The following is a 57,671-nucleotide window of genomic DNA, read 5'->3' as shown; positions in this document are numbered from 1 at the left end:
GCGTCCGGTCGATATTCTGCTGGTGGCTCTGCTGCTGGCGTTGATCGGATTCATCGTGTTCAAGCTGGCCAACTGGGCCAGCAACAAGGTGACTCACTAACCCTGCCCAATGGGTGGCATGTGCTGTACCCAGCCACCCGTTGTTCACGAATGGCCTGAAATGGCTTGAAGCAGACATGAAAAAGCCCGTCCACTCTGGTGGACGGGCTTTTTTTTCGAGACCGCACTTTTGCAGGCGCTGGTCAGCCATGACCCGCGCGGGTGCGAGGAGCGATCAGTAGGGGGCAACGCTCAGATTGGCGCCGCTGCCAATCAGGCGCACACGCTGGCCAGCCTGGAACTGACGGTCGGCACGTTGAACGACGACCACATCGGTACCGTCGTCACGACGCACTTCCATTTCCAGCGCATTGACGCGGTTGACGCGGTCTTCTGCCGCCGTGCCTGCTACGGCACCGCCCAGCGCGCCTGCCACGGTGGCCAGTTGGCGACCTGTGCCACCGCCCACCTGGTTGCCCAGAATGCCGCCAATCACGGCGCCACCGCCACCGCCCAGCAGGTTGCCGGTACGGCTATCGGCTTGAATCTGTACCGGACGAACGGCCACGATGGTGCCATAGCTGACGCTCTGGCCCGTCTGCGCCTGGTTGCCGCGGTACACATCGCCCGAGTAGGTGGATGTGTTGGCACAGCCAGCCAGTGTCAGGATGCTCAACGCTGCAACGGGTAGTAAACGTTTCATTCAAACCTCCAGTAAGAATCAGCCCATATGGCTGTGAACGTCCGCAGATCAATGCGTGCGTATCATTATAGAACGGCGTTCGCTAAAAGATAACCAAAGCGTACGCTTTTGACCAGCCGTTTGGAAAAAAGGTCACAAAGTAGAGTGTAGACAGGCATTAAGAAAGCAGTGTGCAAAAAATCGACAGGCCATTAAGCACGCCGCAAAAAACACCACGGGGAGCCGTGGCTCCCCGTGGTGCGTTGCAGTGGCTGTGTGTTTAGCCAAACTGGTTCATGGTGTTGTCCTTGCCGCCGGCTTTCAGCGCAGCCTCACCATGGAAGAACTCCTTGTGATCGTCGCCGATGTTGGAGCCTGCCATGTCCTGGTGCTTGACCGTGGCGATCCCCTGGCGAATTTCCTGACGCTGGACGCCTGCCACGTAGGCCAGCATGCCTTCGTCGCCGAAGTAGCCCTTGGCCAGGTTGTCGGTAGACAGCGCCGCCGTGTGGTAGGTGGGCAGGGTGATCAGGTGGTGGAAGATACCCGCTTCGCGCGCCCCGTCACGCTGGAAGTTGCGAGTCCACTCATCGGCCAGCTGCCCCAGCTCGGTGTTGTCGTATTCGACGCTCATCAGCTTGTCGCGCTGGTAGGCCGATACGTCCTTGCCCTCTTTCTCCCAGGAATCGAAGACCTGCTGGCGGAAGTTCAGCGTCCAGTTGAAGGAGGGCGAGTTGTTGTACACCAGCTTGGCGTCCGGCACGACTTCGCGGATGCGGTTCACCATGCTGGCGATCTGGCCCACATGGGGCTTCTCGGTTTCGATCCACAGCAGGTCGGCACCGTTTTGCAGGCTGGTGATACAGTCCAGGATCACGCGGTCTTCGCCGGTGCCTGGCTTGAACTGGTAGAGGCCAGAAGCCAACCGTTTGGGCTTGACCAGCTTGCCGTTCTGCTTGATGACCACGTCGCCGTTGTTGATGTCCGAGGCGTTATCGATGACATCGCCATCCAGGAAGCTGTTGTACTGGTCGCCCAGGTCGCCTGGCTCATTGGTGACGGCGATCTTCTGGGTCAAACCAGCGCCCAGCGAGTCGGTACGAGCCACGATGACGCCATCTTCGACGCCCAGCTCCAGAAAGGCGTAACGTACGGCGTTGATCTTGGCCAGGAAGTCTTCATGGGGCACGGTGACCTTGCCGTCCTGGTGACCGCACTGCTTCTCGTCGGATACCTGGTTTTCGAGCTGAATGCAGCAGGCGCCCGCCTGAATGAATTTCTTGGCCAGCAGGTACGTGGCTTCGGCGTTACCAAACCCGGCATCGATGTCGGCAATGATCGGCACGATATGGGTTTCGTAGTTGTCGATCTTGCTGATCAGCTCTTTTTCTTTGGCGTTGTCGCCTGCGGCCTTGGCATCGTCCAGGGCACGGAACAGGTGGTTGAGTTCCCAGGCATCGGCCTGCTTGAGGAAGGTGTAGAGTTCCTCGATCAGGTTGGCCACCGAGGTTTTCTCATGCATGGACTGGTCGGGCAGTGGGCCAAACTCGGAGCGCAGGGCTGCCACCATCCAGCCTGAAAGGTACAGGTAGCGACGCTTGGTGGTGCCAAAATGCTTCTTGATGGAAATCAGCTTCTGCTGGCCGATGAAGCCGTGCCAGCAACCCAGCGATTGGGTGTACTGGGAGGTGTCGGCATCGTAGGCGGCCATGTCGTCACGCATGATCTTGGCGGTGTAACGAGCAATGTCCAGGCCGGTATGGAAGCGGTTCTGGGCACGCATGCGAGCGGCGTATTCAGGTTTGATCGCTGACCACTTGCCGCCTTGGGCTTCGCGCAGTTGGGCCATGGCTTTGATATCGTCGAGCAGTCCTGACATGAGCTGATTCCTCCAGGGTTATCGTCGTTCGCAGGCTAGCTTGTTGTTATGCTGCACCTGCGAGATAGCGTTCAGCATTGTGCAATTTTGCGGCGCTGTCTCTAGGCCAATCGTCTCTCAGTAAAACGTCGTGCCTCGGCGCTTGGCGTCACACAGCGACATGGCGTAAGAGCTGAGAGCCAACGTCGCTGCAGTGCAATAACTATCGGTCAGACAGCTGCATTCAACAATTGTCACTTCGGGGCAGGGGGCGTTGTAGTCCGACGACATCGACTACGTCGAACGCCCTGTTTGTGTAGTCGTTTTTCGCCTGTTGGACGCAAAAAAAAAGCGCCGCTGTCTCAGCGGCGCTATAACGCGTGTTCGATGGCCTGGTGGCGGGTTAGAGCACCAGGGTCATCTCGCGGTGGGGGATGCCGGCATCCATGAAGACCTCGCCATGGGCTACGAAGCCTAAACGCTCATAGAAGGCGAGGGCGTGTAGCTGGGCGCTGAGGGCCGCGTGGCGATGGCCTGCCTCGCGGGCAGCGGCGATGGCAGCCTCCATGAGTCGATAGCCGATGCCCGTGCCTCGTGCACTGCTCAACACCGCTACGCGACCAATATGGCCGTCGGGCAACAGGCGCGCCGTACCGACCGGCTCGTCATTCAGCGTGGCCAGGAAGTGCAGGCATTCGCCATCCCGGCCATCCCACTCCTCTTCCTGAGGAACCTGCTGCTCATCGATGAAGACCACGCGGCGAATCAACGACGCCGCGTCGCCCAGCGCATGCCAGTCGCCTTGTTGCACGGTGGTGGCTGTGTTCACGCCTTACTCCTCGTCGTCTTCACCCATGAAGCCCAGGCTGCCGCTATTGATCAGCTGCGTGAGCAGCGCCGCAGCACCGTTCAGCTCCAGCACCTCATCGTACATGGGCTCCGGGTCGGCGACCCGCTTGGCCAGCGCTTCCGAGCAGGCGTGCCCATCGCCATCCACGAACAGCGTGGTGCCAGCGGCATCGCTGCGCCAGGCAAAGCGCGAGCCCGGCATATGGAACAGCGGCTCGCCCTGTTGTAACTGAGCAACAAGCGCTGCCTCGTCCAGCGGCTCGTCCAGCGGCATCAGCTGGTCGACGTACTTGGGCTGAGTCATGACGCGGCCAAACCACTGGGCCATCTGCTCCGGTTTGTCCAGCGTCGAGAGGATGAACTGACGCATACGCTCGATGGCGGCGTCGTCCAGCTCGCCCTGATGCTGGGCCGGTGCCATGCCCGCGTCGCTGTAACGCTGGGATTCCGACATCTGCTCGCCCACGTAGTCGGCGTAGGAGGTGATCGCTTCGTCGGCCGAGGGGGCACGAAAACCCACTGAAATGGTCATGCAGTCGTCGGTCTGGCTGACCCCGTGATGCGCCCAGCCCGGCGGCAGGTAGAGCATGTCGCCCGGTGCCAGGGTCCAGTCGGAGTCGGGTTCGATCTCGAAGGTTTCCAGAATACGCAGGTCGATACCCTGTACGATCGGCGCGTTGTCCGGCTGCTTGCCGCCCAGCTGCCAGCGGCGATGGCCGCGGGCCTGCAGCAGAAACACATCGTACTGGTCGATGTGCGGGCCGACGCTGCCGCCGGGGGGCGCATAGCTCACCATGATATCGTCCAGGCGCCAGCGGGGCAGGAAGTCGAACTCGTCCATCAGCGCAGCAATGGAGGGCACGTAGTGGTCGACGGCTTGCACCAGCAGGCTCCAGTGGCCTTCGGGGAGGCGCTCGAAGGTAGCGTCATCGAAGGGGCCGTGGGATACCTGCCAGGGGCCGTCAGGGCCGTTCTCTTCCACCAGCCGCGCTTCCACGCCCGGCTCGCAGGCCAGGCCTGCCAGCTCATCGGGGTCGATGGGGCTGACGAAGTCCGGGATAGCGCCACGAATCAGCAGGGGCTTCTGCTGCCAGTAGTGGGCCAAGAAGTCGGCGGGTGTTAAATCACCCAGCAGGGTGAGTGGCTTATCGTGATGACTCATGGCGTTATCCTGAAGTGAGTGAGCGGCACGGAACGAAACGGCGTGCGTTTATAGGGCCGCAAGCCGTTGCGGAAGGGCTTCGGCCTGCGCCTTCGCATTACCAATATAGCTGGCTGGCGAAAGAGATTTCAGCTCCTGTTTCACATCGTCGGGCAGTGCCAGGGTGTCGATGAAGGCTGCAAAGCCTGCCTGGTCGATCTGCTTGCCGCGGGTCAGCTCCTTGAGCTTCTCGTAGGGCTTCTCGATGCCGTAACGACGCATGACGGTCTGAATGGGTTCGGCCAGCACTTCCCAGCTGTTGTCCAGGTCTTCGGCGAGTCTGGTCGGGTTGGCTTCCAGCTTGCTGATGCCTTTCAGGCTGGCGTGGTAGCCAATCAAGCCGTAAGCCAGGCCGACGCCGAGGTTGCGCAGCACCGTGGAGTCGGTCAGGTCGCGCTGCCAGCGGGAGATCGGCAGCTTCTGGGCCAGATGGCTGAGGATGGCGTTGGCCAGGCCCAGGTTGCCTTCGGAGTTTTCGAAGTCGATGGGGTTGACCTTGTGCGGCATGGTGGAGGAGCCGATTTCGCCCTCGACGGTGCGCTGCTTGAAGTAGCCCAACGAAATGTATCCCCACACGTCACGATCGAAATCGATCAGGATGGTGTTGTAGCGGCACAGGGAGTCGAACAGCTCGGCAATGTAGTCGTGGGGTTCGATTTGCGTGGTGTAGGGGTTGAAGCTCAGTCCCAGCCCTTCCACGAACGTGCGCGCATTGGCTTCCCAGTCGATATCCGGGTAGGTGGTCAGGTGAGCGTTGTAGTTGCCCACGGCGCCGTTGATCTTGCCTAGAATCTCGACGCTTTCGATCTGCTTGAGCTGGCGCTTGAGGCGGTAGGCCACGTTGGCCATTTCCTTGCCCAAGGTGGTGGGGCTCGCCGTCTGACCGTGGGTGCGCGACAGCATGGGCTGGCCAGCGTGGGCGATGGCCAGCTTGCCGATTTCATCGGCCACTTCATGCAGGGTAGGCAGCATGGCTTTCAGGCCATCGGCCAGCATGACCCCGTAGGAGAGGTTGTTGATGTCCTCGGAGGTGCAGGCAAAGTGGATGAATTCGGTGACCGCATGCAGCTCGGCCTGATCGGCAATCTTCTCCTTGAGGAAGTATTCGACCGCCTTGACGTCGTGATTGGTGGTGCGCTCGATCTCCTTGATGCGTTCGGCATCGGCCACTGAAAACTCACGAATCAACTGCTCCAGGAAGGCCGTGGCGGCTGCCGAAAGCGGCGGTACTTCGACGATCTGGCTGTGCTCTGCAAGGCGCTGCAGCCAGCGCACTTCCACGATCACGCGGGCACGGATCAAACCGAATTCGCTGAAGTGTTCACGCAGCGCTGCGGCTTTGGCGCCGTAGCGGCCGTCAACAGGGGAAAGAGCGGTCAAGGCTGAGAGTTGCATGGCTTGGTTTCCAGGTTGGTCGAGAGTCAGTGATCGAGAGTCGGTGGTCGAACATCAGTGGTTGGGGGCGTCAGGCTGGCGAGACAGCGTTTGTCTAGCCCAGCTCATCCAGAGCGCGGCGCAAGGCCTTGCGCTGAAACACCAGTTTCCAGCGCCGGCCACCCTGCTGGTGCCACAGCAGCGCAAAGCGGATACCGGCCATGAGACAGGCGCGTACGCGTTCGGGCATCATGCGGGTCTGCAAGAGCGAGGGGTCACCCTGTACCACGATGCGGGTCTTTAGCGTGGAGAGGGTTTCCTGATAGGTTTCCCCCAGGCTTGCAATCACGTTTTCGTGGGTCGTGCCGAAGTGCTCTGCCTGCCCCTGCACGTGGGTGAGTTTCTGGCCCAGCAGGTCCATCATGGCCGTGTCGTTACGCAGCTTGTTCATCAACAGCAGCAGTGAAAAGCCGTAGCGCAGCACCACCGGGTTGGCCTGCTTGCGGCCTACCAGGGCTTCCAGCGTTTCGAGCCCCCGGCGCAGGTTATTGGGATGGCCGCCGTAAATGGCTTCGAAGCTTTCGGGGTTGGTATCCACCGTGGCATGAATCAGCGTATCCCAGGCGCGGGTGTCTACCTGCCCGGTGCGGGCCAGTTCGTCCACCAGGCTGGCGGCCTGAAAGACCCCGGCCAGGGCCAAGGCCTGGCGCGCTGCCGGAGAGTCGGGAGCACGATGAATGGGGGTGGCGCTCATGCCGCGGCCTCCGTGGTGTTCCAGGTGGCGCGAATCACGCCGCCGCCCAGACAGATGTCGTTGTCGTAGAGCACCAGCGATTGGCCGGGCGTCACGGCCCACTGCGGGTCATCGAAGATGACTTCGACGCTGCCGTCGGCCTGAGCGCGGATCTCGCAGGGGCAGTCGCTCTGGCGATAGCGCGTCTTGGCGGTAAACCGGCCCTGCTGCGCAGGTGGCTCGCCTGCTACCCAGTCCATCGCTTCGGTGGCCAGGGCATTGGTATACAGCAGGGCGTGCTGCTTGCCTTGCACGGCGATCAGTACGTTGCGCGTCAGGTCCTTGCCTGCCACGTACCAGGGGTCTTCGGGGTAGTTGGCCAGTCCACCAATTCCCAGGCCCTGGCGCTGGCCGAGGGTGTAGTACATCAACCCCATATGTTGACCAATCACATCGCCTTCCGGTGTTTCGATGGTGCCTGGCTGGGCGGGCAGGTACTGCTGCAGGAAATCACGAAAGCGACGCTCACCGATGAAGCAGATGCCGGTGGAGTCCTTTTTCTTGGCCGTCACCAGGTCGTGTTGTTCGGCCAGGGCGCGCACGGCGGGTTTCTCCAGCTCGCCGACGGGGAACAGCGTACGCGCAATGGCCGCTTCAGGTACGGCATGCAGGAAATAGCTCTGATCCTTGTTGGCATCCAACCCCTTGAGCAGCCGTGGTCGACCTGCGCGCTCGCCCTGGCGCACGTAGTGGCCGGTCGCGATCTTGTCGGCGCCGAGCATTTCGGCGTACTCCAGGAACACCTTGAACTTGATTTCCCGGTTACACAGGATGTCCGGATTGGGAGTGCGCCCCGCCTTGTATTCGGCCAGGAAATGCTCGAACACGTTGTCCCAATATTCAGCGGCGAAGTTGGCCGTATGCAGTTTGATGCCCAGCTTGGCACAGACCGCTTCTGCGTCGGCCAGGTCTTCCTTGGCAGTGCAGTATTCGGTGCCGTCGTCTTCATCCCAGTTCTTCATGAACAGGCCTTCGACTTCGTACCCCTGCTGAAGCAGCAGCAGAGCCGAGACGGATGAATCGACGCCTCCCGACATGCCCACGATGACCTTGCCAGTGGCGTGAGCGGCGGTGTCGGGGGTGGCCTGGGTAGCGGTGCCATGGGTGGATGTCATGGGCATCCTCTGTTGAAGTGGTATGCAAGTGGGCGGCGATTATACACGATGGGAGCCGGATGCTTCGAGTGCTTCACTCGCGGATCACGTCCAGCGAGTAGTGGCGACCTGCCAGGGCATCGTCGATACGCTGGAGCACCAGCGGGCTGCGTAGCCGACGCTCGCTGGCCAGCGTGGCGATCTCGGCGCGGGTCAACCAGTGGGTGGCCAGTATGTCGTTATCCAGCGGTGTGCCGAGCGAGTGGCGCGGCGTGGCCACGAAGCCGTGGCTGTGAAAGGTATCGCCCTGTTCGGTATGCAGCACGTAGAGGCCCAGGTAGCCGGTGAGTGAAACGTGCCAGGCGGTCTCTTCCCGAACTTCGCGAAGCATGGCGGCCATCGGGCCTTCACCCAGTTCGATATGGCCCGCGGGCTGGTTGAACAGCGTCAGCGGGCCACCCTTGTCCTCTTCGACCATCAGGAAGCGCTCCCCTTCGCGAATCACGCAGGCCACCGTGCTGCGAATGATCGGGCGGCTCATCGCGGCTTTCTCCGAGTTGGGCGGGTGCGTGCCGTTTTGGCCGGTGCCTGACGCGGCGCGTGGAGGGTTTCCTTGCGCCACTCGCCGGGCGCCAGCCCCTCCAGCCGCCAAGGCCCAATGGCCGCGCGTATCAGGCGCAGGGTAGGGAAGCCTACCTCCGCCGTCATGCGGCGTACCTGGCGGTTGCGGCCTTCACTGATGGTCAGCTCCAGCCAGCTGGTCACCGGGTGCCGTTTGGGGTCGACGGCGGGGGTTCGTTCAGGCAGGTCGGGGGGCGCCATGCGCCGCGCCTTGGCGGGCAGTGTCGGGCCATCCTTGAGCATCAGCCCGGAGCGCAACCCGTGAAGGGCGTCGTCGGTGAGCTGGCCTTCCAGCTGTACCCAATAGGTCTTGGGCTGCTTGTGGCGAGGGTGGGCAATGCGGTGAATCAAGGCACCATCATCGCTGAGCAGCAGCAGGCCTTCGGAGTCGTAATCCAGCCGACCTGCGGCGTAGATCCCGGGCACGCTGATCACGTCGGCCAGGGTGGCGCGGCCTTCCCGGTCGGTAAACTGGGAAAGCATTCGGTAGGGCTTGTGCAGTAAATATAGCGTGCTCATGGTCTCGAATAGCAGGTCAGTTGATTTGTCGACAATCGCTCATGCGATTAAAGTGCAGCGCTGGTATACTCCGGCGCAGCCGTTTGAGATGTACCGGCGTCGTTTTACCACCGAGTGACCATAGGGGCAGCGCATACAGGATGCTCCACCCGCTTCGCGGCAAGGCTATTCGTTGTATGAGCCGCGTAGCTCAGGATTTTTTATAATCACAGCGACTGAAAAGAAGAGGTTAACGCAAAATGTCTAAAACGCCGAAGATCATTTATACGCTCACCGATGAAGCTCCTGCGCTCGCTACCTACTCCTTGTTACCGATTATTGATGCCTTCACCGACTCGGCCGGTGTCGAAGTGGAAACCCGCGATATCTCTCTGGCGGCGCGTGTCCTGGCGCAGTTCCCGGACGTATTGAGCGACGAACAGCGGGTCAGCGATGACCTGGCAGAGCTGGGCCAGCTGGCCACCACGCCGGAAGCCAACATCATCAAGCTGCCCAACATCAGTGCGTCTGGCCCGCAGCTGAAAGCGACCATCAAAGAGCTGCAGAGCCAGGGTTACCCGCTGCCCGAGTATCCTGAAGAGCCCAAGAACGACGAAGAAGCCTCCATCAAGGCGCGTTACGACAAGGCCAAGGGCAGTGCCGTCAACCCGGTTCTGCGTGAAGGCAACTCTGACCGCCGTGCGCCGAAGTCGGTCAAGAACTACGCCCGCAAGTACCCGCATCGCATGGGTGCCTGGAGCGCCGACTCCAAATCCCACGTCGCTCACATGAGCGAAGGCGATTTCTACGGCAGCGAACAGTCGGCGGTCATGGAAAAAGCGGGCACGTTGAAGATCGAACTGCAGCAGAAAGATGGCGGCAGCGTCGTGCTGAAAGAGGGCCTGGCGGTAAAAGCAGGCGAAGTCATCGACGCTGCCAGCATGAGCAGCCGTCGTCTGCGCAGCTTCATCGCCAGCCAGATCAGCGATGCCCAGCAAAGCGGTGTGCTGTTCTCGCTGCACCTGAAGGCCACCATGATGAAGGTGTCCGACCCGATCATGTTCGGCATCGTGGTCGAAGAGTTCTACAAGGACGTGCTGGAGAAGCATGCCGAAGCGCTGAAGAGCGCAGGCTTCAACCCGAACAGCGGTATCGGTGACCTGTACAGCGCCATCGAGAAGCTGCCCGGCGACCAGCAGGAGGCCATCAAGGCCGACGTGGATGCGCTCTACCAGCAGCGTCCCGCCATGGCCATGGTCAACTCCCACAAAGGCATCACCAACCTGCACGTGCCCAGCGATGTCATCATCGATGCTTCCATGCCAGCGATGATCCGCGATTCCGGCAAGATGTGGAACGCCAACGACGAGCTGCAGGATACCAAGGCAGTGATCCCGGACCGCTGCTACGCCACCATCTACCAGGCGGTGATCGAGGACTGCAAGCAGCACGGTGCCTTCGACCCCACCACCATGGGCAGCGTGCCCAACGTGGGTCTGATGGCCCAGAAAGCCGAAGAGTACGGTTCTCACGACAAGACCTTCCAGATGCCTGCCGATGGCACCGTAGTGGTGACCGACGACGCAGGCCAGACGCTGTTCAGCCACAGCGTGGAAGCCGGCGATATCTGGCGCATGTGCCAGACCAAAGATGCGCCGATCCAGGACTGGGTCAAGCTGGCCGTTACCCGTGCCCGCGCCAGCGGTGCTCCGGCACTGTTCTGGCTGGACGCCAACCGCGCTCACGATGCGCAGCTGATCAAGAAGGTCGAGGCCTACCTGAAAGAGCACGACACGGCGGGTCTGGATATCCGTATCCTGGCGCCGGTCGATGCCATGAAGGTTTCCCTGGAGCGTATCCGCAAGGGCGAAGACACCATCTCCGTCACCGGTAACGTGCTGCGCGACTACCTCACCGACCTGTTCCCGATCATGGAGCTGGGCACCAGCGCCAAGATGCTCTCTATCGTGCCGCTGATGAACGGCGGCGGTCTGTTCGAGACCGGCGCGGGCGGCTCTGCACCGAAGCACGTTCAGCAGTTCCTGGAAGAGAACCACCTGCGTTGGGACTCGCTGGGCGAGTTCCTGGCGCTGGCTGCCTCGCTGGAGCACCTGGGCAGCACCTTCGGCAACGCCCGTGCATCTCTGCTGGCCAAGGCGCTGGACGAGGCCAACGGCAAGTTCCTCGACAGCAACAAGTCGCCATCGCGTAAAGTGGGCGAGCTGGATAACCGTGGCAGCCACTTCTACCTGGCAATGTATTGGGCAGAAGCACTGGCTGCTCAGGACCAGGACGCCGAACTGAAATCCCTGTTTGGCCGTCTGGCCGAGACGCTGCAAGCCAACGAGAGCGCCATCGTCGATGAGCTGAACAGCGTGCAGGGGCAGCCGGTGGATATCCAGGGATACTTCCACCCCAACGGTGAGCTGGCCAGCCAGGCCATGCGCCCGAGCAAGACCCTCAACGACGCGCTGGCCATGGTGTCCAAGGGCTGATCATGCGCTGAGCCGTCGCGCTTCAACGGCTGATCGATCCCTCGCCCGCCTTGCGGGCGAGGGTTTTTTATTCTCTCCTGTGTGATAATTTTTTACCTTTCATGAACCCTTGTTGATGGCAGGCGTCTTATACATAGGTGTACAGTCTGTAGAAGCCTGGACTGTAAAAGCCTCGTCTTTGAATTGATCCAAGGCCCTGACTGTCAGCAGCAAGAAGATGATGCACGTGACTTATGCCTAATACACACCCTCTGGACGTGACAGCGACTCTGCATGCAGGCATGACGCGTCCTGGTATGCCCGAGTACGAAGATGACCTGGCCGTACAGCCCGCCGAGCCTGCGCTGGCCCAGCCGCCTCTGTACAAGGTAGTGCTGCATAATGACGACTACACGCCGATGGAATTCGTCGTCGAAATACTGCAGGGCTTTTTCAATATGGATAATGAAAAAGCCGTACAAGTGATGTTGGCGGTGCATACCCAGGGGAAGGCAACCTGCGGCATCTTTACCCGCGACATTGCAGAAACGAAGAGTTATCAGGTGAATGAGTATGCCCGTGAGTGCGAGCACCCGCTGATGAGCGACATCGAGGCTGCGGATTGATCATGCTGCACCGCATGCAGCGTTGAAAAAAAGTAGCCTTGGGGCTTGCAACCACACCATTTGTACCCGATGTTGAAAGTGCCGGTCGATTAAACTGATCCGACGCAAGCCCTAGGTGGCGACATGCCCTAGGTAGTAGCGAAAAGGGGACTGCCATGCTGAGCAAAGAACTTGAACTGACCCTGAACACGGCCTTCACCGTGGCTCGCTCGAAGCGCCACGAATTCATGACCGTCGAACATCTGCTCCTGGCACTGCTGGACAATGCCTCGGCGGTCGATGTACTGAAGGCGTGCGGGGCAAACCTCGACAAGCTGCGGTCCGATCTGCAGGATTTCATCAACTCGACCACGCCGCTGATCCCGGAAGGGCAGGGCGACCGCGAAACGCAGCCTACGCTTGGTTTCCAGCGTGTGCTGCAGCGTGCCGTATTCCACGTCCAATCCTCGGGCAAGAGCGAAGTGACCGGCGCCAACGTGCTGGTGGCGATTTTCTCCGAGCAGGAGAGCCAGGCGGTCTATTTCCTCAAGCAGCAGAGCGTTGCGCGGGTAGATGCCGTCAATTACATCGCTCACGGCATTTCCAAAGTGTCGGGTCACGGTCCATCGCCATCACCTTCTTCACAAGAGAGCGATGATGCCGAGGAGGGCAGTGCCGAAGGGGCGGCCCATCCGCTGACCGGCTATGCCACCAACCTCAACGAGCAGGCGCGCCAGGGCAAGATCGATCCGCTGATCGGTCGTGACCACGAGCTCGAGCGCGTCGTGCAGATTCTGGCTCGTCGTCGCAAGAACAACCCGCTGCTGGTGGGTGAGGCGGGCGTGGGCAAGACGGCCATTGCCGAAGGGCTGGCCAAGCGTATCGTCGAAGAAGACGTACCGGACGTGATCGCCGATGCCGTCGTCTACTCCCTCGACATGGGCGCACTGCTGGCGGGAACCAAATACCGCGGCGACTTCGAAAAACGCTTGAAGAGCCTGCTGGGCGAGCTGCGCAAGCAGCCCAATGCCATTCTGTTCATCGATGAGATTCACACGGTGATCGGCGCAGGAGCAGCGTCCGGTGGCGTCATGGATGCCTCCAACCTGTTGAAGCCGCTGCTCTCGTCGGGCGAACTGCGCTGCATCGGTTCGACCACCTTCCAGGAGTTCCGCGGCATCTTCGAAAAAGACCGTGCCCTGGCGCGTCGCTTCCAGAAGGTCGATGTGCTGGCGCCCTCGGTGGAAGATACCATCAAGATTCTCAAGGGGCTGCGTTCGCGCTTCGAAGAGCATCACGAGCTGAAGTACACCGACGGTGCGCTGGAAAGTGCCGCTCGTCTGGCGGATCGCTACATCAATGATCGTCATCTGCCCGACAAGGCCATCGATGTCATCGACGAGGCTGGTGCGCATCAGCGCATGCTGCCGCCGGAAGTGCGTGCCAAAACCATCGATGTGGAGCAGGTCGAAGCCGTGGTGGCGTCGATTGCCCGCATACCGCCCAAGAGCGTGTCGAGTTCGGATCGTAAACTGCTCGAGAAGTTGGATCGCGACCTGAAAATGCTGGTATTCGGCCAGGACGAAGCCATCGATACGCTGTCGGCCGCCATCAAGCTGTCGCGCGCCGGGCTGAAATCTCCTGACAAACCGGTGGGCAGCTTCCTGTTCGCTGGCCCGACCGGCGTGGGCAAGACGGAAGTGGCCAAGCAGCTGGCGCACATCATGGGGATCGAGCTGGTACGCTTCGACATGTCCGAGTACATGGAGCGTCATACGGTGTCGCGTCTGATTGGCGCACCTCCCGGCTACGTGGGATATGACCAGGGTGGCTTGTTGACCGAGGCCGTCACCAAACAGCCGCACTGCGTGCTGCTGCTCGATGAGATCGAAAAGGCGCATCCTGAAGTCTTCAACCTGCTGCTGCAGGTCATGGATCACGGTCGCCTCACCGACAACAACGGGCGCGAAGCCGATTTCCGCCATGTCATCCTGATCATGACGTCCAACGCAGGGGCCGAGCAGGCGTCACGGCGCTCCATTGGCTTCCAGAGTCAGGATCACTCCACCGATGCCATGGAGGTCATCCGCCGTACTTTCTCACCCGAGTTCCGCAACCGCCTGGACGGCATCATTCAGTTCCATGCTTTGCCGACCTCGGTGGTACGCAACGTCGTCGACAAGTTCCTGATCGAGCTACAGGCGCAGTTGGACGAGAAACGTGTGCAGCTGGACGTGGACGATATCGCCCGCGACTGGCTGGCAGAGAAAGGCTATGACCCGGACATGGGTGCCCGTCCGATGGCTCGCTTGATTCAGGAGAAGCTCAAGAAGCCGTTGGCCGAGATGATCCTGTTTGGCGAGTTGGCCGAGCAGGGAGGCATCGTACATGTCAGTCTGGAGGAGGGGGAACTGCATCTCTCCACCGAGACGGAGATGGCGGACGCGCCCTGACGGGCGCGGTTCCTACGACACGCAGCGCCCTGTCTTCGACGGGGCGTTGTCGTTTTTAGCGAGCGGCGCATTACGGTAAAGCGCGATGCAGTACGGCACTATACGGCGCTACCGTGGCAGTACGGCAAGTGCGGTACAGCCTGCAGAGAAAGGCAGGGGGGTAAAGCGCAGGCAAGAAACTGCGTTGCCTGCAGGCGATTAGCGCGAGCGATAAACGATGCGGCCTTTGGAGAGGTCGTAGGGCGTCAGTTCGACCTTGACCTTGTCGCCGGTCAGGATGCGGATGTAGTTTTTACGCATCTTGCCAGAGATGTGGGCAGTGACCACATGGCCGTTTTCCAGCTCTACACGGAACATGGTGTTGGGAAGGGTATCGACAATAACGCCTTCCATTTCAATATGATCTTCGCGTGCCATATTAGGCAGATCCTCACTTTTTTACGTCGTGGTTGGTCAGAAATTCACTCATCGCGCATCGGCAAACGCCGAGGCGCTCAGGAACAGCGCTATATTGTGCCGTAAGCCTGGCGTCAAGGCAAAAAAGCTGGCCTGTTTAGCGAATCAAAGGCCGCCAATGACGCCCGTCCAGCACCTCGATGGGTGAGAATGCCTGCTTGTAGCGCATTTTGCGGCACTCCTCGATCCAGTAGCCCAGGTAAAGGTGCGGCAACTGTCTGCTTTCACAAAGCGCGATGAGCTGCAGGATGGCGTAGGTACCCAGCGAGCGTTTCTCCAACGCGTCATCCACTTTGAAAAACGTGTAAATGGCCGACAAGCCGTGCTCCAGCTGATCGAACGCGGCCACGGCCACCAGCTCATCCTCGAGGCGCAGCTCCATCAGATGGGCGTAGGGCTCCTGCAGCGTCAGGAAAGTACGGTACTGGTCACGACTGGGCGGGTACATGTCGCCGTCGGCATGGCGCAACCGAATGTAATCGGCGTACAGCGCGTAGTGGCCGGGGTCGAAGTGGGCGGGCATGACGCGCACCGTGATATCCGTATTACGTTGCCAAACCTTGCGCTGGGTGCGGTTGGGCTTGAAGCCGTTGACCGGAATGCGCACCGAACGACATGCATTGCAGCCTTCGCAGTGTGGGCGGTACAAGTGTCGCCCGCTGCGACGAAACCCTAGCAGAGATAGCGAGTCGTATACCCCGGGTACAGGCGACTCCTGTGGGTCGAGAAACAGCGTGGTCGCTTCCTTGTCGGGAAGGTAGCTGCAGGCATGAGGAACGGTCAGGAAGAAGCGCAGATCCCGCACGGGGCGGCGAGGAGCGTTACTACTCACGGCTTGCCTCCTTGAGTTGACAGTGACGCCGTCATCTCGCCTCGATGGCATTCGGCAGCGCATCAAGCCAGGGCGAGGCGGGCACGACAGGCGTCTGATAAGGGGTTGAGGGTAAGCAGAATGTTTTTTCCGGTAACCACTGTTCAAGATAGTTGATGAACGTGCGGCGAGCGACTGTTGTTGCGCCCAGGCTGGCCAAGTGGGGGGTGTGCATCTGGCAATCGATCAACTGGCCGCCACGGGACTGCATGGCATATGCCAGGTGGGCGAGAGCGATCTTGGAGCCATCGGGCACGCGCGAGAACATGGATTCGCCGAAGAACACCGGCCCCATGGCCAGGCCATACAGGCCACCCACCAAGTGCCCGTCCTGATGTACCTCGATGCTATGGGCGATGCCCAGAGTATGCAGGGTGTGATACGCGTGGCGCATCTCGGCATTGATCCAGGTGCCGGGTTCGCCCCGGCGCGGCGCCGCGCAGGCATCCAGCACGGCTAAAAAGTGTTGATCCCGCGTCACACTGAAGCCACCATGGCGCAGGCGTTTAGCTAAGCTGCGACGTAGCTTAAACTGTGCAGGCAACAGCACCATGCGTGGGTCCGGGCTCCACCACAAAATGGGGTCGTCATCGCTGTACCAGGGAAAAATACCCTTTCGGTAAGCCTCGACCAGCCACGCTGGTGTAAGCTCTCCACCGGCAGCCAGCAGGCCGTTGGGTGACGCCAATGCCTGCTCGGTCGACGGGAAAAAGGGGGTTGGCGAGGAGAGCCAGGGTAGCATCGCTTGCTCCTGTGACGAGTAGCTTGATTAGAAGCGCTGTGACGGCGGAAGGATGCTCGGTATGATGCAAACTCGCAAGTGGATTAAAGACACCAATGTGGTGTAAAGGGAGAATCGCTTGAAAGTAAATAAGGCGGTAGACAAGCGAACGCAGCGTAACGCGCGCCAGTCACCATCTCGTTCATCGACGCGTGTCACGGCTGCAAAGGATAAGGCGCGCCGGTTCGGCTTGCGTCTGCAGGGCTCGGTACGCGAAGGCGTGGTGGTGGTGATGCTGGCCATCTGCGTCTTCTTGCTGTTATCACTGTTTAGCTATCACCCGGCCGATCCGGGTTGGTCCTACCAGGGCCCTGAAACACAGGTGCGTAACTGGATGGGCCCGGTCGGCGCCTGGCTGGCCGATGTGCTCTATTCACTGTTGGGGGCCAGCGCTCTGTGGTGGCCAGGCATGTTCGGTTATTCGGCCTGGTGGTTGATGCGCTCGCGCCAGGTGCGTTTCGAGCTGGATCCGGTGGCCATTGCCGTGCGCGCGGGTGGCCTCGTGTTGCTGATGTTTGGCACCACCACGCTGGGCGCACTGCATTTTTATCACCCGAACAGCATTTTGCCCTACGCCTCTGGTGGCATTCTGGGAGAAGGGCTGGTGGGTACGCTGAAACCGCTGGTGGGCAGCGGTGGCGTGGGCTTGATTGCTGCGGCGCTGATCCTGATCGGCTTTCCGCTGTTCAGCGGTACTTCCTGGCTGCAGGTGGCCGATGAAGTAGGGCGCAGGCTTTGTCGAGTGGGTGGCTGGTTCGGTGCGCGTCGTGCCAAAAGCCGCGAAAAGCGTGCCGAGCGTGCTGCCGTTCGCGCGGCAGGAAAAGCCGCGGCCAGCAAAGTGAAACAGCGCTCCTGGGTCGAGCCTAGCGATACCAGTACCGACCCAGAACCCGACCCGGACGATGCCTTCTATGCCACGCCTGAACCACAGGGCAGCAGTGCACCCATTTCAGCCCGCCGTGGCGATGACGAAGTAAGCGAGCGCTCACCTGCTCCGCGTCGTGAGCGCCGCGAACCCAGTTTTACGGCAACGGCTCCCGATAGCGATACCTCCATTCCTTGGGAAGCAGCGGCCGTGTTGAGCGAGCGCCATGCTGCACCGTCGAGCGCCTCATCGGCACCGAGCCCCGAGCCTGCTTCCCAGGCGCCTGTTGCGCCCGTGCAGGAAGAGGCCGCTCCCGAGGCCGCAGTGCCTGCCAAGGAGCTCGTCAAGGAGCCGGTCGAGCCGCCTCGTGAACCAGTGATGTCGTTTTCCGCCACGGAGAAGCCGTCTGCCGCGCCGCAGCCGACAGCGTCCGCTCAGCAGTCAACGCCCTTTGTCGAGCCCGCCAAGGTGCCGCGAGAGCCGAGCTTTACTCTGGCAGAGCCGGAAGAAACCGACACCCCAGCGCCCTTGGCGGAACCGCGCATTTGGGCTGCACAGCCCCAGGTGACGCCGACTGCCGAGCCGGAACCTGCCCAGGAGCCCGCTCTCAAGGCAGAACGAGTGCCCGAGCCGCCACAGGCGCAACCGACAGCACCCGGCTCAGAGGTTGACGAGCCGGTGATCGATAAACCAGTGGTCGATGAACCCGTTTCTGAAGGGGCGCCGCTGAGAGCTTCCCGAGAAGACGATGCCGCGCTGGCCGCGCCCACGTCGCTGAGCGCCCGCGACCTGGACGATGAGACACGTCAAGAAGCGCCTCTGGCCGTCGTTCCCGAACATGTGGCTGCTTCGACATCGGTTGAATCGGCCCCGGTGCCCCTGGCGGCGGAGCCACGCCGCGAGCGGGTGCCCGAAGTCGTGCCCGAGCCGGTATGGGACGAGGATGACGAAGAGCTGCCCGTCAGCCCGGCGCCGATAGCCACAGGGCCACGCCATGAGCCAACCCTGGCGGCAGATACGCCGCCGGATGCAGAGCCCGATAACGGCCCTACGCTGTGGACCGTCGAGCATCTGCAGAGTCAGCGACCCAGTTTCGAGACCCAAGATGAGCCCGAGGGGGAGGTGCCCAGCCTGCAACTGCTGACTCCGCCCGAGCCCCATCAGCCCAACTACACAGACGAGCAGCTGGCGGACATGGCCGAGCTGCTGGAAGTCCGGCTGCGTGAATACGGGGTCAAGGCAGAAGTGGTGGACACTTGGCCTGGGCCGGTCATCACGCGTTTCGAAATCAAGCCAGCCGCCGGGGTGAAGGTCTCCAAGATCAGTAACCTGGCCAAGGACCTAGCGCGTTCGCTGATGGTGAAAAGCGTGCGCGTGGTCGAGGTCATTCCGGGCCGTCCTACGGTCGGTATCGAAATACCCAACCCTCATCGGGCCATGATTCGGCTGCGCGAAGTGATCGACTCCGATCGCTACCAGCAGGAGAGCTCACCGCTGACCATGGCCTTGGGCCAGGACATCGGTGGCGGGCCCGTGGTCGCCAACCTGGGCAAGATGCCGCATCTGCTGGTGGCCGGTACCACGGGGTCGGGTAAGTCAGTCGGGGTCAATGCGATGCTGATCTCGATGCTGCTGAAGGCCAAGCCTGACGAGCTGAAGCTGATCATGGTCGACCCCAAGATGCTGGAGCTGTCGGTGTACGATGGCATACCGCATCTGCTGGCCCCCGTGGTGACGGACATGAAAGAGGCCGCCAACAGCCTGCGCTGGTGCGTGGCGGAAATGGAGCGTCGTTACAAGCTGATGGCTGCCATGGGGGTGCGCAACATTGCGGGCTTCAATGGTCGGCTGGAGGAGGCCGCTCGTGCCGGTGCCCAGGTGGCGGACCCCCTGTGGGAGCCGGAGCCCTGGGAGATGCACCAGACGCCCCCGATACTGGAAAAACTGCCCTATATCGTGGTGGTCATCGACGAATTCGCCGACATGTTCATGATCGTGGGCAAGAAGGTGGAGGAGCTGATTGCCCGGCTGGCCCAGAAAGCACGGGCGGCCGGTATCCACCTGATTCTGGCCACCCAGCGCCCCTCGGTGGATGTGGTGACGGGCTTGATCAAGGCCAATATTCCCTCGCGGATGGCGTTCCAGGTATCGTCACGGATCGACTCGCGCACCATTCTCGACCAGGGCGGTGCAGAGAGCCTGCTGGGGCATGGCGACATGCTCTACCTGCCGGCCGGGTCTGGCCCGCCCAATCGTGTCCATGGCGCGTTCGTGGATGACGACGAGGTGCACCGGGTCGTCGATGACTGGAAGCGACGCGGTGAGCCGGAGTACATCGACGAGATTCTCTCGGGCGGTGTCTCTGCCGACGCGCTGACGGGGCTCGAAGCCGAAGGCGTGGAGGGCGACGATGCCGAGCAGGATGCGCTGTACGATGAGGCGGTCCAGTTCGTCACGGAAACGCGCAAGGCGTCCATCTCGGCGGTTCAGCGCCGTTTCAAGATTGGCTACAACCGCGCGGCACGCCTGGTGGAAGCCATGGAAGGGGCGGGCGTGGTCTCCTCCATGGGGGGTAACGGTTCCCGCGAGGTGCTGGCGCCGCCGCCGGTGGGCCATTGAGCCATCGGTATTCGTCAATCATGCAACAAGCGTGAAAGTCGCGCCGCAGGTGCAACCCTGCGGCGTCTTTCGCGTCTGAATGGCATCAGGAGCAGCGCTTGCTCCGTGCCTCATCCGCTTTTGGCAATGACTGCCTAGGGAGAATCACTATGCGCGAACCTACTCAACGTCGCTCGCCTGCATTGGCATTGGCTGCTAGCGCACTGGGGCTTACCTTTGCCGCACCCATGGCTTGGGCCAACGAAGCGGCCGAGCGCCTCACCGAGCGTCTCGACCCTCTCGAGAACTACCATGCCAGCTTCGAGCAGCGGATTCTCGATGGCAGCGGCCAGCGCCTGCAAAGTGCTCATGGCGAAATGTGGCTGTCACGTCCTGGCTTGCTGCGCTGGGAAGTCGACGCTCCCTATTCGCAAACCGTCGTGTCCGATGGGGAAGACGTTTACCTGTACGACCCGGACCTGGAGCAGGTCACCGTTCAGGCCATGGATGACCGTGTCACGCACACGCCGGCGCTACTGCTTTCCGGAAGTGCCACCGAGCTGACGGCCAGCTACGACGTGTTCTACGAGCAGCAGGATGGCGATGACGTCTTTACGCTGATTCCCACCTCTGCCGATACGCTGTTCGAAGAGCTCAGCATGGTGTTTGACCAGCAAACCCTGACCGAGCTGTGGATGATGGACAGCACCGGGCAGCGTACTTCGATCACCTTCAGCGATATCACCCGCAATGGCAGCATCGACCGCAGCCTGTTCGATTTCGACATCCCGGACGGCACCGACGTCATCCGTGAAGAGTGGTAGGCAGCGTGCTTGCTGTTTAAAACGCTCTTTCCGCTCAGCGTATCTCGCTGAGCGTATCTTGATCAGGCACCTTCGGGTGCCTGATCTGCTTGTTGGTCCTGCTGTGCTCGCCACGCCATGATCTCGGCAAAGCGCTTCTCCTGACCCAGCTCACTGGGTTCGTAAAAGCGGGCGGCCGGTATCTCGTCTGGCCAGCAGTCGTGTGCGCTACCGGCCGGGTAGCCGTGGGGCTCGTGATGGGCGTAACGGTAGCCTTGCCCATGGCCCAATTGCTCCATGAGCTTGGTCGGGGCGTTACGCAGATAGCCGGGGACTTCCAGCTGAGGCTGCTGTGCCACGAACTGTCGAGCACTTTTCCAGGCCTGGTCGATCCGGTTGCTCTTGGGGGCCACCGCCAGGTGAATGGCGGCATGGGCAATGGCGCGCTGGCCTTCGTAATCACCCAGCCGCAGGTAGGCATCCCAGGCGGCGATCACCAGTGGCAGTGCCCGCGGGTCGGCATTGCCCACATCTTCCGAGGCAATGGCCGTCAAACGGCGCACGATATCCAGCGGGTCACCGCCTCCCTGAAGAAAGCGTGCCATGTACAGCAGGGCGGCGTCCGGGCGCGATGAGCGAACCGACTTGTGAATGGCCGAGAGCAGGTCGTAGTAGGCATCCCCCTGTTTGTCGAAGGCGCTGGCCTGATGGCCCACCACGTCGGCCAGTACCGCTTTACGCAGCACTTCATGGCCTTCGACGGTGTCGGTGAAGTCGCAGGCCGTCTCCAGTAGCCCCAGAGCCCGCCGGGCATCGCCAGCGCTGGCGTGGGCCAGTGCTTCCAGCACCCCCGATTCCACCTGAATGCGCCGTTTGCCGAGCCCTCGGCTGTCGCTGTCGAGAGCCTGCTGCATCACCTGTATCAGCTCTTGCTGAGAGAGCGATTTGAGCACGTAGACCCGAGCACGAGAAAGCAGCGCCGAATTCACCTCGAAGGAGGGGTTTTCCGTGGTCGCGCCGATCAGGGTCAGCAGCCCTGACTCCACGTGGGGCAGCAGCGCGTCCTGCTGGCTCTTGTTGAGCCGATGAATTTCGTCCAGAAACAGCAACGTGGGTGTCTGCTGCTGGCGGGCGCCGTCGACCACCAGCCGAATCTCCTTGACCCCGGCCATCACGGCACTCAAATGCTCCAGGTGCGTGTCGGAGGCGCGGGCCAGCAGTTCGGCCAGGGTGGTCTTGCCCACGCCGGGTGGCCCCCAAAGAATCATCGAGCGAACGACACCCGATTCGGCCATGCGGCGCAGCGGCTTGCCTGGCCCCACCAATGCCTGCTGGCCAACGTATTCGTCCAGCGTCAGGGGGCGCATGCGGTAAGCAAGCGGTGCCTCTTCGGTGGAGTGAGTATCAAAAAGATCCATGGCAACTTCCGTTGTAAATCGTTACGTTGAACATTCAACGCTTAACAAGTGTCTGTGGTAAATAGCGCTGCGTCAGGCTACCTTTTGGCGTGACTGGGACGTTCGGCGTTGGTTGGTCAAACCCCCAGGCGCAAGACAAGGATTAACGCTAGTGTAGTAGAACCCTGCTCATGGTCGCGTACCTTGGCTTCTGTAGGGGAGGCATGAGGTATGACACTTATCAAAGGAGACGGCACGATGTTAAACCAACTGCGTCTGGATCATGCCAATATGGCGCGCATGCTGCATGTGCTTCAGCTCAGGCATAAAACGCTGGCTGACGGAGAGCGCCCGGATTTTCAACTGATGCGTGAAGTAGTCGACTACATCTTGTCTTACATGGATGGTTTTGCCGCACCTCTGGAGCGGATCTGTGTCGAGCGGCTACAGGTTCAAGCGCCGGAGCATCAGCCGCTGATGACCCAAATGGCCGATGACTACCGTGAGCTCAAGCCTCGGTTGATGCGCCTGTCCCATGATATCGACATGATCCTCATGGACAACATTCTACCCATGGACCGTTTCGCAGACGACCTGAAGGCGTATCTGGAAGCGCACCGCGCCTATCTGCGCCACGAGCGGGAAGGGCTGTTCCCGCTGATCGACCAGCACTTCACCTCCGACGAGCTGGAAGAGCTGCGCCAGGCACTGCCGGATGGCGCGGAGCAGGAGCTGGAACGTCTCCAATTGGCCTACCCTGACCTTTACGCCGAGTTGCGCGGTGCCGAGGTGCCCTCGCTGTAATTCCTGCGTTGCCCCCTTCAGCGCTGGACGGGGCGTGTTAAACTAGCGCCCCGTTTTGATTATCTATGCAAACGTTCATGCAAAGAGGGTAGCGCAAGGTGGGCAACGTATCCCCAATATCGATTGATCGGCCGGATAACCGCTGATGCCAGGCCCCGTACTGGTATTCGACTCTGGTGTGGGCGGGCTGTCCGTGGCTCAGTCGCTGCGTCAGCACTATCCCCATGCCTCGCTGTGTTACGCCTGCGATAATGCCTGGCTTCCTTACGGTCTGCGCGATGACGCCGTGCTGGCCAAACGCATCGTGACCGTTTGCCAGGCCGCCGTGGCCGCCTGCCAGGCCAGCGTGCTGGTGGTGGCGTGTAACACGGCCAGCACGCTGGCGCTGGAAGCGCTGCGTCAGGCGCTGTCGGTGCCGGTCATTGGTACGGTGCCTGCCATCAAACCCGCCGCGCAGGTCAGCACGACGCGCCATATTGGCCTGCTGGCCACCTCGGCCACGGTCAACCGCCCCTACACCCAAGGATTGATCGAAAGCTTCGCCAGCGATTGCCGCGTCACGCGGCTGGCAGCAGACCCGCTGGTAGTGGAAGCCGAAGCCTGGTTGGCGGGAAAGCCGCTGAACGCCGCTCATATTCAGCAGGCGTTAGCCCCGCTTTGGGAGGCAATCCAGGCGACCCCTGCCCTCGATACCGTGGTATTGGGGTGCACGCACTTTCCGTTGCTGCAGCCGCTGCTGGTGTCACTCTCCCCCGTACCGCTGGCCTGGGTGGACTCTGGAGACGCCATCGCGCGGCGCGTTGGACAGGTAGCCGCCACGCTGATCAGCAGCGTGCCGGATGGCCGTTGTTTTACCACGGCGCCCGCCGCTGCCCTGGCCGATGGCATGGCGCGGTACGGTTTCAGTGCCCCCCAGCTGCTCGCGCTGCCCGACGCTGATTAACGGTGAGCCGCTGCCGCTAAGTTCAATTTTCCAGTCAACAGGAGCCACCTTGGCCATCCCTACCGTCGATCCGGCACGCTACGCCGAACAGCTGGCTGACAAACAAGCCTACGTGGAACAGATGTTCGCGGACTTTGCGCCGCCTGGGCTCGAAGTATATCCCTCGCCCGCCAGCCATTACCGGCAGCGCTGCGAGTTTCGTATCTGGCATGAAGACGATGATCTGTTCTATGCCATGTTCGAGGTCGATCCTGACAACCCCAAACAGAAGCGGGTCATTCGTCTGGACCAGTTTGCCGTGGCCAGCGAACGCATCAATGAGCTGATGCCGCAGTTGCGGGATGCCTTTCTGGCCAGCGATGTGCTGCGCCGCCGGCTGTTTCAGGTGGAATTTCTGACCACGCTGTCGGGAGAAGCGCTGGTCACGCTGATTTACCATCGTCCGCTGGACGACGCCTGGGAAGAGCAGGCGCGCGCCCTGGAAGCCGAGCTGGACATCATGATCATTGGCCGTTCGCGCAAACAGCGCCTGGTGCTCAGCCGTGACCACGTCTGGGAGCGCCTGGAGGTGGATGGTCGTACGCTGCACTATCAGCAGGTCGAAAACAGTTTTACCCAGCCCAATGCGCATATCTGCCAAACGATGTTGAGCTGGGCCCGTGAGGTGACGGCCGGACGTCAGCAGGAAGACCTGGTCGAGCTTTATTGCGGAAACGGCAACTTCACCATTGCGCTGGCGGAGAATTTCCGCCGCGTGCTGGCCACGGAAATTTCGCGTACCTCGGTGGCCAGCGCCAATGTCAACCTGGAAGCCAACGGGATCAACAACGCGCACGTGGCGCGCATGTCGGCGGAGGAGTTTGCGCTGGCGCTGAAAGGCGAAAAAGCCGGACGGCGAGTGGCGGAGATGGGGCTGGACGATTACCGTTTCACCACCGTGCTGGTCGACCCGCCCAGAGCCGGGTTGGACGAGCAGAGCTGCGAACAGCTCAGCGAGTACGCGCAAATCGTCTATATTTCATGCAACCCGGTCACGCTTGCCGACAATTTGGCGCAGCTCACCAAAACCCATCAGATCGAGCGTTTTGCCTTGTTCGACCAGTTTCCGTTTACCCATCACTGTGAGTGCGGGGTGCTGTTGACACGGCGTAGCGCTTGAACGCAAGTGTCATGGGCCGCTTGTCAATAGTGCTTATGATGCACAAGCGGCATACACCATGAATAACATGCCAGATGGTTAGGGTGCTGGACGAGGGTAGCGTAAGCTATCTGGTAGCGTGGCCTAAAGGCCTATTGTCCTTCGTTTTTTTGGCCAGGTTGTGGCCCCAGGCAGTCGAGGTGATGGATGCATTACGTTGCGATTGAAGAGAGTCGGCGGGATCTTTTGAAGCAGCTACAAGAGCGCCTGGAAGCGCGACTGGAGCCTGCGCGAGCGGCGGATGTCGAAGCCTTCGCGCGCCATTTCTACGCGACGGTGCCGGTCGAGGACCTGATCGACCGTCGTCTTGACGACCTCTATGGGGCCACGCTCTCGATCTGGCAGTTTCTCCAGCATCATGACCTTCAACACCCTAAAGTGCGTATCTTCAACCCCGATTTCGAAGAGCACGGCTGGCAGTCCAACCACACCTTCGTGGCCGTGCTGCATGAAGACATGCCGTTTCTGGTCGACTCGGTACGTATCGAGCTCAATCGGCGCGGATTGACCGTACATGCCATTCAGAACGCAGTGTTTGCGGTTGCCCGCGATGGCCAGCACCAGCTCAAGGTACTGACCTCGCCCAAGGATGAGCATGCCCCCGAGGCCCGCGAATCCTTGATCGTCATCGAGGTGGATCGTCATACCGATCCTGAATCTTTGGCCAACATCGAGCGCAACTTGCACGAAGTGCTGCGCGACGTGCGCACGGCAGTGGGTGATTACGACGCCATGTGCGGGCAGATCACCTCCGCCATCCAAGAGCTGGAAAAGAACTGCCCGCCGCAGATCGACCCCGACGACCACGAAGAAGCGATTGCGTTTCTCGAGTGGTTGCTGAAGGACAACTTCACGTTCCTGGGGTATGACGAGTACCTGCTGGAAGGCAGCGAGCTGCAGCGTGATCCCAACAGCGTGTTGGGCGTGTTCCGCCTGGACCAGCCCCGCTACCGGGAGCGCATTCGCACCGAAGAGGGGGTGGATGAGCACAATGACTACGTGCTGGTGCCGCAGCTGCTCTCGTTTGCCAAGAGCGCCCATCACTCTCGCGTGCATCGTCCTACGTACCCCGACTACATCACCGTGGACCGCTACGATGATGATGGCAACGTGATCGGCGAGCGTCGCTTCTTTGGTCTGTTCACCGCGACCGTCTATAACGAGTCGCCGCGCAACATTCCGCTGCTGCGTCGCAAGCTGAAAGCCGTGACCGACATCGCCGGGTTCAACCCTCAGGGCCACAATGGCAAGCAGCTGCTGCAGGTGCTGGAAGTGTACCCGCGGGATGATCTGTTCCAGATCGGCACCGACGAGCTGGCCACTACCTCACTGGGCATCTTGAACATCCGTGAGCGTCGTCAGGTACGCCTGTTCATCCGCGCCGATGTCAGCGGCAAGTTCTACTCCTGCCTGGTCTTCGTTCCCCGCGACGTGTTCTCGACCGACCTGCGCCAGCGTATTCAGAACATGCTGTGCGACGAGCTGGATGCGCACTTTGGCGACTTCAACACTTACCTCTCCGAATCGGTGCTGGCGCGTATTCAGCTGATCCTGCGCTTCAATGGCGACACGCCCAGCCAGTACGACCTGAAGCGTCTGGAGGGCAAAGTGGCACGGCTGTCGCGTAGCTGGCGTGACGACCTGCACGCGGCCATGATCGAAGGGTTTGGAGAAGAGCGCGCCAACCACCTGCTGGATAATTTCCACGATGCCTTCTCGGCCAGCTACCGCGAAGACTTCAACGCCCGCACGGCGGTATTCGACATTCAGCACCTGCTGAATCTGGACAATGGCGACACGCTTTCGCTCTCCCTGTATCGTCCGCTGGAAGAGCAGGCAGGGGGCATGAACCTGAAGCTGTTCCATCGCGAATCGCAGATCCCGCTCTCGGACGTGCTGCCGATGATGGAGAATCTCGGCCTGCGGGTGATCGGTGAGCGCCCCTACGATATCAACGCGCCTCAGCAGCGCTACTGGATACACGATTTCGAGCTGGAGCATAGTCAGGGCGCCAATCTGGGCGACATGCGCGACACGTTCAGCGAAGCGTTCAAGCGTATCTGGGCCGGCGAAGCCGATAACGATGCCTTCAATCGCCTGATCGTCGGGGCTGGTCTGGACTGGCGGGAAGTGGCCATGCTGCGCGGCTACGCGCGTTACCTGAAGCAGATTCGCTTTGGCATGTCCCAGGATTACATTGCCGCCACGCTGGCCAACTACCCGGTGATCACCCAGACGTTGGTGGAGCTGTTCCGCCTGCGCTTCGACCCGGCCCAACAGCAGCCCGGCCAGACCGACGACTGTCTGGCGCGTCTGAACGAGCACCTGGAAGGCGTTGCCAGCCTCAATGACGACCAGCTGCTGCGCCGTTTCATGGAGCTGATCCAGGCCACGCTGCGCACCAACTATTACCAGAAGACCGACGCGGGCCGCTTCAAGGATTACATTGCCTACAAGCTGGAACCGTCGAAAGTGACCGGTATGCCCAAGCCGCGTCCGGCCTACGAGATTTTCGTCTGCTCGCCCCGTGTCGAAGGCGTGCACCTGCGGGGTGGCAAGGTGGCGCGCGGTGGCCTGCGCTGGTCGGATCGCCTGGAAGATTTCCGCACCGAAGTGCTGGGGCTGGTCAAGGCGCAGCAGGTGAAGAACGCGGTCATCGTGCCGGTAGGCGCCAAGGGCGGCTTCGTGTGCAAACGCATGCCTGAAAATGCCGACCGTGAAACCCAGCAGAAAGAGGGCATTGCCTGCTACCAGATCTTCATTCGGGCGCTGCTGGACGTCACCGATAATCTGGTCGGAGGAGAGGTCGTGCCGCCGAAGAACGTGGTGCGCCACGATGACGACGACACCTACCTGGTGGTGGCTGCCGACAAGGGCACCGCAACGTTCTCGGATATCGCCAACGCCATTTCCGTCGAGTATGGCCACTGGCTGGGGGATGCGTTCGCCTCTGGCGGCGCCAATGGCTACGACCACAAGAAAATGGCGATCACCGCACGGGGCGCCTGGGAGTCGGTCAAGCGCCACTTCCGCAACCTGGGCGTGAACACCCAGCAGGACCTGTTTACCGTGGTAGGTATCGGTGACATGGCCGGGGACGTGTTCGGCAACGGCATGCTGCTGTCGGACAAGATCCAGCTGGTGGGGGCGTTCAACCACCTGCATATCTTCGTCGACCCCAACCCTGATGCGGCAGCGGCGTTTGCCGAGCGCCAGCGGCTGTTCGACCTGCCGCGCTCCAGTTGGGAAGATTACAGCGCCGAGCTGATCTCTCAAGGAGGCGGGGTGTTCAGCCGCAGCGCCAAATCCATCGCCATCAGCCCGGAAATGCAGCAGCTGTTCGGAATCACCGAGGCGCGTCTGTCGCCCAATGATCTGATTCGCGCCATGCTCAAGGCCCAGGTCGACCTGATCTGGAACGGCGGTATCGGCACCTACGTGAAAAGCTCCGAAGAAACCGATGCCGACGTGGGCGACAAGGCCAACGATGCGCTGCGTATCAATGGCAAGGAGCTGAACTGCCGAGTCGTGGGGGAGGGCGGTAACCTGGGTCTCACCCAGCGTGGCCGAATGGAGGCAGCCGCCAACGGCGTGCGGGTTTACACCGACTTCATCGACAATGCCGGGGGCGTCAACTGCTCCGACCATGAGGTCAATATCAAGATATTGATCGACGAAGTGGTCAAGCGTGGCGACATGACCGACAAGCAGCGCAATCAGCTGCTGGCCGACATGACCGACGAAGTGGCCAACCTGGTCATTCTGGACAACTATCGCCAGACCCAGGCGCTGGACCTGTCGGAAATTCTTTCCCATCAGGGCATGGGGCCGTATCGCCGCTTCATCAGCGAACTGGAAGCCGCTGGTCAGATCGACCGCGAGCTGGAGTTCCTGCCCACCGACGAGGTGCTCAAGGAGCGTGCCAGCAGCGACCAGGGCATGCGTTTGCCGGAACTCTCGGTGCTGATCTCCTACGCCAAGAGCACCTTGAAGGGGGATTTGATCAATTCCGAGGTGCCCGACGACCCCTACATCCATCGCCATCTCGAGCGGCTCTTCCCGGCGGTGCTCACCGAGCGCTACCAGGGCGAGATGTACGAGCACCGCCTGAAGCGTGAAATCGTGGCCACTCAGGTCGCCAACGATCTGGTCGACCACATGGGCATCGTCTTCGTGCGCCGCTTGATGGACTCCACCGGCGCTGGCCGGGCCGATATTGCCCGGGCCTACGTGGTTGCCCGCGATGCCTTCAACCTGGCGGACCTGTGGGCGCAAATCGAAGCGCTGGACAACCAGGTCTCCAGCCGGGTGCAGTACTCCATGATGCTGGACCTGATGCGTCTGGTGCGTCGTGCCACCCGCTGGTTCCTGCGTCAGCACCTGGGGCTGTCGACCCAGGACACCATCGAGTACTTCGGACCGCGTCTGGCGCAGCTGCAGGAGAGCATCGGTGAGCTGCTCAGCGGTGAAGAGCGGCAGGAGTGGCAAGCGCGCTGTGACGAGCTGGAGCAAGCCGGGGTACCAGCGTCGCTGGCCGCTACGGTGGCTGCGGCACCGCGCCTGTACGCCAGCCTGGGGATCATTCAGGCGGCCCGCTTGACCAACGAGAAGCCCCAGCGGGTGGCGGAAGTCTTCCACGAGATTGGCAGCCGCCTGGAGCTACCGTGGATGATCCAGCAGGTGACTCGTCTGGAAGTGCGCGATGCCTGGCAGGCGCAGGCCCGCGAAACCTTCCGTGACGATATCGATCGCCAACAGCTGGCCCTGACCACCAGCGTATTGAAGCTGGAAGCGGGCAGCCGCGACACTCAGGAGCGCGTGGCTCAGTGGCTGGAGCAACACGCCGAGCTGCACCGTCGCTGGTGCCGCTTGATCGAAGAGGTACGTAGCGGCAGTGAAGGCGGTTTTGCCCTGTTTGCGGTCGCCGTCCGTGAGCTGGTGGACCTGGCCGAGAGCGATAGCGAAGCCTGACGCCTGACGACAGGCCCACTCAAGGCCGCGCCCTGGTTCACCAGGGCGCGGCCTTTTCATTCTGCCTCGCTGGGCCAAGTGCGTTATACTGCGGCCGCCTCGCCAACAGCCCATCGCCCAGGAGTGTCTCGCTGATGTATACCCTTGCCCGCTCGCTCATGTTCCGCCTGGATGCGGAAACGTCCCACGGTCTGGCGCTTGGCGCGCTGGATACGCTGCACCGAGTCGGTGGCGTGAAGCGGCTGTATGGCGAGCCGGTCAGCGACCCGGTCGAGCTGATGGGGCTGCGCTTTGCCAATCGCGTCGGCCTGGCAGCCGGGCTGGACAAGAATGCCGATCACCTGGATGCCCTGGGTGAGCTGGGCTTTGGTTTCGTGGAAGTGGGCACTGTCACGCCGAAAGCGCAGCCGGGCAACCCCAAGCCGCGTCTGTTTCGCCTGGCCGAACACGGGGCCATCATCAACCGCTTCGGCTTCAACAACAAGGGCGTCGAGCACCTGGTGGCACAGGTCAAGAAGCGCCACTACGGCGGTATCGTAGGCATCAACATCGGCAAGAATTTGACCACCTCGGTGGAGCAGGCGCTGGATGACTACCTGCTGTGTCTCGACGCCGTGCATGGGGTGGCCGATTATATCGCGGTCAATATCTCGTCGCCCAATACGCCGGGGCTGCGCACGCTGCAGTTCGGCGAGCAGTTGGATGCCCTGCTGGGGCCGATTCGTGCCCGCAGCCAATCGCTGGACGACGCGCTGGGTCGCAAGGTGCCGCTGCTGGTGAAGATCGCCCCCGACATGAACGCAGAGGAAGTGGCGCTGGTGGCGGGCAGTATTTCTCGCAATGGGCTGGATGGCGTGATCGCCACCAATACCACGGTGTCTCGTGAGGCCGTTCAGCAGGACCCCCAGGCGCAGGAAGCCGGTGGGTTATCGGGCCGACCGGTGTTCGAGGCTTCCAATACGGTCATCCGGCTGCTACGTGCCGAACTGCCTGACCTGCCGATCATCGGCGTGGGCGGCATCGACAGCGCGGCGGCAGCGCAAGCGAAAATCGAGGCAGGTGCCGATCTGGTGCAGCTCTATTCAGGCTTGATTTATCAGGGGCCGACGCTGGTGAAACAGTGTGCCGAGGCGCTCAAGGAGCAGGCTTCTGCCCACTAATAGGGAAGGCGCGGGGGAGAGGTGGGCAATAAAGGGGTAGGCAATAAAAAGCCCGCTGGTGAGCGGGCTCCGTACTCCAAATGTCCGTGTAAAAGGTAAATAAATCAGGTCATGACCATGGGGTTTTTATGGATGCCGGAAACGCCGACCATGCCATCCCACTGGTCTCCGCGACCTTCACGCCAACCGCTCATCCAGTATTCGCGTAAATTGACATCTTGACTGGGGCAATCATCACGGGAGCGACCCGTAATACCCGCTTTATAGCCGTGAACATAAGCCCGCTGGAAGCGATCACGTTTTTGTCGTTTCATTGGCTAACCTCTTTTCACGAAAACCTTTGATAAGAAGCAAATGGCCAGCAAACGGGCAGCTCATTGTCTACCGAGCTCCTTTCAAGCGTCATCACGACGCCAACCATTGCTGCCAACTCTGCTTCGAGAGGTGACTTCAAGTCCAAGAGTGAGTCTTCGCCAGTACCTTGGTGTCTAGCACTCACGTGCTGAACAGGTAAAGCCGCCGACTCGACAAGCCGTGGGTCGTTACAGGAGTCTCCTTGCGGAAGTGCACAGTAATGACCCAGACAAGCAACGCATGCGTTTTTAGTAGCTACCCTTTTATTGATAGACCATCATGGGGTCACTTGTCGACCATCAAATTGTCATAAGACGTAAACTCATTTGACATATACAGGAATATCGCGCGGTGACGCGCGGCGAAGAACATGACCGAGCTGAGCCAAACACCCTCTTTGAATCTGCTGGCCACCTGCCCCAAAGGCATCGAAGGCCTGCTGGCAGACGAGCTGCAAGCGCTGGGCGCCGAGCCTGGTAAAACCACCGTGGCCGGTGTCTATTTCACTGCCGACCAGGCCACCGCCTATCGGGTCTGCCTGTGGTCGCGACTAGCCAACCGCGTCATTCTGCTGCTGGCCCGGGAAAGCATGATCGAGACCGCCGAGCAGGTGCGCGATGTGGTGGCACGCATTGCCTGGCGTCAGCATCTTGCACCAGGACGCACCCTGGCGGTGGATTTTCATGGCCGTAGCGAGCACATTCGCCACACCCGGTTTGGCGCGCAAACCGTCAAGGACGGGGTGGTGGACTCGCTGCAGCTCTCGGGGCAGGAGCGCCCCAATGTGGATACCAAAACGCCAGACCTGCGCCTTTATGCGCACCTGCATCGTGCCAACCTGAGCCTGGGTATCGACCTCTCAGGCGAGAGCCTTCACCGGCGCGGCTACCGGCGTGACGTCGGGCATGCGCCGCTCAAGGAGAACCTGGCCGCTGCCTTGCTGGTGCGTGCAGGCTGGCCCGAGCGCGCCAAGGCTGGCGAGCCTTTGCTGGACCCTTTGTGCGGGGCTGGCACCCTGCTGATCGAGGCCGCGTTGATGGCCGCCGACCAGGCCCCCAACCTCAACCGTGAGCGTTTCGGCTTTCATGGCTGGGCGGGGCATGAGCCTGCGCTCTGGAGTGAGCTCAAGCGCGAAGCCGAAGCGCGGGCGTCGATTGGCCGCAAGCGCTGCAGGAACCCACTGATCGGCTTCGACCAAAGCCCTGCAGCGCTGAGTGCCGCCAAGTCGAACGCCATGCGCGCGGGCATTCCTGCGCTGATCAGCCTGCATGGCCAAAGCCTGGCCCAGCTCACACGCCCCGCCGACCTCACCGCAGAGCAGGGCCTGTTGATCACCAACCCGCCCTACGGCGAGCGTTTGGGCGAATTGCCGGAATTGGTCAGGCTCTATGCCCAGCTGGGGGAAAAGGCCAAGGCGCTGTTCCCCGGCTGGATGCTGGCGCTGTTCACCGGCAATCCGGACCTGGGGCATCGCCTGGGGCTGCGCGCCCATAAGCAGTATGCGCTAAAGAATGGTGCGCTGGATGCCAAGCTGCTGATGATGCAGATCGGCGCAGCCAGGGAGTCTGCCGTGCCCACCGATTCCGCCACGGCAGAGGCCCTGGCGCCGGAACGGCCTGCCAAGCCAGCGGTGTCGGAAAATGCCCAGATGTTTGCCAACCGCTTGGCAAAGAACCAGAAACGCCTGAAAAAGTGGCTCAAGCAGAGCGGTGAAACCTGCTATCGCCTCTACGATGCCGATATGCCGGAGTATGCGCTGGCCATCGACCGCTATGGCGATCGCGTTCACGTGCAGGAGTATGCCGCGCCAGGCTCCGTGAACCCTGCTCAGGCACAAAAGCGGCTGTTCGACGCGCTGGAAGTGCTGCCTGAGGCGCTGGACGTGGACCCCAGCAAGATTTATGTGAAGCGTCGTGAGCGGCAAACCGGCGCCGCCCAGTACCAGAAGCGCGATGCCAGCGGCGAGCGTTTCGAAGTGCGTGAGGGGAGTGCGCGGCTGTGGGTCAACCTGCGCGACTACCTGGACACCGGGCTGTTTCTCGACCACCGCCCCGTGCGGCGTATGCTGGGCGACATGGCCAGCGGCAAGCGCTTCCTGAACCTGTTCTGCTACACGGCCACGGCTACCGTCCAGGCCGCGCTAGGCGGGGCCAGCGACAGCGTCAGCGTCGACATGTCCAACACCTACCTGGAGTGGGCCAGAGACAACTTCAGCCTGAACCAGCTGGATCACCGGCGGCACCGGGTGGTCAGGGACGACTGCTTCCGCTGGCTGGAAACGGCCAATGCCGATTTCGACCTGATCTTCATGGACCCGCCGACGTTCTCGAACTCCAAGAAGATGCGCGATACGCTGGATATCCAGCGGGATCACTCAAGGCTGGTCGAGCTGGCCATGGCGCGCCTGGCGCCGGGTGGCGTGCTGGTGTTCTCGAATAACCAGCGGCGTTTCAAACTGGACGATGCGCTGGTGCAGCGCTACGCAGTGGAGGAGATCACCGCGCGCACCTTCGACCCGGATTTCCAGCGTCGTACCAACCTGCATCACGTCTTTTTGATCAAGAGCCGAGCCGATGATTAAACTCTCCATCTACACCACTCTGGGCTGCCACCTGTGCGCTCAACTCGAAGCGCTGGTGACCACCCTGGCCAACCAGCCAGTGGACTTGCGGCGCATCGAAATCAGCGAAGACGACGCGCTGGTCGAGCGCTACGGTGTGCGTATACCGGTGTTGCTGGATGAGCAGGGCGAAGAGCTGGACCGGGGCTTCGACCTGGCGCGGCTGAGCCAATGGCTGGAGCAGCGAGGCTGGCTGGACGAAGCGGCGCTGGCGGCCCTGACCAACCCGCCAGCCCCGACGCCCCCAGTGGGGGCGCACCAGCGTAATGGGCGTCGGTTTCTGGGGTAGGCGTGCCTACAGCACATCCAGCAGCGACAGCTGGCGCATGGCCTCCTGGCCTTCGGGGGTGTGGTCGGCGGCTTCCAGTACCTTGCGAAAGCCTCGCGAGGTCTGGATGGTGGACTCGTCCTCCAGCCACATCTGTGCCTGCGCCAGGGTGTCGGCCAACTGATGTTTCAGCCCGCCAAACTGGGTGCCGATCTGCCCCCAGGCGCGGCTGAAAATCCAGTCGCCGAACATATCCTGGTGAATGTGCACCAACACATAGTCATGGTCGGTTTCCCAGCGTACGATCACACCCATCTCCTTAACGCCATCATGTTCACGCCTGCACAGCAAGCCGTTGCGGGCGTATTGTAAAGCCCGGAAATCAAAACGCCTATGAAACTTGTCATTGATGCCAACATCCCCGCCGCCGACGCGTGCTTTGGCGGGCTGGGCACCTTGCACCGCCTGCCCGGGCGCGAGATTCGCGCGGCCGACGTGGCCGATGCCGACGCGCTCATCGTGCGCTCCATCACCCGGGTCGATGAGGCCTTGCTAGCCAACAGCCGTGTTGCCTTCGTCGGCACCTGCACCATTGGCACCGATCATATCGACTTGAACTACCTCTCAGCCCAGGGCATCGGGTTTGCCAGTGCGCCTGGCTGTAATGCCGACGCTGTGGTGGACTATGTGCTTAGCAGCTTGGTGACCGTGAGCGAGCGGGAAGGGTGGCCGCTGCTGTCGCGCCGTGTGGGAGTCGTCGGGGCCGGTAACGTCGGCAGCCGCTTGCTGACGCGGCTGAGCGCGCTGGGCATGGAAGTGCTGGTATGTGACCCGCCCCGCGCCGAGCAGGAAGGCCCTGAGGGCTTCGTGGACCTGGATACCCTGATCGAGCAATGCGATGTCATTTGCCTGCATACGCCGCTGGTCAAGCACGGCCCCCACGCGACGTACCATTTGTTGAACGCCGAGCGGCTCCAGGAACTGGCCCCGCAAACGGTGCTGGTCAACGCCGGGCGCGGGGACTGCATCGATGGGCTGGCACTGCGCAGCCGCCTGGCAGGCAAGGGCGACATCACCGCCATCCTCGATGTGTGGGAAGACGAGCCGGGCATCGATGCCGGCCTGAGGGATCTGGTGGCCCTGGCAACCCCGCACATTGCCGGCCATAGCCTGGACGGCAAGCTGCGCGGCACCTGGATGATTCAGCAGGCGCTGGCCAAACATTTCAATATGGCTGCTGGGCCTGCATTCGCCGATATCTGCCCACCACCAGCGCTTGCCTCGCTGACGTTACAAGCCCCTTTGGCACCTGAAGAGGCCCTTGAACTGTGTATTCGCGCGGTGTACGACGTTCGTCGTGACCACGACACGCTCGTTCGCAAGACGCATCTTTTCGGCACGGCCAAAGGCTTCGACGATTGTCGGGCGAACTACCCGTTACGACGTGAGTTCGCCTCGCTGACGGTTCGGCTGTCGGGGCAGGCGCAACCCCTAGAGAGCCTGCTGAGAGGGGCGGGATTTAGCGTAATGTTAGAATAAAAACCTACTGGTGGGGCTATGCATGTCTCTTTACACTGGCTAAAGCGAACTATATTTACCGAGAAGGCACATAAACGCAGTGACGCTAGGGGGCAGCAATGATACTACCTACAGAATCCATTGGCAGTATTCCCCGTTCAGAGAAGCTGATGGAAGCGCAGCGGCGGTTTGACGCTGGCGACATCGACAAGCCCACCATGGAGGCGTTTTATTACGAAGCCATCCAGCAAACGATCAGAGAACTCGAGGCGACGGGCTCTCCTATCATCACCGATGGCGAACAACGTAAATCCCATAGTTTCGCAACCTATTCGGTAGAGGGCGGGAAGAACTTCGCGCCGGATGGCCTCGAAATCCCCTTCAGCGACGGTCATGTACGGCGTTTGCCCCGTTTGATGGCTGGGCCATTTCGCTATGCCTTGTCTGCTGCTGACACGCTTTCGCTGAGCATGCCGCTCACGAGCTTGCCCATGAAGCAGGCCATCATTTCAGCCTCGGCGCTGAGTCTCATGTATCCCGTCAACGAACTCGAAGGCTACGACCGCGAAACGTTTCTGAACGATCTGATCGATGAGCAGGAAAAGGAGATTCGAGGCTGTTTCGATGTGGGTGCACAAAAGGTGCAGATCGACTTCACCGAAGGGCGATTGGCACTCAAGCTCGATCCCAGCGGGAGCGTACTGAGCAGCTTCATCGAGCTCAATAACCGCGTACTGGAGAGGTTCTCCAAGGACGAACGCCAGCGCATCGGTGTTCATACCTGCCCCGGGGCCGATCAGGACTGCACACATAGCGCCGATGTGGATTATGCCGAGCTTTTGCCAAGCCTTTTCGAACTCAAGGCCGGCAACTTTTATATCGCGATGGCCGGAGAGTCCAACCCGGAACGTGCGCTCAAGATTGTCGCGCGCTATTTGAAGCCTTGGCAACGCGCCTTCATTGGTGTCATCGACGTCAATCATCCGCGTATCGAAACGCCGGAAGAGGTGTGCGAACGGGTCCTTCAGGCCGCACGTTTCATTCCCCTCGAGCAGCTTGGCACCACTGACGACTGCGGTTTCTCACCATTTTGCGACGATGTGTCCACCTCCCGCGAAACGGCTTACGCCAAGATTCGTGCACGCGTGGAGGGAACGGCCATGGCACGAGAGCAACTGACGTCCCCACGGATGGCTTGAATGGGTGGCTCGTTATCCCAAAGCGTCGCCGTTTTCGATGCCCATGGTCGCTTGATCGACTGGAACTCAGGGTTTATCGAAGAGTTTGGCGATGCCGTCAAGGTGCTAGGCAAGGGCGCCAGCGCGCGCGATATTTACAATGCTTGCCTGCTGCCTGAGCGAGCCCTGGATCTCACCTGGGCGTTAGACGGTGCGCCACCGCCGCCGTTCGAGTATATCAATCACCGTCGTCGGCTTTTGGTCACTCAAAGCCTGGGGGGCAGTGGCCATGTCTTTCGCGTGGCTCACGATATGCAAGACTCGCCCCCTCTTCATCCGGCGATGCTCGATGAAAGCGCCGAGCTTTTACGCTCTACGGCGCTCAGGATCTCTGCAGCGATCATCAAGCGCCGTGAGCAGGAAACCCTGCGCCTTCATGAGCTGGCGCTCAAAGATGAGCTGACTGGAGTGGCCAATCGGCGTTACTTCAATACATTGCTGGATATCGAATGGCAGCGCTGCCGACAGGGAAGCTTGCCGATGTCGATGATCTTCATCGATATAGACTTCTTCAAGCACTACAACGATTTCTATGGACATCCCAGTGGAGACGAATGTCTCAAAGTCATCGCAGCAACATTGGCGGCGAACTTGACTCGGCCGGATGGCCTGGTCGCCCGCTACGGGGGGGAAGAGTTTACCTGTTTGCTGCCGGGCACTGATCTGGCCGAGGCGACGCGCAAGGCCGTCGAGCTCGAGTTGGCCGTCAGGGCGCTGGCCATGGAGCATAAAAAATCGCTGGTTGCTCCAGTGGTCACCATCAGCCTGGGGGTCGCTACGGCGCTTTCTTTGAAGGATCATCCTTCATCGATGCTGGTAAGTGCCGCAGATCAGCAGCTTTACGCAGCCAAGGCGGCGGGCAGGGGATGTGTGCGTGCGTCGCTTTCTGACAACGCAGTATTTCCGAATCAGAGATGGGTCTGAAACGTTACGGCGACCTTGAGACTTGCGTATCAAAGTCGCCGTGGTGCTAAGAAACCGGCGTGGCTAGCAACATCACTGACGGTAGGCGGCTTCTTTCAGGGCGCGAATGCGGTCGTCCAGCGGTGGGTGGCTGGCGAACATGCGCTCCATCAGCGAGCGGGTCTGGCCTTTGGTGATGGCCATGGCGCGCATCTGATCGGGCATCTGGTCGGGCATTTCGGTTTCGGCCTTCAGGCGTGCCAGGGCGTTGACCATGGCGCCGGTGCCCGCCAGGCGTGCACCCGCTTCGTCGGCGCGGTATTCGCGGTAGCGCGAGAACCACGCCACGATGGCCGACGCAATGATGCCAAACACGATCTCGGCAATCATGACCACTGCAAAATAACCCATGAAGCCCAGACCGCCTTCACCGTCGCTGCGGCTTTTCAGGAAGGTGTCGATCAGGTGGGCGACGGCACGGGCAAAGAACATCACGAAGGTGTTCACCACGCCCTGGATCAGCGCCAGGGTGACCATGTCACCGTTGGCCACGTGGCCAATCTCGTGGGCCAGTACCGCGCGGACCTCTTCGGGGCGCATGCGGTTGAGCAGGCCCGCCGAGACGGCTACCAGCGAGTCGTTCTTGTTCCAGCCGGTAGCAAACGCATTGGACTGCTGGGCCGGGAAAATGCCCACTTCGGGGGCCTTGATCCCGGCTTCACGGGAAAGCTCGGCCACGGTGTCCACCAGCCACTTTTCGGTGGCATTGGAGGGCGTTTCGATGATCACCGTGCCCGTGGAGCGCTTGGCCAGCCATTTGGACATGAACAGCGAGATGATCGAGCCCGCCATGCCGACGATGAAGCAGAACAGCAGCAGGCCAGTGAAGTTGATTCCCTGGCTGCGCAGATAGCCCTCGACGCCGAACAGGCGCAGCGTAAAGCTGGCCACCAGTACGACGGCGAGGTTGGTCGCCAGAAACAGCATAATTCGCATCATGGGTGGGTTTCTCCCTTCAGGTTTATAACGGGGTCTTGCTGGAATATGGCTTAGATGCGTGCCTGTCGCTACAGTTTCAAGTAGCTGTTTTTAATGCTGTAGCGACGGACATGAAGACTGAAATAACTACTGCCGATAGCGTGACAGGAAATTGGCAAAGCGATCCAGCGCGTCGCCCAGCTGGTCGGCCCAGGGCAGCGTCACGATGCGCACGTGGTCAGGGTCTGGCCAGTTGAAGGCCGTGCCTTGCACCAGCAGGATCTTTTCTTGCAATAACAGGTCCAGCACCAGCTGCTGATCATCCTTGATATTGAAGACCTTGGGGTCCAGGCGCGGAAACGCGTAGAGCGCCCCTTTGGGAGTCACGCAGGACACACCGGGAATAGCGTTGAGCTTCTCGATGGTGATGTCCCGCTGCGCCAGCAGTCGTCCGCCAGGCAGGATCAGGTCATTGATGGACTGGTAGCCGCCCAGCGCCGTTTGAATGGCATGCTGGGCAGGTACGTTGGCGCACAGCCGCATGGAGGCCAGCATGGTCAGGCCCTGAATGAAGTCCTTGGCCCGCTGTTTGGCCAGCGTGCCGGAAATGGTCATCCAGCCGGAGCGAAAGCCAGCGCAGCGGTAGCTCTTGGAAAGCCCGTTCATGGTGATGACCAGCTGATCGTCGTCGGCCAGCGCGCCCGTAGCTGTGTGCTCGACCCCGTCGTAGAGAATCTTGTCGTAGATCTCGTCGGAGAACACCACCAGGTTGTGCTGTCTGGCGATCTCGAGGACTTCTCGTACCACTTCCGGAGAGTACACCGCCCCGGTGGGGTTGTTGGGGTTGATGATGACGATGGCCCGGGTACGGCTGGTGACCTTGGCACGAATGTCGGCCATGTCCGGCGCCCAGTCGGCCTGCTCGTCGCACAGATAGTGAACGCCGTGGCCGCCCGACAGGTGGGCAGCGGCGGTCCAGAGCGGGTAGTCCGGTGCCGGGATCAATACTTCATCGCCATCGTTGAGCAGCGCCTGCATGGCCATGACGATCAGCTCGGACACGCCGTTGCCGATATAGATATCCTCGATACCGACGCCGGGGATCTGCTTGCGCTGGCACTCCTGCATGATGGCCTTGCGCGCAGAGTAGAGCCCTTTCGAATCACAGTAGCCCTGGGCGGTGGGCAGGTTGCGCATGACGTCCTGGAGAATCTCTTCCGGTGCCTCGAAACCAAAGGGGGCCGGATTGCCAATGTTCAGCTTGAGAATCCGCTGGCCTTCCTCTTCCAAACGCTTGGCATGGTCGAGAACCGGGCCGCGAATGTCATAGCAGACATTGTGCAGTTTATGGGACTTCTTGAGCGTGTGTGATTCGTTAGGCTGCGCGGTGTCCATGGGGTGCGTTATCCAAAAGTGTCCATTGCCGTGGGAGTGACTGATTATTCGCCCATTATGCGTTGCTTGATGGCGAGCTGTCTTGGTCGATTTGCTCCACGGGCGGTGGAATGTCCTCGGGGGTTTCCAGCGTCAGCCTGCCCACCTTGCCGTCGCGCAGTTCATGCAGCAGCACTTCGGCGCCCCGGTGCAGGTCCACGGCGCCGCCAGGCCGCAAACCACCGCGCTTGCTGGCAATCTCGGTGAGGATGGCGTGGCCATCGAACCCGGCAATGGCCATAAAGTCGGGCTTCTGGGGGCCATCGGCATCGACCTCTGCCTGAGGGGTGGCAGGGGCTTCATAGCGGGGCAGCGCCTTGAGCTTGTAGCGGGCCGTCAGCGCGTCGGGGTAGCGTTTGGCGAGTTCGGCACAGGCCACCATGGCCACATCGGTATACTCGATGGCCGTGTCGCGAATGGCGCCGCTGGCCGCCAGCCGGTAGGCACTGGCCTGATCCTCGATTTTGGGCCATAGCACGCCTGGGGTGTCGATCAGCGCCACGCGGCCATCGATGCGTACCTTTTGCTGGCGCTTGGTCACGGCGGGCTCGTTACCGGTCTTGGCGATCTTGCGTCCTGCCAGGCCGTTGATCAGCGTCGATTTGCCGACGTTGGGAATCCCCATGACCATCACACGAACATCACGGTCGGCACGCACCGCACCGGCCAGCTCATGGCAAAGCCGGGGAATGCGCTTCAGTTCCCGGGTGTTGGTGGTGGTGATGGCCAGCGCCCGTGTGTCGGCCTGGGCATCGAAAAACGCGACCCACTCGTCGGTACGCGCAGGGTCGGCCAGGTCGGCACGCGACAGAATCTTGAGGACCGGCTTGTGGCGGGTCAGCTCGGCCAGCATCGGGTTGGCGCTGGAGTAGGGTAGCCGCGCATCGAGCACTTCGATCACGACGTCGATTTCCGGCAGCGCGTCCTTGATCTGGCGGCGGGCCTTGTTCATATGTCCTGGGAACCAGCCGAGCATGGGGATCTCCTGCAAGCACTAACATTCGGCATAAAAAAGCGGGCCGCCATTCTAACAGATGGTGCCCGCCTTGCTGCGCTTCGTTTGGGATCAATTATTCGTCGGGGTGAAACTCCAAAGAGACCGAGTTGATGCAGTAGCGCAGACCCGTCGTTTGCGGGGGGCCGTCGGGAAACACGTGTCCCAGGTGGGCATCGCAGTGGGAACACACTACTTCGGTGCGAATCATGCCGTGGGAAGTATCGCGATGCTCTTCCACGCAGCGGATGCCCAGTGGCCTGTCGAAGCTTGGCCAGCCACAGCCTGCATCGAACTTGTGTTCGTTCTCGAACAGCGGCGCATGACAGCAGACGCAGTGGTAGATGCCCTGGGCATCGCTCACTTGATAGTCACCGGTAAACGGACGCTCGGTACCCTTCTCCCGGGCGACGCGGTACTGCTCCGGGGTCAACTGTTGGCGCCACTCTTCAGGGGATTTCGCTATTTTCGCCATGGGGCTCTCCTCTCCCTCCGGTTGCTGATAAGCAGAGGCTTATTGGGCAGGCAGGATACCACCGTTGTGCCTGACGCTATGCCAGTGACAACGGTAGCCCTGCTCTGGTTCAGCATGTGCGAAAGTGGGCGATAGCGCCAGTACCCGGACTAAACGCTGGCGGCGCCGCCGTTGCTGCGGGGGTCATGGGCGCTTTCGATCAGGCCATCCGGGTGGCGTACGATGCCACCGGCATGGCCCATGGTGTCGCTGAAGGCCTCGGGCAGTACTTCTACATCGTGGCCCGCCGTGGCGAGGGCGGTCACCAGGGCATCGTCGAAACGCGCTTCCAGCTTCAAGTTGGTGCTGGTCTCGCCCCAGGTGCGCCCCAATAGCCAGCGCGGCGCGGTGACCGCCTGCTGCAGAGGCATGCCATGTAGCGCGTAGCGGGAGAACACCGCGGCCTGGGTTTGTGGCTGGCCTTCGCCGCCCATGGTGCCGTACACCATGGTGCGCCCGTCTTCGAACAGGGCCAGCGCCGGATTGAGGGTGTGAAACGGCTTGCGCCCCGGGGCCAGGCCGCGCAGATGATTGGGGTCGAGTGAAAAACTGATGCCTCGGTTTTGCCAGAGCACGCCGCTTTCCGGCAGCACCACGCCACTGCCGAACTCCCAGTAGATGCTCTGAATGAAGCTCACCGAGCGGCCCTGGCTATCCACGGTACCCATCCAGATGGTGTCGCCCGGCGCGGGCTCATGAGGCCAATGCAGGGCGCTGGCCGGGTCAATGGCGGCGGCTTCTTCGGCCAGGCGTTCGGCGCTTAGCAGCGACTGCAGGGGGGCAGGCACCCGCTGGGGGTCGGTGACGTGGCTATCGCGCAGCATGAAGGCGCGTTTGGTGGCCTCGATCAAGCCGTGCAGATGCTCGAAGCCGTTGGGCTCGGCAGCCTTGAGGCGTTCGTAGATGCCCAGAATCATCAGCGAGGCCATGCCCTGGGTCGGGGCGGGCAGGTTGTAGAGTGTCGCGTCCTGCAGCTGTACCTGCAGCGGCGTGACCTGCTGGGCGCGATAGGCGTGGAAATCCTCCAACCGCAGCGGGCTGCCCAGCGCGGCCAGGTCCTGGGCCATGCTGGCGGCCAGTTCGCCACGGTAGAAGTCATCCAGCCCTGCACTGGCCAGACGTTCGAGGGTTCGGGCCAGGCGCGGCTGGCGCAGCCGCTCGCCTTCTCGGGGGACCTTGCCATCGAGCAGGAAGGCTTCGTTGAAGCCGGGGCTTTGGCTGAGCCGCGCAAGGTGCTTGGCGGTCAGCGCCTCCTGGCTTTGGGAAACCGCCACGCCGTCGTCGGCATGGCGAATGGCATCGGCCAGCAGGGTCGTCAGCGGTAGCGCCGTGCCCCACTGGGAGGCCACGTTGAGTGCTTCCTGCCAACCGCCAATGGTGCCCGCCATGGTCAGGGCTGCCTGGGGGCCGCGTTCCGGGATGTGTGATTCGCCAGCGTAAAAATCGGCGCTGGCCAGCGCGGCGGCTGGCCCGCAGGCATCGATGGCAATGGGCGGCTTGCCTGGTTCGTGAATCAGCCAGAAACCGTCGCCACCCAGCGCGTTCATGTGCGGGTAGACCACGGCGATGGCCGCTGCGGCGGCCACCATGGCTTCTACCGCATTGCCGCCTTGTTTGAGCACGTCGCGACCGGCACTGGCGGCCAGGTGGTGGGGGGCAACACAGCTGCCGCCGTAACTACGTTGTGTATGAAGCATGACGTTATCCTTTGTTATTAAGGACTACTGTTATTAAGGGCTACTGTTATCAAGGGCTACTGTAATCAAGGGCTACCAGCCAATGGCGTCGGGTAGCCAGGTGGCAATGGCCGGGAAGACGAAGACCAGCGCCACGGCCAGGAATTGCAGGCCAATGAAGGGCAGCGCGCCTTTGTAGATATCGAGGGTCGAGACCTCCTTGGGGGCCACGCCCTTGAGGAAAAACAGCGACCAGCCAAACGGTGGCGTGAGAAACGAGGTTTGCAACACCAGGCCCACCAGAATGCCCAGCCATACCATATCGATACCCATTTGTACGAAGAAGGGCAAAAACAGCGGCAGGGCAATATAGGTAATTTCTATCCATTCCAGGAAGAAGCCAAGCACGAACATCAGCAGCAGCATGAACAGCAGCGCGCCGAGCTCGCCCCCGGGGACCCAGTCGAACATGCGGCCCACGAGATGCTCGCCACCCAGCCCACGGAAGGCCAGGCCAAAGACCTGAGCGCTGATCAGAATGAAGAAGACCATGGCAGAAATGACCAGCGTGGCCTTGGCGACCTCGCTCAGCAGAGCCACCGTGAGCCGCCCAGAGCACGCGACGAAGACCAGCGCCCCGAGTGCCCCCATGGCAGCGGCTTCGGTGGGGGCGGCAATCCCGCCGATGATCGAACCCAGCACGGCAAACACCAGCCCCACCGGCGGCCCCACCACGGTAGCCACCTTGAACAATAGCTGCTTTTTGCTGAGCAGCGCGCGCTCTTCGGCGGGAATGGGGGGCATCATGTTGGGGTAGAGCCTGGCCAGCACCAGAATCGCCAGAATATAGATCCCGGCCAGGGCCAGCCCCGGCACCATGGCCGCCGCAAACATGGTGCCTACGGATTCACCGAGGATCTCCGCCAGCAGAATCAGCACCAGGCTAGGGGGGATGATTTGCCCCAGCGTGCCCGACGCACAAATCATGCCGGTGGCCAGGGTTTTAGGGTAGCCACGGCGCAGCAGGGTGGGGAGTGTCAACAGGCCCAGCGTGACGATGGTCGCCCCGACGATACCCGTGGCAGCGCCCAGCAGTACGCCCACGAAGATGATGGCCACCCCCATGCCGCCGGAGAGTCCCCCGAACAGGTGACCGACCACGTCGATCAGCTCTTCGGCCAGCTTCGACTTCTCCAGCATGACCCCCATGAACACGAACAGGGGGATGGCCATGAAGGTGTAGTTGGTGACCACGCCGTAGATGCGCGAGGGCAGCAGGTTGAACAGCATGGGGCCAAACCCCAGGTAGCCAAACACGAAGGCCGTGACGGCGATGCTGATGGCCACCGGAATACCGATCAGCAGTAGTACGAAAAAGGCGACGATCATGCCGATCGCTAGCCACTCATTAGGAGACATGCGTTATTCACCTCGGCTTGGAAGGGCCAACCCCTGGCGCAGTGCGTGGGCCAGGCCTTGCAGTGCCAACAGAAGAAACCCCAGAGGGATGAGCGATTTGAGCAGCCAGCGGAAGGGCAGGCCGCCTGGGTTGGGTGAGGTTTCGTTACGCAGATATGACTGCTCTACCCAGGGCAGGGTCAGCCAGGCGATGTAGAGCCCCATGACCAATAGCAGCAGGCCGCCGATCACTTCGATGGTGCGTTGTACCGCGACCGGAAAGCGCTCGTAAAACACATCCACCCGCACCTGTTCGCCCACGAACAGCAGGTACGACATGCCGAACAGGGCGATGGGGGAAATCAAGTGCCACTGCAGCTCCTGGAGCCAGACGGCGCCAATGCTGAACAGGTAGCGCATGACCACATCGCCCGCGACCAGGGCAACCAGCACCACGCAAATCCAGGCGGCGATCAAGCCAAACAGCCGGACCACCGCCTCGATTCCGTGGACAAGACGTTCCACGGCTTGCATATCACACCCCGATGATGTCGTTTAACCAGGCGCGTTCGCTGGGGCCTGCCCAGCGGTCATGGTTGGCCTTGAAGGCCATGTAGCTGTCGTGGACCTTGCGTACCAGCGGGTCGGCGTTGGCTTCGGTGGCCAGGGTATCCATCGTGGCTTCACGCAGCGCTTCGACCACCGGGGCTGGCAGGGGGCTTGCGGTAACGCCGTGGTTGTCCACCAGGTCGGCCATGGCCTCGCCGTTGACGGCTTCCGACCAGGTGACGCTTTCCAGACACGCCGCCATGCAGGCACTTTTCACGATCATCTTGAGGTCGTCGGGCAGGGCATCCCAATGCTGTTTGGAAATCAGCAGCTCACCGGTGGTGGCAGGCTCGTGCCAGCCGGTGGTGTGATAAAACTTCGCGGCATTCTGCAGCCCCATGCGGCGATCCTGGTAAGGGCCCACGAACTCTGCTGCATCGATGACGCCCCGCTCCAGCGCCGGGAAGATTTCACCGCCGGGCAGTACACGGGCATCGACCCCCAGCGCGGCATAGACTTTCCCGGCCAGGCCCGGAATACGCATGCGCAGTCCGTTCAACTGGCCGATGTCCTCGATGGGCTCACGGAACCAGCCGGTCATCTGCACGCCTGTATTGTTCAACGGCAGGGCGATCATGCCGTAAGGCTCATACACTTCTTCCCATAGCTCCAGGCCACCGCCATGATACAGCCAGGCCATATGGCCCATGAAGCTCATGCCGAAGGGCACGGTGGTGAAGTATTGCGCGGCGAACGTGGTGCCCGACCAGAAGTAGCTGTTGGCGGCGTTCATTTCGATGGTGCCGCTCTGCACCGCCTCGAAGCCTTCGAAGGCCGGGATCAGTTCTCCTGCTGCAAAGTGCTGAATATTGAGCCGTCCGCCCGACATGGCGTTGATCTTGGCAATCACGTCCCGCGGGCTGCCGGGCCCTTCTACATAGAACGGAGAGCCGGGGCTGTAGGCATTGGTCATTCGCCAGTTGAACTGTTCGCTCGACTGCGCCTTGGCCAAGGAAGGGGCGCCCAACACCAGCCCCGCAGTGGATGTCAGAGCAGCGCTGGTAAGAAACTTGCGACGGGTAAAGGACATACAGCACCTCATGCAGTAAGGAAAGACGGCAGTGGTAGGGGAGCACCAATCGCCGAGGGACGCTGTGTACAAAGCAAGGGATATGCCAAAAAATCGATTTTATTTTAAATAAAAGATTTTTAGGGCTTTGTAGGATGCGCTGAACGGGTGGCGTGGTGTGCATGGGCAAGTTTCGTGCACCGTTATCGCGCAGGTTATCGCCGTCAGGCACCTTCGTTGCGCAGGCATAAAACGTTTCGATATCAGAGGGCTTGACAGTAAGAGGTGCGCTGATTAATATACGCGCCACCTCGACGAGGCAATGAAACGTCCCATTCGTCTAGTGGTCCAGGACACCGCCCTTTCACGGCGGGAACAGGGGTTCGAACCCCCTATGGGACGCCATCGTATCGTTTAGGTCATCGGAGTTGCGGGAATAGCTCAGTGGTAGAGCATCGCCTTGCCAAGGCGAGGGTCGGGAGTTCGAATCTCCTTTCCCGCTCCATAACGCGTATGTAATGAATCATACGTGTTTATACGTCCCATTCGTCTAGTGGTCTAGGACACCGCCCTTTCACGGCGGGAACAGGGGTTCGAACCCCCTATGGGACGCCAATCCGATTTTTAGCGACATCAAGCGGGAATAGCTCAGTGGTAGAGCATCGCCTTGCCAAGGCGAGGGTCGGGAGTTCGAATCTCCTTTCCCGCTCCAGTCGTCTGCGTGTACATGTGTCCCATTCGTCTAGTGGTCCAGGACACCGCCCTTTCACGGCGGGAACAGGGGTTCGAACCCCCTATGGGACGCCACTCGCATGACGCTGACACTTGGTTGTCGTCATCGGTTGTTTTAATCGGTTTCTGTAACCGGTTCTCTTAAGTAATGCCGTTCATGTTGCGGGAATAGCTCAGTGGTAGAGCATCGCCTTGCCAAGGCGAGGGTCGGGAGTTCGAATCTCCTTTCCCGCTCCAGTTCAACGGTCCTCCCTCCTGTGTCTTCGTCTTTGCTTTTCCATCGTTTTTTCTGATTCTGCTTTGCCAGATCCTCTTCGTTTCTGTTGTCCGTTCGATAACTGCCCTTGAGCAGCGCTTTTTCGTGGGCGCCGTTCGGGAATAAAGTATGCGGAATGCCCAGGCGCATGCGCCCGGGCCAAGTGGTTCAATCCACCAGAGTGAAGTGGCCGACCACGCTGTTGAGCGACTGTGAGCGCTGTTTGAGGTCCTGGGCAGAGGTGGCGGTCTGCTGCACCATGGAGGCATTGTCCTGGGTGGCCTGGTCTAGCTGGGCGATGGCCACGTTGATCTGTTCGATGCCGCGGGTCTGCTCGTAGGTGGCGGCGGTGATCTCCTCGAACAGGTCGTTGACCTTCTGAATTTGCAGGTCGATGTCCTGCATCCGTTGTTTGGCCGTATCGACCAGCCCGGCGCCGTTGCTGACCTGGGCGTTGGAGGCGTTGATCAGCCCTTTGATTTCGTGGGCGGCCGTGGCGGAGCGGTTGGCCAGTTGGCGAACTTCACCGGCCACGACGGCAAAACCACGGCCATGTTCGCCGGCGCGGGCCGCTTCCACCGAGGCGTTGAGCGCCAGAATATTGGTCTGGAAGGCAATGCTGTCGATCAGTGTGACGATATCGGTGATCTTGTCGGCCTCGGCGCTGATCTCCTGCATCGAGTTGACGGCATTGCCGATGGCCTGTTGGCCTGCCTGCGAGGTTTCGCCTGCGCTGCGTACCAGCTCTTTGGCCTGGGCCACGCTGTCGGCGGTTTGGCGAACGGTCGCCGTGACTTCTTCCATGCTGGATGAGGTCTGCTGAAGGGCGGCGGCCTGCTGCTCGGTGCGTGATGACAGCTCCTGGTTGCCCGCAGCAATATCACCGGCATTGCCATCCACCGCCTCGCTGGTGGTGTAGATGTCGGTCATGGCTTCACGCAGCTTGTCGCGCATCGAGCGGATGTCGTAGAGCAGGCTGCTGGTGTCGTTGGCATGCAGGGCCACGGGGGCGGTCAGATCGCCCTGGGCAATGCGTGACACCACGCCAGCGGCGTAGTTGGGCTCCCCGCCCAGGCGGCGCAGGATCAGCGTTATCATGCCCCAGAAAGCCAGGGTCACCAGCGCACCGGCCACAATGCCCACCACGATGGTTTCAATGAGTTGGCTGACGATGGTGCTGTTGACGTCACCTACAAAGACGCCGCTGGCCACGTACACATCCCAAGGCGCAAAGGCTTCGGAGTAAGTGCGTACTAGCGGGCTGCCATCGTTGCCGCGCGCAAAGTTGGAGTAATATTCGGTGAAGCCGCTGCCATTGGCCCGTGTGTTATCCAGCATGCTCTGGAAGATCAGCGTGCCTTCGGGATCGCTCACCTGAGAGATGTCTTCGCCCACCTCTCTGCGCGGATGAGCAAGCATGCGCAGGCTGCCGTTGAAGGCGAAAAGGTAGTTGTCATCTTCGCCAAAGCGTATGTCGCGCAGCATGTTGAAGGCGAGGCGCTGGGCATCGGGAACGGACAGCTGACCTTGCTCGGCCAGGTGGTGGTAGTGTTGCAGCGTGGAAATGCCGATGTCGACTGCCGTCACCATGCGCTGTTCGCGTTCGCTATAGAGCAAGTTACGGCTTTGCCAGGCATTGATGGCGATCATGACGGCCAGGATCAGCCACAGTACGCCGACGCCGATCAGGCGCTGACGACGCAGGGGCAGCGTGGAGAGTCGATGGCGCGCAGGTGAGGTCGTCGCGTGCTCCGTCGATGGCGGCGCAACGCTGGAAGAGGTAATGGCAGTGCTCATTATCAGGCAAGCTCTCTGTTATGTTCGATTGTTCCCTTGGCACCGGTGCTGACGCAGCGCTCGGTGCGCGCGTCATACTAAAGTATTAATTGCCTGAGTTCTGCTGCAATAGCGTGGCAAAGTGTCGCCTAATGTAGCCTTAACCTTTGTAAAACAGTCATCTGACTCGCCGTGAGGGCATCGAGTTCGTTAGCTTGAAAAAATATGCGTTCGCCCCGATATCTTCCCATCTAGCTTCATAAGCTCTCATTTTGCTGACAGGACATGTTCATGGCCGAACCGGCGTTGTCGATCCGTGGCCTTACCAAGGTGTACGGCAACGGCTTTCAAGCGTTAAAAGGGATTGATCTGGACGTTCAGCAGGGCGACTTCTTTGCACTGCTGGGCCCCAATGGGGCAGGTAAATCCACCACTCTGGGCGTGGTATGTTCCCTGGTGCAGAAAACCGCGGGCAAGGTGTCGATTTTTGGTATCGACATCGACAAGGATTTTGCCAAAGCCAAGTACCAGTTGGGCGTGGTGCCGCAGGAGTTCAACTTCAACCAGTTCGAGAAAGTGCTGGATATCGTATTGGCCCAGGCGGGCTATTACGGCATGCGGCGTAGTGAAGCGCTGCCCCGTGCCCAGCAGCTGCTGACCGACCTGGGGTTGTGGGAAAAACGCAACGGCAGCGCGCGGATGCTCTCCGGCGGCATGAAGCGCCGCCTGATGATTGCGCGTGCGCTGATGCATCGCCCCAAGCTGCTGATTCTCGATGAGCCAACGGCGGGGGTGGATATCGAGCTGCGTCGCAGCATGTGGGAGTACATGCGGCGCATCAACCGCGACGAAGGCACGACGATCATTCTGACGACCCACTATCTGGAAGAAGCCGAAAGCCTGTGCCGCAATATCGCCATCATCAATCACGGCGAGATCGTGCGTAATACCAGCGTGCGCGAGCTGCTGGCCGAGCTGGACACGGAAACCTTCCTGCTGGACCTGGCGGCTCCCGTCGCGCAAGCGCCGCAGGTGCCGGGTTTCGAGGTCCACCGAGTGGAGCCCTCCCAGCTTTCGGTGGCCATTCACCGAGGCCAGCAGCTGAACGACGTGTTCTCATCGCTCAGTGAGCAGGGCATTCAAGTGGTTTCCATGCGCAACCGCGCCAATCGTCTGGAAGAGATGTTCGTTTCCATGGTAGAGAGCAGCCAGGCGGCTCTGGATCAACGTGAGCAGCAGGAGGCCAACGCATGAATGCCACACAAACCCTGGTCGCGCTGTGGACACTGGTGCTCAAGGAGATCAAGCGGTTTACCCGTATCTGGCCGCAAACCCTGCTGCCACCGTCGATCACCATGGCCATGTACTTCATCATTTTCGGCAGCCTGATCGGCTCGCGCATTGGTGAGATGGATGGCTTCAGCTATATGGATTTCATCGTGCCCGGGTTGATCATGATGTCGGTGATCACCAACAGCTACTCCAACGTGGCCTCCAGCTTCTTTTCCAACAAGTTTCAGCGCTCGGTGGAAGAGATGATGGTCTCGCCCATGCCCAATAGCGTGATTCTTTCTGGCTTCATTCTGGGCGGCATGGCCCGAGGCCTGGGCGTTGGGCTCATCGTGACGCTGGTATCGCTGTTCTTCACCCGCTTGACGGTGGAGCATCCGCTGCTCACGATACTGGTCGTGGTGCTGACCTCGGCGCTGTTCTCCATAGGTGGCTTCATCAATGCCCTGCTGGCGAACAAGTTCGATGACATTTCCATCGTGCCGACGTTCATCCTGACCCCGCTGACCTACCTGGGCGGCGTGTTCTACTCGATTTCGATGCTGCCGGACTTCTGGCAGGGCGTCTCGATGCTCAACCCGATTCTGTACATGGTCAACGTCTTCCGCTATGGCTTTCTGGGGGTGTCTGACATTCCCGTCGGCTGGGCGCTGACGGCGATCATGGCGTTCATCGTGGTGCTGTTCATGGTGGCGCTGACCATGCTGGAGCGTGGCAAAGGTATTCGCAGTTAAGTGCCCCAAGGGCCCCTGGTTTGATGGAGACGTTTTGCATGGCACACCGCCCTGATACTCTGGAACACGCGCCGCTGGGGCGCGATTCTGCCTACCCAGAACAGTACGATGCGGCACTGCTGTACCCCATTCCTCGGGCGGCCAATCGCGCGCCGCTGGGGATCGAAGAAAGCGCGTTGCCCTTCGTGGGTGAAGACGAGTGGCACGCCTTCGAAGTCTCTTGGCTGAATGGACGCGGCAAGCCGGTGGTGGCGGTGGCGCGCTTTCGGCTGCCGGCAAGCTCGCCGCAGTTGATCGAGTCCAAATCCTGGAAGCTCTACCTCAACAGCCTCAACCAGACGCGCTTTGCCAGCCAGGCCGAGGTAGAAGCCATCCTGGTGCGCGACCTGAGCGGTGCGGCGGGTGCCCCGGTCAGCGTCGAGCTGTTGCCGGTGGATGACGAAGCGCTGGCCCCGCGACGCTTGCCAGGGGAGTGCCTGGACGACCTGGATATCGAGGTCAGCCACTACACCCCCAGCGCCGAGCACCTGACCACCCACGATGATATCGTGGAAGAGACGCTGCATTCGCATCTGCTCAAATCGAACTGCCCCGTGACCGGGCAGCCCGACTGGGGGAGCGTGCTGATTCGCTATAAAGGCCCGCGCCTCGACCGCGAAGGACTGCTGCGCTACCTGATTGGCTACCGCCAGCATCAGGATTTTCACGAGCACTGCGTCGAGCATATCTTCACGGACCTAATGCAGTACGCCCAGCCAGAATCACTGCTGGTGCTGGCGCGTTACGTGCGCCGTGGTGGGCTGGACATTAGCCCCTGGCGTGCCACGCCGGGCATGGCGCCGCCCAGCCCGCTACGCCTGGCGCGCCAGTGATACCGACCCAGGACAAGGAGACACCAATGGACGCTCTTACGCTGCTGCACGAACGTAGCTCCATGGGCAAGCTCACCGAGCCTGCCCCCAGCCCGGAACAGCTCAGCGCCATCTACCGCGCCGCCCTGCGTGCCCCCGACCACAAGGAGCTACGCCCGTGGCGGTTTATCGAGTTCGTCGGAGAAGGGCGCGAGCGACTGGGAGAACTGTTCGCCGAAGCGGAGTTCCAGGAAGACCCGCACGCCAGCGATGACACCCTGAACGCTGCCCGCAAAAAGCCCCTGCGCGCGCCCATGGTGATCGCCGTGATTGCCAAGGTGACGCCAGATATTGCCAAGGTGCCCAAGGTCGAACAGGTCATTTCAGCGGGCTGTGCTGCCCACGGGATTCTGTTGGCCGCACACGCCCTGGGCTTGGGCGCCATGTGGCGCAGCGGCAAGTATGCCTTCGACCCGGTGGTGCGCAAGGGCATGGGGCTGGACAAGGAGGATGAAGTAGTCGCGTTCATCTACTTGGGCAGCCTGGCCGGTCGTCACAAGCCGGTACCCGAGCATAACGCCGCCGATTTCGTCGAACGCTGGGATTGAGCGCTTAACCGCCGAGGAGCCCACCATGAGCCCGTCACGCCAGCCAGGCCTACCGCACCCGCGTCTACCGCTGCCAGAGGGCAAGGAAGACCTGCACGCCTTCCACCGCTGGCTGGGCGAGGCGATTCCCATGGTGGGAGCCTTGGGCATCAGTGACGTGAGCCACGCCAACGACGCGTTGACCTGGCACCTGGCGCTGGCGCCTAACCTCAATGATAAAGGCACCGGCTTTGGCGGTGCCCTGGCAGCACAAGCCACCCTGCAAGGATGGTGTTGGGTGACCCTGTGGCTGCGCCAGCAGGGAAGGGCACAAGACGTGGTCGTGGCGGAGGCCAGCCAGCGCTTCGTTGCCCCGGTGACCGGCGACTACCGCCTCATCTGTACGCCCAGCAGTAGCGACGGCCCCGCAACGCTGGCAGAACGGCTGCGCGAACGCGGCAAAGGCAGCATCGCGCTCAGCCAGCAGCTCTACTGCGGCGACACGCTATGTCTGGAAGCCAGCAGCCGCTATGCCGTGCTGCCCAGCCCTTGACGTGAAAAGCCCTGACGTGAAAAAGGCTTGCTATTTCACAGCTTAACGCATAGTATATGCGCCGTTCTGTTGAGAAAGGCAACGCCCTGCAGCAGAGCACACAATGTGGAGAGGTGTCCGAGTGGTCGAAGGAGCACGCCTGGAAAGTGTGTAAGTCGAAAGGCTTCGAGGGTTCGAATCCCTCCCTCTCCGCCACGAATATAGAAGGGGAATCAACATATTATGTTGATTCCCCTTCGTCGTTTCTGGGCCCTGGGGCTGATTTGGGAATCACCCTGGGAACACTGCAGGTCTCGCTGTTTCTCTTTTCTCACTGTCCTGCTGTCTCTTGACCGCCGATTTCGTTGTAAGCGCGCGCCGTATTTGGCACTCCCTAGCGTTTTATTTGGCATGGAGTCGTCAAAGGAAACTGCTTAGAATTTGCAGGTTCTTTGGCACCAGGAAATGTCAGCCAACTGACCCCTTGAAAAGCTCACCTATTCCATATTTCAGCGCTTCTTGACCTGCCACCGCTCCAGCTGACCTGATAGCCTGTATGAACCTATCTAGCCCTTTGGGCTTGTTAAGCTCTTTTAGAACTTCAGCCCCCACAGGCGTCAGTATTAAGTGGACATTTGCGTAACTTCTACCCCCTCCCAATTCCCGTGACTGCCCCCACCGGTATTCAGGTTTGAGATCTCGATTTTTGATAAGGCCAGCGTCGTATATTTCGTCCATGTGATAGACAAACTTTAGATAGTCGTTCTCGCTCGCTGCTTGAACGTCATCACCTACAAACTGTTTGTAAAGCTGGCCTAGCCGGGTGCCTACATACTCACCCTCCCCAATAGCTTCAAGAATCTGTTGAACTAATGCTGGCTGCAACATAGTGAGTGCTCCTTGCTTGTAGGTGTCTAAAACAATCCCGCCGGTTCTGTATCCACATCCCAACTGAAGATCAGCACCTCTTTGGCGTCTGAGCCTTTGCCGCCGCCGACGGTGTAGCGGATGTCGGTGGTTTCGATGTGGTAGTCCGCAAAGATCCGGCGGATGTCTGGGTGGTCGTTGAGGCTGATGATGGCCTTGCCTTTCAGCTTGGCCAGCATGCTCGCCATTTCCTCGTACTGCTCTATGCCAAAGGGTACCCCATATCCTTCTGTCTGCCAGTATGGCGGGTCCATATAGAACAGCGTGTGGGGTCGATCGTATCGCTCGATGCAGTCTTGCCAGCTTAGGTGTTCAATGAACGTGCTGGCTAAGCGCAAGTGTGCAGCGGACAGCGACTCCTCCAGGCGCAGCAGGTTTAGCCCTGGTGGGGTGGTGGTAGCGGTGCCAAAGGTCTGGCCTTCGATGCGCGCTCCGAAGGCGTTCTGCTGTAGATAGTAGAAGCGGGCGGCCCTCTGGATGTCCGTGAGCGTTTCCGGGCGTGTCATCTTCAGCCACTCGAACACTTGGCGGCTGGAGAGTGCCCACTTGAACTGCCTAACAAATTCCTCCAGGTGGTTCTGCACCACACGATATAGGTTCACCAAGTCGCCGTTGACGTCGTTTAGTACCTCGACGTCTGCGGGAGAGGGGCGCAGGAAGAACAGCGCGGCCCCTCCTGCGAAGGGCTCTACGTAGCACTGGTGCGGCGGCATCAGCGGGAAGATACGATCAGCAAGACGGCGCTTGCCGCCCATCCAGGGAATGATTGGGGTAGCCACGAGGCGTCTCCTGTTGAGGTTTGGAGCTCGTGGCTCTCTGCTGGTTTAAGTGCCTACAGCGTGGGCACTTTATTTCGATGAACTGATAGTCGCTGACGTTGGCCAGCTTGCGATTGCACTGTTTACAACGGATTTCTATTAACACTATATCAAGCCTTCTAACGTTCTAACGTTCTAACGTTTGGCTTAGACTGCCTGTGCCTCGCGAGGCAGGGGAGTCTAGGCCGACTTGCAGGCTTGATCTGCTTGTTGGTGGCCACATTAGGTGTGTCCGCACCTAGGGTGGCCACTCCTCTTCTACCTATCTATAACGTCGCCGCTTGAATAAAGAGGCTGTCGACGTCTTGTGTTGATAGCCCTAGCGCGTTGCTGATAGCTAGCAGCTGGGGGTTGTTGCGCTCCCAGATGCTGGCTTTGTCTAGCCAGTTACGGGCCAGTTTGCGCTCTACGGAGTCGGCGATGCCGTTGATGGCGTCGTCTACTTGTTCGTCTAGACCGCTGCGTATGAGCTGTTCCATGCCCTGGCGGCTTGTTACGGACTCAGGAACGGGCATTGTGCTCTCTGCGAGCATGCCGAACTTGAAGGGCGGGACGTACGTTGTGGTGCCGCCTTCGCCGTCGTCGATCTCTCGTGGGCTTGTGTCGTAGACCGATTCGTAAAGTGCAAGCGCCTCAGGGTCTGCTTTGATTTGCTGATATAGACGATCAGCGGTACCGACGCCTGTGTAGAGGGTTTCAGCCAGCACTGTTGCGTGTGAGCGCCATACTGTCAGTTGCTCATTGGGCAAGCGCACGTAGTGGAGGCGGTCGCCAGTAGAGGTGATTGCGCTGGGGTCGCTCAGTGCTGGGTTGCCGGTTTCGTCTGTGACTGTATCCGGCAGATCAGAGTCAGCGGGTAGGTGTAGGATGGCGTCGATCATGTTCATAGTGCTGTTAGCTCCTGCATTTCGGATTGCCCCAGCGCATACGGCAAATAATTTACGCTCTCGATAACTGTGTTGGCGTAGAGCGTGTTGGAGTTTGCGCGACGCTGGCCCACGCCGATGTTGCTGGCAAATGCGTTGGGCAAACGATCTGCTGTAAACTCACCAACATGTGCACCATTCACATAGAAACGAAACAAATATCCAGCTTGTGTTTTTTGATATGTAAAGCCACTGATCTCAAGAGCCCCAGGGGCTGACTGGTAACTCCTGGCCAACAATGCCTGCGTAACACCATTCCGAACATCGATGTATGTAGTGCCTTGGTTGCTATTGCCAATAACAAGCTGCTCATCATTCGCGTTCCCAAGACCCAAAATATATGCAAAACCTTGAGCGCGGGGTTTGATGTAACGGAGAAGCCATGCACCTTGGCTTTGATTTAGCTGCGCATCCGCTTTAGCTATTTTATCTGCAGGGCGTGTGGTGATCGAGTCTGTTGAAGGAATTATGGAAGTAGGTGATAAACCCTGCTCAATTTGATAATCACCCATTAAAAAACACGGGATACCTGAAGGCACACCTACCGGCCATATCAGTCCGCCACCAAACCCGCCTGACGGTGACGCTGTCGTGACATCTGACGCCCAAATTCTAACCCATCCATCACTCAGATGAATCACCCCGAAATTGACGTCATCTCTTTGAGTAGATAAAAAAACCTGCTTGCTACTAATATTGTATGTTACATAAGTTGTACCATTAACAAACTGATTTTCATGCAGCCCAATGCGTACAGACCCATGATCGACTAGCGGCTTGAACTCAAAAGAAATGCAGTATCGCGTATTAGCAGGGAGAGTGAGAGATCGAGATATATAGCCGGAGCCTGCGTCACTTCTTTGAAAAACCCAACAGCCTGTATTCCCATATCTGTCCTGTAATGACTCGTCAAAAAAGTTTTGATTCCCCGTTATAGCGGACCACCCAGCATAATCACTAGAAAACGTACGCACATTTGTTGCGACTGACTCAACGCTGACCCCCACACAACGTCCATCTAACCAGTCTCGCCCCAGCGTATTCGCAGGCACTTCACGCAGCAAACCATTCGGGCCGGTTTCCCATTTCGGCCCCGCCCTTTCAATCGTAAAAATTTCGCTCGGATCATCAGTGACTAGCCGCGTGTTGCCGTCGTCACGTATGTAGCGACCAGCTGCAAAATCAGCCCCCAGCGTGATCCGGTCGCGGTAAGTGTCCAGCAGATTGACTTTGTACGGCTCTTCGACGCTGAGTGTGGAATTCATTCCCTGAGCCAGGCCAGAATATAGTCTCCACAACGGCAGCAGGTATGACATGGACGGCACCCAAATTCTGACTCTC

50 protein-coding genes and 7 tRNA genes (1 of these 57 running past the window's edge) are annotated in these 57,671 nt (G+C 60.5%); 28 read left to right on the top strand and 29 right to left on the bottom strand.

The genetic code is table 11. The features are described 5' to 3' along the window. Positions 1-100, top strand: partial view of a hypothetical protein gene (locus tag IE091_RS11905; RefSeq protein WP_039176271.1) — the 3' end only. It extends 182 nt beyond the left edge of the window; 100 of the gene's 282 nt are visible here — the last part of the coding sequence; the start codon falls outside the window, past its left edge; the stop codon is at positions 98-100. 174 nt (positions 101-274) lie between these two features. On the opposite strand, the gene IE091_RS11900 is transcribed toward IE091_RS11905, so the two are convergent. The 9 genes from IE091_RS11900 to IE091_RS11860 form a co-directional block, all read right to left on the bottom strand. Beyond that, positions 275-742 (bottom strand): outer membrane lipoprotein, encoded by a 468-nt coding sequence (locus tag IE091_RS11900; protein ID WP_039176269.1) that lies wholly within the window; start codon positions 740-742, stop codon positions 275-277. Between the two features lie 259 nt (positions 743-1,001). After that, the gene (locus IE091_RS11895) at positions 1,002-2,600 is read right to left on the bottom strand and encodes an isocitrate lyase (protein WP_189463732.1); all 1,599 of its coding nucleotides are present in this window, start codon (positions 2,598-2,600) and stop codon (positions 1,002-1,004) included. Positions 2,601-2,982: 382 nt separating this feature from the next. Further along, positions 2,983-3,408 (bottom strand): GNAT family N-acetyltransferase, encoded by a 426-nt coding sequence (locus tag IE091_RS11890; protein ID WP_039176262.1) that lies wholly within the window; start codon positions 3,406-3,408, stop codon positions 2,983-2,985. A 3-nt stretch (positions 3,409-3,411) separates the two neighbouring features. Next, positions 3,412-4,590 carry a cupin domain-containing protein gene (locus IE091_RS11885; RefSeq protein ID WP_189463731.1) on the bottom strand — a complete coding sequence of 393 codons (1,179 nt, stop codon included), beginning with the start codon at positions 4,588-4,590 and terminating at the stop codon, positions 3,412-3,414. Between the two features lie 48 nt (positions 4,591-4,638). Further along, on the bottom strand, positions 4,639-6,024 hold the full coding sequence (gene purB, locus IE091_RS11880) for an adenylosuccinate lyase (RefSeq protein WP_039176256.1): 1,386 nt from the start codon (positions 6,022-6,024) through the stop codon (positions 4,639-4,641). Between the two features lie 94 nt (positions 6,025-6,118). Next, complete coding sequence (gene hflD / locus IE091_RS11875; protein WP_189463730.1) at positions 6,119-6,757, bottom strand: high frequency lysogenization protein HflD; 639 nt, start codon at positions 6,755-6,757, stop codon at positions 6,119-6,121. After that, positions 6,754-7,911: a tRNA 2-thiouridine(34) synthase MnmA gene (mnmA, locus tag IE091_RS11870; protein WP_189463729.1), complete on the bottom strand. Its 1,158-nt coding sequence runs from the start codon at positions 7,909-7,911 to the stop codon at positions 6,754-6,756. Before mnmA ends, hflD begins: the two co-directional genes overlap by 4 nt. Positions 7,912-7,984: 73 nt before the next feature. Continuing rightward, positions 7,985-8,431 (bottom strand): NUDIX domain-containing protein, encoded by a 447-nt coding sequence (locus IE091_RS11865; protein WP_096922593.1) that lies wholly within the window; start codon positions 8,429-8,431, stop codon positions 7,985-7,987. Next, positions 8,428-9,030, bottom strand: a complete 603-nt coding sequence (locus IE091_RS11860) for a pseudouridine synthase (protein ID WP_096922594.1) — start codon at positions 9,028-9,030, stop codon at positions 8,428-8,430. Before IE091_RS11860 ends, IE091_RS11865 begins: the two co-directional genes overlap by 4 nt. 239 nt (positions 9,031-9,269) lie before the next feature. On the opposite strand from IE091_RS11860, the gene IE091_RS11855 reads away from it, so the two are divergent. The 3 genes from IE091_RS11855 (at position 9,270) to clpA (ending at position 14,541) form a co-directional block, all read left to right on the top strand. Then, a complete protein-coding gene (locus IE091_RS11855; protein ID WP_096922595.1) occupies positions 9,270-11,504 on the top strand; it encodes an NADP-dependent isocitrate dehydrogenase in 2,235 nt (744 codons plus the stop codon). A gap of 281 nt (positions 11,505-11,785) precedes the next feature. Beyond that, positions 11,786-12,109, top strand: coding sequence for an ATP-dependent Clp protease adapter ClpS (gene clpS, locus IE091_RS11850; RefSeq protein WP_371317426.1), 324 nt, complete (start codon positions 11,786-11,788; stop codon positions 12,107-12,109). A 155-nt stretch (positions 12,110-12,264) separates the two neighbouring features. Beyond that, positions 12,265-14,541 (top strand): ATP-dependent Clp protease ATP-binding subunit ClpA, encoded by a 2,277-nt coding sequence (clpA, locus tag IE091_RS11845; protein WP_039176236.1) that lies wholly within the window; start codon positions 12,265-12,267, stop codon positions 14,539-14,541. 198 nt (positions 14,542-14,739) lie between these two features. Here clpA and infA read toward each other — a convergent pair whose 3' ends face one another. The 3 genes from infA to aat all read right to left on the bottom strand — a co-directional run bounded on the left by infA (position 14,740) and on the right by aat (position 16,610). Next, complete coding sequence (infA, locus tag IE091_RS11840) at positions 14,740-14,958, bottom strand: translation initiation factor IF-1 (RefSeq protein WP_007111068.1); 219 nt, start codon at positions 14,956-14,958, stop codon at positions 14,740-14,742. A 136-nt stretch (positions 14,959-15,094) separates the two neighbouring features. Continuing rightward, positions 15,095-15,829 (bottom strand): arginyltransferase, encoded by a 735-nt coding sequence (locus IE091_RS11835; RefSeq protein ID WP_039176223.1) that lies wholly within the window; start codon positions 15,827-15,829, stop codon positions 15,095-15,097. A 31-nt stretch (positions 15,830-15,860) separates the two neighbouring features. Next, a complete protein-coding gene (gene aat, locus IE091_RS11830; protein WP_189463728.1) occupies positions 15,861-16,610 on the bottom strand; it encodes a leucyl/phenylalanyl-tRNA--protein transferase in 750 nt (249 codons plus the stop codon). A 118-nt stretch (positions 16,611-16,728) separates the two neighbouring features. Between aat and IE091_RS11825 the strand changes: the two genes are divergently transcribed. Together IE091_RS11825 and lolA are read left to right on the top strand one after the other, a co-directional pair. Then, positions 16,729-20,133, top strand: a complete 3,405-nt coding sequence (locus IE091_RS11825; protein WP_189463727.1) for a DNA translocase FtsK — start codon at positions 16,729-16,731, stop codon at positions 20,131-20,133. Positions 20,134-20,282: 149 nt separating this feature from the next. Then, positions 20,283-20,936, top strand: a complete 654-nt coding sequence (lolA, locus tag IE091_RS11820) for an outer membrane lipoprotein periplasmic chaperone LolA (RefSeq protein WP_016914486.1) — start codon at positions 20,283-20,285, stop codon at positions 20,934-20,936. Positions 20,937-20,998: 62 nt separating this feature from the next. Here lolA and IE091_RS11815 read toward each other — a convergent pair whose 3' ends face one another. Then, the gene (locus IE091_RS11815) at positions 20,999-22,333 is read right to left on the bottom strand and encodes a replication-associated recombination protein A (RefSeq protein ID WP_189463726.1); all 1,335 of its coding nucleotides are present in this window, start codon (positions 22,331-22,333) and stop codon (positions 20,999-21,001) included. Positions 22,334-22,570: 237 nt separating this feature from the next. Here IE091_RS11815 and IE091_RS11810 point away from each other — a divergent pair, with 237 nt between their 5' ends. The 5 genes from IE091_RS11810 to IE091_RS11790 all read left to right on the top strand — a co-directional run bounded on the left by IE091_RS11810 (position 22,571) and on the right by IE091_RS11790 (position 31,388). Then, positions 22,571-23,116 (top strand): hemerythrin domain-containing protein, encoded by a 546-nt coding sequence (locus tag IE091_RS11810; protein WP_039176212.1) that lies wholly within the window; start codon positions 22,571-22,573, stop codon positions 23,114-23,116. Positions 23,117-23,261: 145 nt separating this feature from the next. Next, positions 23,262-24,059: a glutamate racemase gene (gene murI, locus IE091_RS11805; RefSeq protein WP_189463725.1), complete on the top strand. Its 798-nt coding sequence runs from the start codon at positions 23,262-23,264 to the stop codon at positions 24,057-24,059. Between the two features lie 49 nt (positions 24,060-24,108). After that, positions 24,109-25,218, top strand: coding sequence for a tRNA (uridine(54)-C5)-methyltransferase TrmA (gene trmA / locus IE091_RS11800; RefSeq protein WP_189463724.1), 1,110 nt, complete (start codon positions 24,109-24,111; stop codon positions 25,216-25,218). Between the two features lie 186 nt (positions 25,219-25,404). Further along, the gene (locus IE091_RS11795; protein ID WP_189463723.1) at positions 25,405-30,228 is read left to right on the top strand and encodes an NAD-glutamate dehydrogenase; all 4,824 of its coding nucleotides are present in this window, start codon (positions 25,405-25,407) and stop codon (positions 30,226-30,228) included. Between the two features lie 134 nt (positions 30,229-30,362). Next, positions 30,363-31,388 carry a quinone-dependent dihydroorotate dehydrogenase gene (locus IE091_RS11790; protein WP_189463722.1) on the top strand — a complete coding sequence of 342 codons (1,026 nt, stop codon included), beginning with the start codon at positions 30,363-30,365 and terminating at the stop codon, positions 31,386-31,388. Between the two features lie 104 nt (positions 31,389-31,492). On the opposite strand, the gene rmf is transcribed toward IE091_RS11790, so the two are convergent. After that, positions 31,493-31,702, bottom strand: a complete 210-nt coding sequence (gene rmf, locus IE091_RS11785; RefSeq protein ID WP_039176196.1) for a ribosome modulation factor — start codon at positions 31,700-31,702, stop codon at positions 31,493-31,495. 410 nt (positions 31,703-32,112) lie between these two features. On the opposite strand from rmf, the gene rlmKL reads away from it, so the two are divergent. After that, positions 32,113-34,323, top strand: coding sequence for a bifunctional 23S rRNA (guanine(2069)-N(7))-methyltransferase RlmK/23S rRNA (guanine(2445)-N(2))-methyltransferase RlmL (rlmKL, locus tag IE091_RS11780; RefSeq protein ID WP_189463721.1), 2,211 nt, complete (start codon positions 32,113-32,115; stop codon positions 34,321-34,323). Continuing rightward, on the top strand, positions 34,316-34,651 hold the full coding sequence (locus IE091_RS11775; RefSeq protein WP_081195615.1) for a glutaredoxin family protein: 336 nt from the start codon (positions 34,316-34,318) through the stop codon (positions 34,649-34,651). The genes rlmKL and IE091_RS11775 overlap by 8 nt, the downstream gene beginning before the upstream one ends. 6 nt (positions 34,652-34,657) lie before the next feature. Here IE091_RS11775 and IE091_RS11770 read toward each other — a convergent pair whose 3' ends face one another. After that, the gene (locus tag IE091_RS11770; RefSeq protein ID WP_039176935.1) at positions 34,658-34,939 is read right to left on the bottom strand and encodes a hypothetical protein; all 282 of its coding nucleotides are present in this window, start codon (positions 34,937-34,939) and stop codon (positions 34,658-34,660) included. Positions 34,940-35,023: 84 nt separating this feature from the next. On the opposite strand from IE091_RS11770, the gene pdxB reads away from it, so the two are divergent. The 3 genes from pdxB to IE091_RS11755 all read left to right on the top strand — a co-directional run bounded on the left by pdxB (position 35,024) and on the right by IE091_RS11755 (position 38,310). Further along, positions 35,024-36,169, top strand: coding sequence for a 4-phosphoerythronate dehydrogenase PdxB (pdxB, locus tag IE091_RS11765; protein ID WP_189463720.1), 1,146 nt, complete (start codon positions 35,024-35,026; stop codon positions 36,167-36,169). Between the two features lie 98 nt (positions 36,170-36,267). Further along, complete coding sequence (locus IE091_RS11760; RefSeq protein WP_096922607.1) at positions 36,268-37,347, top strand: cobalamin-independent methionine synthase II family protein; 1,080 nt, start codon at positions 36,268-36,270, stop codon at positions 37,345-37,347. Next, positions 37,348-38,310, top strand: a complete 963-nt coding sequence (locus IE091_RS11755) for a GGDEF domain-containing protein (protein ID WP_189463719.1) — start codon at positions 37,348-37,350, stop codon at positions 38,308-38,310. It abuts the gene before it with no gap. Between the two features lie 72 nt (positions 38,311-38,382). Here IE091_RS11755 and htpX read toward each other — a convergent pair whose 3' ends face one another. The 8 genes from htpX to IE091_RS11715 form a co-directional block, all read right to left on the bottom strand. Further along, positions 38,383-39,288, bottom strand: coding sequence for a protease HtpX (htpX, locus tag IE091_RS11750; RefSeq protein ID WP_189463718.1), 906 nt, complete (start codon positions 39,286-39,288; stop codon positions 38,383-38,385). Positions 39,289-39,414: 126 nt separating this feature from the next. After that, on the bottom strand, positions 39,415-40,662 hold the full coding sequence (locus IE091_RS11745) for a pyridoxal phosphate-dependent aminotransferase (protein ID WP_039176178.1): 1,248 nt from the start codon (positions 40,660-40,662) through the stop codon (positions 39,415-39,417). Between the two features lie 55 nt (positions 40,663-40,717). Next, positions 40,718-41,677 carry a ribosome biogenesis GTPase YlqF gene (gene ylqF, locus IE091_RS11740; protein ID WP_081137518.1) on the bottom strand — a complete coding sequence of 320 codons (960 nt, stop codon included), beginning with the start codon at positions 41,675-41,677 and terminating at the stop codon, positions 40,718-40,720. A gap of 94 nt (positions 41,678-41,771) precedes the next feature. Then, a complete protein-coding gene (gene msrB / locus IE091_RS11735; RefSeq protein WP_016914471.1) occupies positions 41,772-42,170 on the bottom strand; it encodes a peptide-methionine (R)-S-oxide reductase MsrB in 399 nt (132 codons plus the stop codon). Between the two features lie 149 nt (positions 42,171-42,319). Next, positions 42,320-43,906: a gamma-glutamyltransferase family protein gene (locus IE091_RS11730; protein WP_189463717.1), complete on the bottom strand. Its 1,587-nt coding sequence runs from the start codon at positions 43,904-43,906 to the stop codon at positions 42,320-42,322. A gap of 72 nt (positions 43,907-43,978) precedes the next feature. Continuing rightward, entirely contained in the window at positions 43,979-45,304 is a 1,326-nt protein-coding gene (locus IE091_RS11725; RefSeq protein WP_189463716.1) for a TRAP transporter large permease, read from the bottom strand. A gap of 3 nt (positions 45,305-45,307) precedes the next feature. Then, on the bottom strand, positions 45,308-45,817 hold the full coding sequence (locus tag IE091_RS11720) for a TRAP transporter small permease subunit (RefSeq protein ID WP_026001778.1): 510 nt from the start codon (positions 45,815-45,817) through the stop codon (positions 45,308-45,310). Between the two features lies 1 nt (position 45,818). After that, positions 45,819-46,922 carry a TRAP transporter substrate-binding protein gene (locus IE091_RS11715; protein ID WP_016914467.1) on the bottom strand — a complete coding sequence of 368 codons (1,104 nt, stop codon included), beginning with the start codon at positions 46,920-46,922 and terminating at the stop codon, positions 45,819-45,821. 308 nt (positions 46,923-47,230) lie between these two features. On the opposite strand from IE091_RS11715, the gene IE091_RS11710 reads away from it, so the two are divergent. The 6 genes from IE091_RS11710 (at position 47,231) to IE091_RS11685 (ending at position 47,870) form a co-directional block, all read left to right on the top strand. Further along, a tRNA-Glu gene (locus IE091_RS11710) sits at positions 47,231-47,306 on the top strand. Between the two features lie 25 nt (positions 47,307-47,331). Continuing rightward, positions 47,332-47,406 (top strand) — tRNA-Gly (locus IE091_RS11705). Positions 47,407-47,440: 34 nt separating this feature from the next. Beyond that, a tRNA-Glu gene (locus tag IE091_RS11700) sits at positions 47,441-47,516 on the top strand. A gap of 22 nt (positions 47,517-47,538) precedes the next feature. Then, a tRNA-Gly gene (locus IE091_RS11695) sits at positions 47,539-47,613 on the top strand. 19 nt (positions 47,614-47,632) lie between these two features. Then, positions 47,633-47,708 (top strand) — tRNA-Glu (locus IE091_RS11690). 87 nt (positions 47,709-47,795) lie between these two features. Then, positions 47,796-47,870: transfer RNA gene (locus tag IE091_RS11685), tRNA-Gly, on the top strand. 187 nt (positions 47,871-48,057) lie between these two features. Here IE091_RS11685 and IE091_RS11680 read toward each other — a convergent pair. Next, positions 48,058-49,686, bottom strand: coding sequence for a methyl-accepting chemotaxis protein (locus IE091_RS11680; RefSeq protein ID WP_189463715.1), 1,629 nt, complete (start codon positions 49,684-49,686; stop codon positions 48,058-48,060). Positions 49,687-49,956: 270 nt separating this feature from the next. On the opposite strand from IE091_RS11680, the gene IE091_RS11675 reads away from it, so the two are divergent. The 6 genes from IE091_RS11675 to IE091_RS11650 all read left to right on the top strand — a co-directional run bounded on the left by IE091_RS11675 (position 49,957) and on the right by IE091_RS11650 (position 53,875). After that, positions 49,957-50,919 carry an ABC transporter ATP-binding protein gene (locus tag IE091_RS11675; RefSeq protein WP_039181229.1) on the top strand — a complete coding sequence of 321 codons (963 nt, stop codon included), beginning with the start codon at positions 49,957-49,959 and terminating at the stop codon, positions 50,917-50,919. Then, on the top strand, positions 50,916-51,689 hold the full coding sequence (locus tag IE091_RS11670; protein ID WP_016914465.1) for an ABC transporter permease: 774 nt from the start codon (positions 50,916-50,918) through the stop codon (positions 51,687-51,689). Before IE091_RS11675 ends, IE091_RS11670 begins: the two co-directional genes overlap by 4 nt. A 38-nt stretch (positions 51,690-51,727) precedes the next feature. Next, complete coding sequence (gene queF, locus IE091_RS11665) at positions 51,728-52,561, top strand: NADPH-dependent 7-cyano-7-deazaguanine reductase QueF (RefSeq protein ID WP_039181225.1); 834 nt, start codon at positions 51,728-51,730, stop codon at positions 52,559-52,561. 26 nt (positions 52,562-52,587) lie between these two features. Next, a complete protein-coding gene (locus IE091_RS11660; RefSeq protein ID WP_039181222.1) occupies positions 52,588-53,148 on the top strand; it encodes a nitroreductase family protein in 561 nt (186 codons plus the stop codon). Between the two features lie 25 nt (positions 53,149-53,173). Continuing rightward, positions 53,174-53,680 (top strand): YiiD C-terminal domain-containing protein, encoded by a 507-nt coding sequence (locus tag IE091_RS11655; protein ID WP_016914462.1) that lies wholly within the window; start codon positions 53,174-53,176, stop codon positions 53,678-53,680. 107 nt (positions 53,681-53,787) lie between these two features. Then, positions 53,788-53,875, top strand: a tRNA-Ser gene (locus tag IE091_RS11650). 252 nt (positions 53,876-54,127) lie between these two features. Here the strand turns inward: IE091_RS11650 and IE091_RS11645 are convergent. The 5 genes from IE091_RS11645 to IE091_RS11625 all read right to left on the bottom strand — a co-directional run. Further along, the gene (locus tag IE091_RS11645; protein WP_189463714.1) at positions 54,128-54,547 is read right to left on the bottom strand and encodes a hypothetical protein; all 420 of its coding nucleotides are present in this window, start codon (positions 54,545-54,547) and stop codon (positions 54,128-54,130) included. Between the two features lie 26 nt (positions 54,548-54,573). Further along, the gene (locus tag IE091_RS11640) at positions 54,574-55,365 is read right to left on the bottom strand and encodes a DNA adenine methylase (RefSeq protein ID WP_189463713.1); all 792 of its coding nucleotides are present in this window, start codon (positions 55,363-55,365) and stop codon (positions 54,574-54,576) included. Beyond that, a complete protein-coding gene (locus tag IE091_RS18670; RefSeq protein ID WP_189463712.1) occupies positions 55,316-55,510 on the bottom strand; it encodes a Com family DNA-binding transcriptional regulator in 195 nt (64 codons plus the stop codon). The genes IE091_RS11640 and IE091_RS18670 overlap by 50 nt, the downstream gene beginning before the upstream one ends. A gap of 160 nt (positions 55,511-55,670) precedes the next feature. Continuing rightward, positions 55,671-56,291 (bottom strand): hypothetical protein, encoded by a 621-nt coding sequence (locus IE091_RS11630; RefSeq protein ID WP_189463711.1) that lies wholly within the window; start codon positions 56,289-56,291, stop codon positions 55,671-55,673. Further along, positions 56,288-57,671: phage head spike fiber domain-containing protein (locus IE091_RS11625; RefSeq protein WP_229800822.1), on the bottom strand; the 1,384-nt coding region annotated here is incomplete at its 5' end. The genes IE091_RS11625 and IE091_RS11630, both read right to left, overlap by 4 nt.

The organism is Vreelandella hamiltonii (assembly GCF_014651775.1).
Classification (GTDB): Bacteria; Pseudomonadota; Gammaproteobacteria; order Pseudomonadales; family Halomonadaceae; genus Vreelandella; species Vreelandella hamiltonii.
Note: the sequence above shows the minus strand (reverse complement) of the source record. Positions and strands in the feature narration are given on the sequence as shown.

Coding starts and splice junctions, on each gene's coding strand:
- IE091_RS11630 (WP_189463711.1), bottom strand. CDS start 56,291: ATGAACATGATCGACGCCATCCTACACCTACCCGCTGACTCTGATCTG.
- IE091_RS11660 (WP_039181222.1), top strand. CDS start 52,588: ATGGACGCTCTTACGCTGCTGCACGAACGTAGCTCCATGGGCAAGCTC.
- aat (WP_189463728.1), bottom strand. CDS start 16,610: ATGCTACCCTGGCTCTCCTCGCCAACCCCCTTTTTCCCGTCGACCGAG.
- ylqF (WP_081137518.1), bottom strand. CDS start 41,677: ATGCTCGGCTGGTTCCCAGGACATATGAACAAGGCCCGCCGCCAGATC.
- IE091_RS11865 (WP_096922593.1), bottom strand. CDS start 8,431: ATGAGCCGCCCGATCATTCGCAGCACGGTGGCCTGCGTGATTCGCGAA.
- IE091_RS11810 (WP_039176212.1), top strand. CDS start 22,571: ATGTTAAACCAACTGCGTCTGGATCATGCCAATATGGCGCGCATGCTG.
- IE091_RS11745 (WP_039176178.1), bottom strand. CDS start 40,662: ATGGACACCGCGCAGCCTAACGAATCACACACGCTCAAGAAGTCCCAT.
- htpX (WP_189463718.1), bottom strand. CDS start 39,288: ATGATGCGAATTATGCTGTTTCTGGCGACCAACCTCGCCGTCGTACTG.
- IE091_RS11755 (WP_189463719.1), top strand. CDS start 37,348: ATGGGTGGCTCGTTATCCCAAAGCGTCGCCGTTTTCGATGCCCATGGT.
- IE091_RS11730 (WP_189463717.1), bottom strand. CDS start 43,906: ATGCTTCATACACAACGTAGTTACGGCGGCAGCTGTGTTGCCCCCCAC.
- IE091_RS11655 (WP_016914462.1), top strand. CDS start 53,174: ATGAGCCCGTCACGCCAGCCAGGCCTACCGCACCCGCGTCTACCGCTG.
- queF (WP_039181225.1), top strand. CDS start 51,728: ATGGCACACCGCCCTGATACTCTGGAACACGCGCCGCTGGGGCGCGAT.
- hflD (WP_189463730.1), bottom strand. CDS start 6,757: ATGAGCGCCACCCCCATTCATCGTGCTCCCGACTCTCCGGCAGCGCGC.
- IE091_RS11895 (WP_189463732.1), bottom strand. CDS start 2,600: ATGTCAGGACTGCTCGACGATATCAAAGCCATGGCCCAACTGCGCGAA.
- IE091_RS11790 (WP_189463722.1), top strand. CDS start 30,363: ATGTATACCCTTGCCCGCTCGCTCATGTTCCGCCTGGATGCGGAAACG.
- murI (WP_189463725.1), top strand. CDS start 23,262: ATGCCAGGCCCCGTACTGGTATTCGACTCTGGTGTGGGCGGGCTGTCC.
- IE091_RS11720 (WP_026001778.1), bottom strand. CDS start 45,817: ATGCAAGCCGTGGAACGTCTTGTCCACGGAATCGAGGCGGTGGTCCGG.
- IE091_RS11885 (WP_189463731.1), bottom strand. CDS start 4,590: ATGAGTCATCACGATAAGCCACTCACCCTGCTGGGTGATTTAACACCC.
- IE091_RS11715 (WP_016914467.1), bottom strand. CDS start 46,922: ATGTCCTTTACCCGTCGCAAGTTTCTTACCAGCGCTGCTCTGACATCC.
- infA (WP_007111068.1), bottom strand. CDS start 14,958: ATGGCACGCGAAGATCATATTGAAATGGAAGGCGTTATTGTCGATACC.
- IE091_RS11675 (WP_039181229.1), top strand. CDS start 49,957: ATGGCCGAACCGGCGTTGTCGATCCGTGGCCTTACCAAGGTGTACGGC.
- IE091_RS11795 (WP_189463723.1), top strand. CDS start 25,405: ATGCATTACGTTGCGATTGAAGAGAGTCGGCGGGATCTTTTGAAGCAG.
- clpA (WP_039176236.1), top strand. CDS start 12,265: ATGCTGAGCAAAGAACTTGAACTGACCCTGAACACGGCCTTCACCGTG.
- msrB (WP_016914471.1), bottom strand. CDS start 42,170: ATGGCGAAAATAGCGAAATCCCCTGAAGAGTGGCGCCAACAGTTGACC.
- mnmA (WP_189463729.1), bottom strand. CDS start 7,911: ATGACATCCACCCATGGCACCGCTACCCAGGCCACCCCCGACACCGCC.
- rmf (WP_039176196.1), bottom strand. CDS start 31,702: ATGAAACGACAAAAACGTGATCGCTTCCAGCGGGCTTATGTTCACGGC.
- purB (WP_039176256.1), bottom strand. CDS start 6,024: ATGCAACTCTCAGCCTTGACCGCTCTTTCCCCTGTTGACGGCCGCTAC.
- IE091_RS11725 (WP_189463716.1), bottom strand. CDS start 45,304: ATGTCTCCTAATGAGTGGCTAGCGATCGGCATGATCGTCGCCTTTTTC.
- lolA (WP_016914486.1), top strand. CDS start 20,283: ATGCGCGAACCTACTCAACGTCGCTCGCCTGCATTGGCATTGGCTGCT.
- clpS (WP_371317426.1), top strand. CDS start 11,786: ATGACGCGTCCTGGTATGCCCGAGTACGAAGATGACCTGGCCGTACAG.
- rlmKL (WP_189463721.1), top strand. CDS start 32,113: ATGACCGAGCTGAGCCAAACACCCTCTTTGAATCTGCTGGCCACCTGC.
- IE091_RS11860 (WP_096922594.1), bottom strand. CDS start 9,030: ATGAGCACGCTATATTTACTGCACAAGCCCTACCGAATGCTTTCCCAG.
- IE091_RS11670 (WP_016914465.1), top strand. CDS start 50,916: ATGAATGCCACACAAACCCTGGTCGCGCTGTGGACACTGGTGCTCAAG.
- IE091_RS11775 (WP_081195615.1), top strand. CDS start 34,316: ATGATTAAACTCTCCATCTACACCACTCTGGGCTGCCACCTGTGCGCT.
- pdxB (WP_189463720.1), top strand. CDS start 35,024: ATGAAACTTGTCATTGATGCCAACATCCCCGCCGCCGACGCGTGCTTT.
- IE091_RS11855 (WP_096922595.1), top strand. CDS start 9,270: ATGTCTAAAACGCCGAAGATCATTTATACGCTCACCGATGAAGCTCCT.
- IE091_RS11900 (WP_039176269.1), bottom strand. CDS start 742: ATGAAACGTTTACTACCCGTTGCAGCGTTGAGCATCCTGACACTGGCT.
- IE091_RS11645 (WP_189463714.1), bottom strand. CDS start 54,547: ATGTTGCAGCCAGCATTAGTTCAACAGATTCTTGAAGCTATTGGGGAG.
- IE091_RS11760 (WP_096922607.1), top strand. CDS start 36,268: ATGATACTACCTACAGAATCCATTGGCAGTATTCCCCGTTCAGAGAAG.
- IE091_RS11680 (WP_189463715.1), bottom strand. CDS start 49,686: ATGAGCACTGCCATTACCTCTTCCAGCGTTGCGCCGCCATCGACGGAG.
- IE091_RS11815 (WP_189463726.1), bottom strand. CDS start 22,333: ATGGATCTTTTTGATACTCACTCCACCGAAGAGGCACCGCTTGCTTAC.